General features: G+C 53.9%; 48 protein-coding genes. 16 read left to right on the top strand and 32 right to left on the bottom strand.

What is annotated here, in order from left to right:
* A partial coding sequence (locus GNT65_RS20595) for a hypothetical protein (RefSeq protein ID WP_219822479.1) occupies positions 1 to 267 on the top strand: 267 nt, incomplete at its 5' end.
* A gap of 79 nt (positions 268 to 346) precedes the next feature.
* Here the strand turns inward: GNT65_RS20595 and secA are convergent.
* Positions 347 to 3,070 (bottom strand): preprotein translocase subunit SecA, encoded by a 2,724-nt coding sequence (gene secA, locus GNT65_RS19485; protein ID WP_160798860.1) that lies wholly within the window; start codon positions 3,068 to 3,070, stop codon positions 347 to 349.
* Positions 3,071 to 3,128: 58 nt separating this feature from the next.
* Positions 3,129 to 4,028, bottom strand: coding sequence for a M23 family metallopeptidase (locus GNT65_RS19480; protein ID WP_160798859.1), 900 nt, complete (start codon positions 4,026 to 4,028; stop codon positions 3,129 to 3,131).
* Positions 4,029 to 4,055: 27 nt separating this feature from the next.
* Between GNT65_RS19480 and GNT65_RS19475 the strand changes: the two genes are divergently transcribed.
* Positions 4,056 to 4,511, top strand: a complete 456-nt coding sequence (locus GNT65_RS19475; protein WP_160798858.1) for a DUF721 domain-containing protein — start codon at positions 4,056 to 4,058, stop codon at positions 4,509 to 4,511.
* Positions 4,512 to 4,514: 3 nt separating this feature from the next.
* Here GNT65_RS19475 and lpxC read toward each other — a convergent pair whose 3' ends face one another.
* The 15 genes from lpxC to mraZ form a co-directional block, all read right to left on the bottom strand.
* Positions 4,515 to 5,435, bottom strand: a complete 921-nt coding sequence (gene lpxC, locus GNT65_RS19470) for a UDP-3-O-acyl-N-acetylglucosamine deacetylase (RefSeq protein WP_160798857.1) — start codon at positions 5,433 to 5,435, stop codon at positions 4,515 to 4,517.
* Positions 5,436 to 5,613: 178 nt separating this feature from the next.
* Positions 5,614 to 6,789 (bottom strand): cell division protein FtsZ, encoded by a 1,176-nt coding sequence (gene ftsZ, locus GNT65_RS19465; protein ID WP_041509011.1) that lies wholly within the window; start codon positions 6,787 to 6,789, stop codon positions 5,614 to 5,616.
* Positions 6,790 to 6,823: 34 nt separating this feature from the next.
* Positions 6,824 to 8,059, bottom strand: a complete 1,236-nt coding sequence (gene ftsA / locus GNT65_RS19460; protein WP_160798856.1) for a cell division protein FtsA — start codon at positions 8,057 to 8,059, stop codon at positions 6,824 to 6,826.
* A gap of 3 nt (positions 8,060 to 8,062) precedes the next feature.
* On the bottom strand, positions 8,063 to 8,827 hold the full coding sequence (locus GNT65_RS19455; RefSeq protein ID WP_160798855.1) for a cell division protein FtsQ/DivIB: 765 nt from the start codon (positions 8,825 to 8,827) through the stop codon (positions 8,063 to 8,065).
* 143 nt (positions 8,828 to 8,970) lie between these two features.
* Positions 8,971 to 10,425: a UDP-N-acetylmuramate--L-alanine ligase gene (gene murC, locus GNT65_RS19450; RefSeq protein ID WP_160798854.1), complete on the bottom strand. Its 1,455-nt coding sequence runs from the start codon at positions 10,423 to 10,425 to the stop codon at positions 8,971 to 8,973.
* Positions 10,418 to 11,512, bottom strand: coding sequence for an undecaprenyldiphospho-muramoylpentapeptide beta-N-acetylglucosaminyltransferase (murG, locus tag GNT65_RS19445; RefSeq protein WP_160798853.1), 1,095 nt, complete (start codon positions 11,510 to 11,512; stop codon positions 10,418 to 10,420). The genes murC and murG overlap by 8 nt, the downstream gene beginning before the upstream one ends.
* Positions 11,513 to 12,727, bottom strand: a complete 1,215-nt coding sequence (gene ftsW / locus GNT65_RS19440) for a cell division protein FtsW (RefSeq protein WP_160798852.1) — start codon at positions 12,725 to 12,727, stop codon at positions 11,513 to 11,515.
* A complete protein-coding gene (murD, locus tag GNT65_RS19435) occupies positions 12,720 to 14,051 on the bottom strand; it encodes a UDP-N-acetylmuramoyl-L-alanine--D-glutamate ligase (protein WP_160798851.1) in 1,332 nt (443 codons plus the stop codon). Before murD ends, ftsW begins: the two co-directional genes overlap by 8 nt.
* Positions 14,052 to 14,057: 6 nt before the next feature.
* The gene (mraY, locus tag GNT65_RS19430) at positions 14,058 to 15,140 is read right to left on the bottom strand and encodes a phospho-N-acetylmuramoyl-pentapeptide-transferase (RefSeq protein ID WP_160798850.1); all 1,083 of its coding nucleotides are present in this window, start codon (positions 15,138 to 15,140) and stop codon (positions 14,058 to 14,060) included.
* Complete coding sequence (locus tag GNT65_RS19425; protein ID WP_160798849.1) at positions 15,140 to 16,510, bottom strand: UDP-N-acetylmuramoyl-tripeptide--D-alanyl-D-alanine ligase; 1,371 nt, start codon at positions 16,508 to 16,510, stop codon at positions 15,140 to 15,142. Before GNT65_RS19425 ends, mraY begins: the two co-directional genes overlap by 1 nt.
* Positions 16,507 to 17,976: a UDP-N-acetylmuramoyl-L-alanyl-D-glutamate--2,6-diaminopimelate ligase gene (gene murE / locus GNT65_RS19420; protein ID WP_160798861.1), complete on the bottom strand. Its 1,470-nt coding sequence runs from the start codon at positions 17,974 to 17,976 to the stop codon at positions 16,507 to 16,509. Before murE ends, GNT65_RS19425 begins: the two co-directional genes overlap by 4 nt.
* A complete protein-coding gene (locus GNT65_RS19415; protein WP_160798848.1) occupies positions 17,973 to 19,709 on the bottom strand; it encodes a peptidoglycan D,D-transpeptidase FtsI family protein in 1,737 nt (578 codons plus the stop codon). The genes murE and GNT65_RS19415 overlap by 4 nt, the downstream gene beginning before the upstream one ends.
* Positions 19,706 to 20,020, bottom strand: coding sequence for a cell division protein FtsL (gene ftsL, locus GNT65_RS19410; protein WP_160798847.1), 315 nt, complete (start codon positions 20,018 to 20,020; stop codon positions 19,706 to 19,708). Before ftsL ends, GNT65_RS19415 begins: the two co-directional genes overlap by 4 nt.
* Before the next feature lie 36 nt (positions 20,021 to 20,056).
* Positions 20,057 to 20,998, bottom strand: coding sequence for a 16S rRNA (cytosine(1402)-N(4))-methyltransferase RsmH (rsmH, locus tag GNT65_RS19405; RefSeq protein ID WP_160798846.1), 942 nt, complete (start codon positions 20,996 to 20,998; stop codon positions 20,057 to 20,059).
* A 33-nt stretch (positions 20,999 to 21,031) separates the two neighbouring features.
* Entirely contained in the window at positions 21,032 to 21,490 is a 459-nt protein-coding gene (mraZ, locus tag GNT65_RS19400; RefSeq protein ID WP_160798845.1) for a division/cell wall cluster transcriptional repressor MraZ, read from the bottom strand.
* 414 nt (positions 21,491 to 21,904) lie between these two features.
* Here mraZ and GNT65_RS19395 point away from each other — a divergent pair, with 414 nt between their 5' ends.
* The 3 genes from GNT65_RS19395 to GNT65_RS19385 all read left to right on the top strand — a co-directional run bounded on the left by GNT65_RS19395 (position 21,905) and on the right by GNT65_RS19385 (position 24,138).
* Positions 21,905 to 22,615: a peptidase gene (locus GNT65_RS19395; RefSeq protein WP_160798844.1), complete on the top strand. Its 711-nt coding sequence runs from the start codon at positions 21,905 to 21,907 to the stop codon at positions 22,613 to 22,615.
* Positions 22,612 to 23,673 carry a 2Fe-2S iron-sulfur cluster-binding protein gene (locus GNT65_RS19390; RefSeq protein WP_160798843.1) on the top strand — a complete coding sequence of 354 codons (1,062 nt, stop codon included), beginning with the start codon at positions 22,612 to 22,614 and terminating at the stop codon, positions 23,671 to 23,673. Before GNT65_RS19395 ends, GNT65_RS19390 begins: the two co-directional genes overlap by 4 nt.
* A 168-nt stretch (positions 23,674 to 23,841) precedes the next feature.
* Complete coding sequence (locus tag GNT65_RS19385) at positions 23,842 to 24,138, top strand: hypothetical protein (RefSeq protein ID WP_160798842.1); 297 nt, start codon at positions 23,842 to 23,844, stop codon at positions 24,136 to 24,138.
* A 22-nt stretch (positions 24,139 to 24,160) separates the two neighbouring features.
* Here the strand turns inward: GNT65_RS19385 and glpK are convergent, their stop codons facing one another.
* The 7 genes from glpK to leuA all read right to left on the bottom strand — a co-directional run bounded on the left by glpK (position 24,161) and on the right by leuA (position 33,006).
* Entirely contained in the window at positions 24,161 to 25,657 is a 1,497-nt protein-coding gene (gene glpK, locus GNT65_RS19380; RefSeq protein WP_160798841.1) for a glycerol kinase GlpK, read from the bottom strand.
* 11 nt (positions 25,658 to 25,668) lie between these two features.
* Positions 25,669 to 26,172 (bottom strand): nuclear transport factor 2 family protein, encoded by a 504-nt coding sequence (locus GNT65_RS19375; RefSeq protein WP_160798840.1) that lies wholly within the window; start codon positions 26,170 to 26,172, stop codon positions 25,669 to 25,671.
* Between the two features lie 209 nt (positions 26,173 to 26,381).
* Positions 26,382 to 27,734, bottom strand: a complete 1,353-nt coding sequence (locus tag GNT65_RS19370; protein ID WP_160798839.1) for an outer membrane protein transport protein — start codon at positions 27,732 to 27,734, stop codon at positions 26,382 to 26,384.
* Between the two features lie 534 nt (positions 27,735 to 28,268).
* Positions 28,269 to 28,874, bottom strand: coding sequence for a 3-isopropylmalate dehydratase small subunit (leuD, locus tag GNT65_RS19365; RefSeq protein WP_160798838.1), 606 nt, complete (start codon positions 28,872 to 28,874; stop codon positions 28,269 to 28,271).
* 10 nt (positions 28,875 to 28,884) lie between these two features.
* Complete coding sequence (leuC, locus tag GNT65_RS19360) at positions 28,885 to 30,285, bottom strand: 3-isopropylmalate dehydratase large subunit (protein WP_160798837.1); 1,401 nt, start codon at positions 30,283 to 30,285, stop codon at positions 28,885 to 28,887.
* A complete protein-coding gene (leuB, locus tag GNT65_RS19355) occupies positions 30,285 to 31,379 on the bottom strand; it encodes a 3-isopropylmalate dehydrogenase (protein WP_160798836.1) in 1,095 nt (364 codons plus the stop codon). Before leuB ends, leuC begins: the two co-directional genes overlap by 1 nt.
* A 55-nt stretch (positions 31,380 to 31,434) precedes the next feature.
* Positions 31,435 to 33,006, bottom strand: a complete 1,572-nt coding sequence (gene leuA, locus GNT65_RS19350) for a 2-isopropylmalate synthase (protein WP_160798835.1) — start codon at positions 33,004 to 33,006, stop codon at positions 31,435 to 31,437.
* Between the two features lie 580 nt (positions 33,007 to 33,586).
* On the opposite strand from leuA, the gene GNT65_RS19345 reads away from it, so the two are divergent.
* The gene (locus GNT65_RS19345; protein ID WP_160798834.1) at positions 33,587 to 35,272 is read left to right on the top strand and encodes a tetratricopeptide repeat protein; all 1,686 of its coding nucleotides are present in this window, start codon (positions 33,587 to 33,589) and stop codon (positions 35,270 to 35,272) included.
* Positions 35,273 to 35,311: 39 nt separating this feature from the next.
* Here the strand turns inward: GNT65_RS19345 and recQ are convergent, their stop codons facing one another.
* Positions 35,312 to 37,144 carry a DNA helicase RecQ gene (recQ, locus tag GNT65_RS19340; RefSeq protein ID WP_160798833.1) on the bottom strand — a complete coding sequence of 611 codons (1,833 nt, stop codon included), beginning with the start codon at positions 37,142 to 37,144 and terminating at the stop codon, positions 35,312 to 35,314.
* A 226-nt stretch (positions 37,145 to 37,370) separates the two neighbouring features.
* On the opposite strand from recQ, the gene GNT65_RS19335 reads away from it, so the two are divergent.
* Both GNT65_RS19335 and rarD read left to right on the top strand, forming a co-directional pair.
* The gene (locus tag GNT65_RS19335) at positions 37,371 to 37,835 is read left to right on the top strand and encodes a thioesterase family protein (protein ID WP_160798832.1); all 465 of its coding nucleotides are present in this window, start codon (positions 37,371 to 37,373) and stop codon (positions 37,833 to 37,835) included.
* Positions 37,836 to 37,986: 151 nt separating this feature from the next.
* On the top strand, positions 37,987 to 38,874 hold the full coding sequence (rarD, locus tag GNT65_RS19330) for an EamA family transporter RarD (protein WP_160798831.1): 888 nt from the start codon (positions 37,987 to 37,989) through the stop codon (positions 38,872 to 38,874).
* Here the strand turns inward: rarD and GNT65_RS19325 are convergent.
* The 5 genes from GNT65_RS19325 to radC form a co-directional block, all read right to left on the bottom strand.
* Positions 38,845 to 39,384 (bottom strand): hypothetical protein, encoded by a 540-nt coding sequence (locus GNT65_RS19325; protein ID WP_160798830.1) that lies wholly within the window; start codon positions 39,382 to 39,384, stop codon positions 38,845 to 38,847. The two genes, rarD and GNT65_RS19325, sit on opposite strands and share 30 nt — an antisense overlap.
* 188 nt (positions 39,385 to 39,572) lie before the next feature.
* Positions 39,573 to 40,892: an amino-acid N-acetyltransferase gene (gene argA, locus GNT65_RS19320; protein WP_160798829.1), complete on the bottom strand. Its 1,320-nt coding sequence runs from the start codon at positions 40,890 to 40,892 to the stop codon at positions 39,573 to 39,575.
* A gap of 316 nt (positions 40,893 to 41,208) precedes the next feature.
* On the bottom strand, positions 41,209 to 41,382 hold the full coding sequence (gene rpmG, locus GNT65_RS19315) for a 50S ribosomal protein L33 (RefSeq protein ID WP_041508955.1): 174 nt from the start codon (positions 41,380 to 41,382) through the stop codon (positions 41,209 to 41,211).
* Between the two features lie 6 nt (positions 41,383 to 41,388).
* Positions 41,389 to 41,625 (bottom strand): 50S ribosomal protein L28, encoded by a 237-nt coding sequence (gene rpmB / locus GNT65_RS19310; protein WP_011867275.1) that lies wholly within the window; start codon positions 41,623 to 41,625, stop codon positions 41,389 to 41,391.
* Positions 41,626 to 41,748: 123 nt separating this feature from the next.
* A complete protein-coding gene (radC, locus tag GNT65_RS19305; protein ID WP_160798828.1) occupies positions 41,749 to 42,426 on the bottom strand; it encodes a RadC family protein in 678 nt (225 codons plus the stop codon).
* 135 nt (positions 42,427 to 42,561) lie between these two features.
* On the opposite strand from radC, the gene coaBC reads away from it, so the two are divergent.
* The 5 genes from coaBC (at position 42,562) to folE (ending at position 47,907) form a co-directional block, all read left to right on the top strand.
* On the top strand, positions 42,562 to 43,758 hold the full coding sequence (gene coaBC, locus GNT65_RS19300) for a bifunctional phosphopantothenoylcysteine decarboxylase/phosphopantothenate--cysteine ligase CoaBC (RefSeq protein ID WP_160798827.1): 1,197 nt from the start codon (positions 42,562 to 42,564) through the stop codon (positions 43,756 to 43,758).
* Complete coding sequence (gene dut / locus GNT65_RS19295; RefSeq protein WP_160798826.1) at positions 43,755 to 44,213, top strand: dUTP diphosphatase; 459 nt, start codon at positions 43,755 to 43,757, stop codon at positions 44,211 to 44,213. Before coaBC ends, dut begins: the two co-directional genes overlap by 4 nt.
* 115 nt (positions 44,214 to 44,328) lie before the next feature.
* On the top strand, positions 44,329 to 44,922 hold the full coding sequence (slmA, locus tag GNT65_RS19290) for a nucleoid occlusion factor SlmA (protein WP_160798825.1): 594 nt from the start codon (positions 44,329 to 44,331) through the stop codon (positions 44,920 to 44,922).
* Between the two features lie 150 nt (positions 44,923 to 45,072).
* Positions 45,073 to 47,037, top strand: a complete 1,965-nt coding sequence (locus tag GNT65_RS19285; RefSeq protein WP_160798824.1) for an alpha/beta hydrolase family protein — start codon at positions 45,073 to 45,075, stop codon at positions 47,035 to 47,037.
* Positions 47,038 to 47,262: 225 nt separating this feature from the next.
* On the top strand, positions 47,263 to 47,907 hold the full coding sequence (gene folE / locus GNT65_RS19280; protein WP_041508989.1) for a GTP cyclohydrolase I FolE: 645 nt from the start codon (positions 47,263 to 47,265) through the stop codon (positions 47,905 to 47,907).
* An 81-nt stretch (positions 47,908 to 47,988) separates the two neighbouring features.
* Here the strand turns inward: folE and pyrE are convergent, their stop codons facing one another.
* Together pyrE and rph are read right to left on the bottom strand one after the other, a co-directional pair.
* A complete protein-coding gene (gene pyrE, locus GNT65_RS19275; protein ID WP_160798823.1) occupies positions 47,989 to 48,630 on the bottom strand; it encodes an orotate phosphoribosyltransferase in 642 nt (213 codons plus the stop codon).
* An 83-nt stretch (positions 48,631 to 48,713) separates the two neighbouring features.
* The gene (rph, locus tag GNT65_RS19270) at positions 48,714 to 49,427 is read right to left on the bottom strand and encodes a ribonuclease PH (protein WP_160798822.1); all 714 of its coding nucleotides are present in this window, start codon (positions 49,425 to 49,427) and stop codon (positions 48,714 to 48,716) included.
* Between the two features lie 181 nt (positions 49,428 to 49,608).
* Between rph and GNT65_RS19265 the strand changes: the two genes are divergently transcribed.
* The 3 genes from GNT65_RS19265 to GNT65_RS19255 all read left to right on the top strand — a co-directional run bounded on the left by GNT65_RS19265 (position 49,609) and on the right by GNT65_RS19255 (position 52,358).
* Positions 49,609 to 50,472, top strand: a complete 864-nt coding sequence (locus GNT65_RS19265) for a YicC/YloC family endoribonuclease (RefSeq protein ID WP_160798821.1) — start codon at positions 49,609 to 49,611, stop codon at positions 50,470 to 50,472.
* Positions 50,473 to 50,653: 181 nt separating this feature from the next.
* Positions 50,654 to 51,871 carry a tyrosine-type recombinase/integrase gene (locus GNT65_RS19260; RefSeq protein ID WP_160798820.1) on the top strand — a complete coding sequence of 406 codons (1,218 nt, stop codon included), beginning with the start codon at positions 50,654 to 50,656 and terminating at the stop codon, positions 51,869 to 51,871.
* 169 nt (positions 51,872 to 52,040) lie between these two features.
* Positions 52,041 to 52,358 carry a hypothetical protein gene (locus GNT65_RS19255; RefSeq protein ID WP_160798819.1) on the top strand — a complete coding sequence of 106 codons (318 nt, stop codon included), beginning with the start codon at positions 52,041 to 52,043 and terminating at the stop codon, positions 52,356 to 52,358.
* Positions 52,359 to 52,468: the final 110 nt, after the last annotated feature.

The raw sequence follows: 52,468 nt of genomic DNA, 5'->3' as shown, positions 1-52,468 counted from the left end.
GCAGTTTTTGCAAACTTTTTGAGGCTTCACTTTTCAGTGACTGACCACCCTATCGCCTTAGCTACCAAGTGTTTCGACGCTGCGTTGTCTGCTTTGCCGTGTCAGTGGATGCGCATTATAGGCAGTTCTGATTTGGGTGCAAGTGGTTTTTTAAGAAAAATCAGACTTTTTTCGATCTTTTTAGATAGCCACACCATACACACCATTTACCCCCAAAGTTATCCACAAACGTCAACTTTTATCACCATTTTGGCACTAGATGGCTGAGTCCTGGAGATCAAAAAAGCCATCCTAAGGATGGCTTTTTATTATGTATGGCTAAACTAGGCCATAGCTTAACTATCAATTAGCTCAGCTTGCCGTGGCACTGCTTATACTTACGTCCCGAACCACAAGGACAAGGATCGTTACGGCCAACCTTCTCACCTTCACGAACCACAGGCTGAGTAGCGGCCAAGGCTTGCGCCTCTTCAGCACCAACGAGAGCTTCGGCTTCTGCGTGCTGATAATCGCGACGCATCTTAGCCTCTTCCTGGCGACGACGCTCTTCCATCTCTTCGACATCAGACTGAGCCTGAACCTGTACCTTGGAGAGAATACTGATCACGTCATGCTTTAAAGATTCCAGCATCTGCTGGAACAGCTCGAAGGACTCACGCTTATACTCTTGCTTAGGATTCTTCTGCGCATAGCCACGAAGGTGAATACCCTGACGCAGATGATCCATCGCCGCCAGGTGCTCCTTCCACAGGCCATCTAGAGTCTGCAGCATCACAGCTTTCTCGAATTGACGTAGCACCTGGGCGCCAACCATCTCTTCTTTTGCCTGATAAGCCTTCACCCACATCTCGACGATACGCTCACGCAGTGTCTCTTCGTGCAGGTCATCTTCTTTATCCAGCCACTCTTGGACAGGCATTCTTAGGGCGTATTCTTGCTCTAGGCGCGTCTCTAGGCCGGCAACATCCCACAACTCTTCAACCGATTGAGGTGGAATGTACTGATCGATGAGGCCATTAACCACATCGGCCTGGATATTAACGATAGTGTCTTGAATGCTCTCGGCATCCATCAACTCGTTACGCTGGGCATAGACTACCTGACGTTGGTCATTGGCCACGTCATCAAATTCCAGCAGTTGCTTACGAATATCGAAGTTACGTGCCTCAACCTTACGCTGGGCATTTTCAATGGCACGAGAGACCCATGGATGCTCGATGGCTTCACCTTTCTCCATGCCAAGCTTCTTCATCATAGATGAAACACGCTCAGAGGCGAAGATACGCATCAGGCTGTCTTCCATCGATAGGTAGAAGCGTGATGAACCTGCGTCACCCTGACGACCCGAACGACCACGTAGCTGGTTATCGATACGACGCGACTCATGGCGCTCGGTACCTAGGATATGCAGACCGCCAGCGGCAACCACTTCATCGTGGCGCACCTGCCAATCGGCTTTGATCTTAGCCTTCTGTTCGGCGGTAGGATTGTCGAGAGCATCGATCTCCATGTTCCAGTTACCGCCTAACACGATATCGGTACCACGACCGGCCATGTTGGTTGCGATGGTTACCGCACCACTGCGACCCGCCTGAGCAACGATCTCTGCTTCGCGCTCGTGGAACTTAGCATTAAGTACTTCGTGAGGGATCTTAGCCTTCTTGAGCAGGCTATGAAGCAGCTCAGATTGTTCGATAGACACAGTACCTACCAATACAGGTTGGCCACGATCACGACAATCTACGATATCCTTGATGATGGCTTCATATTTCTCTTCCGCCGTCAGGTAGACAAGATCGGCATGGTCCTTACGTACCATAGGACGGTTGGTCGGTATCACCACGGTATCCAGACCATAGATGTGTTGGAATTCGAACGCTTCGGTATCGGCAGTACCCGTCATACCGGCCAGCTTTTCATACTGACGGAAGAAGTTCTGGAAGGTGATAGATGCCAGCGTCTGGTTTTCATTTTGAATATGAACCCCTTCTTTGGCTTCTACCGCCTGGTGCAGACCTTCTGACCAACGACGACCCGGCATAGTACGACCCGTGTGTTCATCGACGATGATCACTTCGTTGTCTTGAACTATGTAGTCGACATCTTTTTCAAATAGGGTATGAGCTCGTAGCGCCGCGTTAACATGGTGCAGCAGCGAGATGTTAGTTGCCGAATAGAGTGAGTCTCCCTCGGCCAGCATGCCGCGCTCGGTCAGCAGGACTTCAACCTTCTCTTGGCCGCGCTCGGTCATATGAACTTGCTTGGCCTTCTCGTCGATAGAGTAATCGCCATCGCCGATCTCTTCCTCGGTATCTTCCTTCTCCTGACGGATAAGGTGAGGGATCAGGGTGTTGATCTTGATATATAGCTCAGAGCTGTCTTCGGCGGCGCCCGAGATGATCAGTGGCGTACGTGCCTCATCGATCAGAATCGAGTCGACCTCATCGATCAACGCATAATGCAGTGGACGCTGCACGCGCTCGTTAGGCGAGAATGCCATGTTGTCGCGCAGGTAATCGAAACCAAATTCGTTGTTGGTACCATAGGTAATATCAGAGCCGTAGGCCATCTTCTTCTCGGCCTGGCCCATACCGGCGATGTTCACGCCGACTGTCATACCTAGGAACTCAAATAGGGGGCGGTTGTTTTCCGCATCACGACGGGCAAGGTAGTCGTTCACTGTGATAACGTGAACCCCTTTACCGGTCAGGGCGTTCAAATAGGCAGGAAGTGTCGCAGTCAGTGTCTTACCTTCACCGGTACGCATCTCGGCGATGCGGTTACTGTCAAGCACCATGCCACCCAGCAGCTGCACGTCGAAGTGACGCATCTCAAACACACGCTTAGAGGCTTCACGTACTACGGCAAAGGCTTCCGGCATGACGTCGTCCAGCGTCTGGCCCGATTCCAATCGCTCCTGAAACTCGGCTGTCTTAGCCTTGAGCTCCTCATCGGAAAGCTTCTCAAAATCCGCTTCGAGGGCATTAATCTTTGTGACAATCTTACCGAGAGTTTTTAGGGTGCGATCGTTACGACTACCAAATATTTTTGTCAGTAATTTACCAAACATCTGAACCACTTTTATGTTGTTGGCTAAGTCCCTGTCGAGTCCAAAAGCCTATTTTATTTTAACCTGCCTTGCGGTAGACATACTTCTTAGGATCTATCTGCTGTCCACCACGCAACACTTCATAATGCACATGAGGACCGGTCGAGCGACCCGTGCTCCCCATTTTGGCAATACTTTCGCCTTTTGCGACCACATCACCTACAGCTACTGACAAAGACTTATTGTGTCCATAGCGAGTTCGCAGACCATTACCATGATCTATCTCGACCAACTCACCATAACCAAACATATTGCCTGCCCATGTTACGACGCCGCCAGCAGTGGCGACAACATCGGCTCCCTCTTTGCCCGCAAAGTCTATGCCTTTGTGCATGGTTCTGCGGCCGTTGAAGGGATCATTGCGTAAACCGTAGGGCGAAGACAACCAACCTTTCTGGATGGGGCGCCCTGAGATATAACGTTCTTCATCTATATGGAGATTAGATGTCACCGTTTCAAGTAGTGATAATTGAACATTATTGTTATCTATTCGTGACACTAGCCTATCCATGTCCTGGATAAGCTGATCGAGTTCGATGTTGCTGCCCAGTTCGCTCAGGCCGCCAACACCGACTTCAGAAGAGAAATCGAATTGATCTTCGAGTTTGTAATCTTTTGCAACTTGCTGACCCAGAGCCTCTAGGCGGGCAAGCTTAGCCTGCATCTTGGCCACATGGGTAACCAAGATCGCCAATTGCGATTCGGTCGCGCCCTTAAGTTCGATGAGCTCGTTTTTCTGCGCTTCGCGAGCGACGCGTTCGTTATCGACGCTAGCCTGCTGTTGCTGAATTTGTTTGGCGTTATGCTGATATAAGCCAGTGCCTGCGGCAATAAGCAAAACCGGTAATAATAACCAACGCTTCCCCGGCTGCCAGCGCGTCGCACCATTCCGACCCTGAATAAAAACTGTTACACTCATAGCCTCATTAAGCCATTTTATTATGTTATGAAAAAGCCCCCGCAGGACCTCAGTCAATTACTGCTTCAGCAGGGTCAATTGCCCTCTATTGCCGAAAAAGCAGAACTACTGCTTCACCTGGATCACTATGTAAAACAGGTGATCACCGGTCCTATCACGGAACAACTAAAAGTCGCCAACTTCCGTCAAGGTGTGCTCGTTATCGAAACCAGTACCGCTGCATGGGCCGCGAGAATAAACTTCCAAAAACCCAAACTTTTACAACAGTTACAAGCCGAAACGCTCCCCATGCTGTCCGCTATCGAGGTTAAAGTCAACCCAAGCCTGAAAATGTATGAGACAAAATCAAAGCAGGCTCACAACCAGATAAGCGAAACCGCTGCGGCGCATATCGACGCCTTGGCCGAGCATATAGAAGGTTCCCTAGGCCAAAAACTAAAACGGCTGGCTGCTTTAGCCAGCCGTTCAAGGCAATCCAAATAGGCGTTACGCCAATACCGCACCGGCTGGCACGGCGAAACTGACTGGTACCTCTTCTTCTTTCTCGAAGCTTACCAATTCCCAAGCATCTTGCTCTGCTAACAGGGCACGAACCAGCTGATTGTTCAGTGCGTGTCCCGTCTTAAACGCACGGAATTCACCGACGATAGCGTGACCGGCAACATAGAGATCACCGAACGCATCGAGAATTTTGTGCTTAACAAACTCGTCCTCATAACGCAGACCATCGGGGTTGAGGACGCGATATTCATCAAGCACAACAGCATTTTCCATGCTGCCACCTAATGCCAGGTTGTTGGCGCGCAGATATTCGATGTCACGCATAAACCCAAAGGTTCTGGCACGGCTGATATCGCGAACGAAGGCGGAAGAAGAAAAATCCATCACCATATGCTGCTGACTTCTGGCGATCTCAGGATGATTAAAATCGATCGCGAAATCGACTCTGAACCCCTTGAATGGACGCAGTTCGGCCCACTTGTCACCGTCTTCAACACGCACGGGGCGCTTGATTCTTAGATATTTCTTTGCTGCGGTTTGCTCCTGAATGCCGACAGATTGTAGCAGGAAGACCCAAGGGCTGGCACTGCCATCCATAATTGGGATCTCAGGGGCATCGACCTCGATAGTCGCGTTGTCTATGCCTAAACCTGCCAGTGCGGCAAACAGATGCTCAATCGTCGAGATACGAACACCTTCGTCATTCACAAGCGCCGTACACATAGTCGTTTCACGCACTTGATCCGCCTTGGCGGCAATGGCCACGCTTGGCGTCAAGTCGGTACGAACCAACACGATCCCTGTATTAACTGGCGCGGGTTTGATCGTCAAAGTCACCTTGTTACCGGAATGCAATCCGACACCGGTGGTCTTAACCATTTCTTTAACAGTTCTTTGAAAAATCATTTAGTTACCCGTTATATCACAACAAAAAGCATTTATTTTTGCACAGCAAAGCGGCGCACAAAGGCGCAGCAGGTCGGACATGCTAGCATATCTTTGCCAATTCACCAAAAATTTACCGACGAAAATCGTCGTACCACATCATGGTAATAGGCGCCATCTAGCAGGCTCCGCCCTGAAACTAGTCAGCTTGCTTACGCAAAAATGCCGGTATATCTAAGTAATCAAGATCACTCTTAGGCGCAGCGGCCGCAGCTGGTTGTGCTACCTGCACAACATTACCCGCTCCCATTGCCTGTGGAACAGCTTCTTCCACTGGAAGTTCAATCTTGACCTCAGGTGCTGGCGCTGGCTCAGGACGCGGCGCTGGCTTAGAAACCAGTTGGATATCAGGCTTCTTCTCCGCACCGATACCGGTTGCCACGACAGTTACACGCAGCTCATCGCTCATCTCTGGGTCGATGACCGCACCCACAACCACAGTCGCATTGTCTGACGCATAAGCCTTAACATGGTTACCCACTGTCTCGAACTCTTCGATGCTCATGTCCATACCTGCGGTGATGTTCACCAAGACGCCACGGGCGCCAGCCAGGTCGATATCTTCCAGTAGTGGACTGGCCACGGCAGCTTCGGCCGCTTCTTCGGCGCGATCTTCGCCGCTGGCGACACCTGTGCCCATCATGGCGTTCCCCATCTCTGACATCACAGTCTTAACGTCGGCGAAGTCGACGTTAATCAGACCCGGACGGGTGATTAGCTCGGCGATACCTTGTACCGCGCCAAGTAGCACGTTGTTAGCCGCTGCGAAGGCATCCAGTAATGAGGTGCCACGGCCCAGGACCTTGAGCAGCTTCTCGTTAGGGATAGTGATCAGCGAGTCCACATGCTTAGCCAGCATCTCGATACCCTGGTCGGCGTAAGACATACGCTTCTTGCCTTCGAATGGGAACGGCTTAGTCACCACGGCAACGGTCAGGATCCCCTCTTCACGGGCGATCTCGGCCACGACAGGTGCGGCGCCTGTACCCGTACCACCACCCATACCGGCGGCGATAAAGATCATGTCCGAGCCCTTAATCGCGCTGCGGATGTTCTCTCTGTCTTCTTCGGCCGCCAGACGACCTATCTCTGGGTTGGCGCCTGCGCCAAGCCCCTTGGTGACATCACGACCCAACTGAATGGTGGTGCCCGCCGCCGACTTACGTAGCGCCTGGGCATCGGTATTGGTTGCAACGAACTCAACACCCTCGATATTGTGTTTCACCATATGCTCGACGGCGTTACCACCACCGCCACCGACGCCGATGACCTTGATCACCGCCTCATCGGAATGACTATCCATGATCTCAAACATGGTCTTTTCTCCGTATTAGTCTGCGTTATTAACCTTAAAACTCACCCTTAAACCAGCTCTGGACCCGATTCCAAAGACTGGTCACCCCTTGGCGCTCGGGGCGCTCGAACTGTCGTTCGAGCACTCGTCTTGCACCATAATGTAACAACCCAACACCCGTGGAGTAGATGGGTTGGTTCACATATTCAAATAATCCTTTCACCGGCAACGGCTCGGCCACCCTGACCGGCATGCCGAAGGTCGCCTCGGCGACATCTACCGCGCCTTCAATCGAGGCGGTACCGCCTGTGAGTACGATACCGGCGGCGACCTGATCTTCCAGGCCACAGTCTTGCAACTCTTTACGCACCAGTTCGAACAGCTCCTGATATCTAGGCTCAACCACCTCGGCCAAGGTATGGCGCGACATGGTGCGCGACGGGCGTCCACCCACAGAAGGCACCTCTATGCTGTCTTCGCGGCTCACCATGGCGCTTCTGGCGCTGGCGTACTGCACCTTAATCTGCTCTGCATGTGACAGCGGCGTGCGGAAGATCTTGGCGATATCACTGGTCACCTGGTTACCGGCCACCGGCACCACGGCGCAGTGACGCAGGGCGCCGTTAGTGTAGATGGTGATATCTGTAGTCCCACCGCCCATATCCACCAGGCAGACACCGAGATCTTTCTCATCGTCGGTGAGCACGGCATCAGCCGAGGCGATCGCCGAAAACACCAGGTCGTCCACCTTCAGGCCACAACGCTCGACGCTCTTGGTGATATTCTTGGCCATGTCGTTGGCGCAGGTGACGATATGCACCTTGGCTTCCATTCGCATACCCGACATGCCGATTGGGCTGCGGATACCATCCTGTACGTCGATGGCATACTCTTGAGGCAGAACGTGCAGAATACGACGTTCGGTCGGGATCTTCACCGAACGCGCGGTATGGATGACGTTGTCTACGTCTTCCTGGGTCACCTCTTCGTCGTTAATCGACACCATGCCGTTTTCGTTTTGACACTGGATATGCTTACCCGAGATCCCCAGGTATACCGAGGCCACCTGACAGTCGGCCATCAGCTCGGCCTGATCCAGTGCGCGCTGTACGCTACGCACGATAGAGTCGAGGTCGTTTACCCCGCCCTTATCCATGCCGCGGGAAGGGTGACTGCCGAGGCCGACCACACTGATCTCACCATCGGGTAATACCTCACCGATGATCACAGCAACTTTGGACGTTCCTATGTCTAATCCAACGATCAGATTTCTATCTTGATTCTTGGTCATTAATTAACGGCTCTCATCTTGTGCTTCATCCCAACCTACGGCCAATCCGGTATCGTAGCGCAAATCGACTCGGGCAACGGGCTTAGCCTGTTTCACCAATGTGGGATACACATGGATAAAGCGCTGCACCCTTGCCATCTTATCTTCCCTTCCCAGCTTCAACTCTATACCGTTAGCCAGCACGGCTAACCAGGCATGTCTGGGGCTTAACTCTAAACGGGCTAAATCGAACCCGTTGATCTTCAATAATTCACTCACCTGGCGATAGTTAGTCAACACTGACTTCGCCTGGTCTTCCGGGCCAACCAGATTAGGCAGCTGGCCTATGCCCTCACGCAGGGGCGCCTTAAACACCTGCCCCTGCTCGTTGAGCCAATCTGTCTCGTTCCAGTGGGCGACCGGCGTCTGCTCCACCAGATATACCTTTAACTTTGCCGGCCACTCGCGCCTCACCGAGGCGTGGTAGACCCAGGGCAAATCTTCTAACGCCTGCTGCACCTGGTTTACGTCCGCCGAGAAGAAGCTTCTCTGCATTAAGTCCTGCAGCGCAGTGCGTATCTCGGCGTCGCTGGTAAACTGCCTGTCACCCTTTATCGCCACCGCCTCGATGGGCAGGGCATCGGCGTCGTTCAGTACCAGATGAAGCTTCCAGCCCCCCATGGATAAACCACAGATCACCAGGAAAAGAAAAATCAAGCCGAAACACAGGTACCAATCGACCTGTTCCAACCTGGTTTTCCAACCGCTACCTAGCTCTCTTAAGGACACTGCTTATCGCCCTAACGCATCATTAAATGTATAAAAATCAAACAATTTACTACCAGAGGGCAGTCGTAAGGAACCGGCCATTATAACTACCTCACCTCTAGCGTCAAAAGCTTCATCGAGGCCAGGGCAAGATGCCCTCAACCTCATTGGTTTTCCGGCTCAAACTGCAGACCGGCATCGGCCAGCTGACGACTCAGGGCGCCGATATTGCCGGCCCCTTGGGTTAACAGCAGATCGCCCTCTTGCAATACCCCCGGCAGTATCGTCTGTAACTGCTCTGGTTCGGCCACAAAAATAGGATCTAGCTGGCCACGCTGACGAATCGAACGACATAGGGCACGGCTGTCTGCACCGGGTACCGGTGCCTCGCCGGCGCTATAAACATCGAGCAGCAACAGGCAGTCCACCTGTGCCAGCACCTCGACGAAATCGTCATAGAGATCCCGGGTACGGCTGTATCTGTGTGGCTGATAGATCATCACCAAACGCTTATCCGGCCAGCCGGAACGCGCCGCCTTGATGGTTGCCGCTACCTCACTGGGATGATGACCATAGTCATCGACCAGCATCACCTCGCCCGCAGTGGTGGTGAACTCACCCAGTTGCTGGAAGCGACGACCTATGCCCTGGAACTCATCCAGGGCACGGATGATCGCCGCATCTTCAATCTCATCTTCTGTCGCCACGGCAATCGCGGCCAGGGCGTTCAGCACATTGTGACGACCCGGCAGGTTAACCCGCAGCTCCAGATCCGTCATTCCTTCACGGCGCACCGTAAAGCGTGAGCTGTAGCCCTGCTGCTCGAAGTTAAGCGCCTGCACATCGGCATCATCGCTGAAACCATAGGTCACTACCTTACGGCCGATGCGCGGCAGTATCTCTCTCACCACAGGGTCATCGATACAAGCCACGGCCACACCATAAAACGGCAGGTTATGCAGGAAGTCGACGAAGGTAGATTTCAGCTTCTCGAAATCCCCCTCATAGGTGTCCATGTGGTCGGCTTCGATGTTGGTGACTACGCTCACCATGGGCTGCAGATGCAGGAAGCTGGCATCGCTCTCGTCGGCCTCGGCGATCAGGTAACGGCTCTTTCCCAGGCGGGCATTGGTGCCGGCGCTGTTAAGCAGGCCACCTATCACGAAGGTCGGGTCTCGCTCGGCCTGACCATAGACGCTGGCGATCAGACTCGTGGTCGTCGTCTTGCCATGGGTACCGGCCACCGCCACACCATGGCGATAACGCATCAGTTCGGCCAGCATCTCCGCCCGGCGCACGATGGGAATGCGTCGCTCCTGGGCCGCTAAAATCTCTGGGTTACTGGCATCGATGGCCGTAGAGACCACCACCACATCGGCACCCTCGACCTGATCCGCGCTATGACCTATGAAGATCGCCGCGCCGAGTCGCTTCAGGCGCGCCGTCACGGCGTTCTCGGCGATGTCGGAACCGCTAAGACGATAACCTTCGTTTACCAATACCTCGGCAATACCGCCCATACCCGCGCCGCCGATCCCCACAAAGTGGATCCGCTTGACGCGGCGCATCTCTGGAATGATGGTTCTTAATTGGGCGTACTTCTCTTCGGTTTTAATCATCTTTTTCCTTACTTGCCAGCGCGATACACACGGCGGCGACCCGCTCTGTGGCATCTAATACGGCAACGCTCTTGGCCAGCTGCCCCATCTCGATGAGGGCCTTACGGTCTGACGCCAAGATCTGCAGCTTGCCGATCAATTTTTCACTATCTAATACTGTCTGTGGCAGCAAAAATGCGCCGCCCGCTTCCACCAAGACCTGGGCATTCTTGGTCTGGTGATCGTCTACCGCATGGGGGTAAGGCACCAAGAGACTCGGTAGCCCCACCGCCGCCACCTCTGATACCGTCAAGGCGCCCGCACGGCACAAAATCACATCGGCCCAGCGATAGGCCGCTTCCATATCATCGATAAACTCGGCCACCTTCACGCTGCCGGACTGTCCCAGCTGAAGATATTCCGCCTCGACCTGCGCCTGATTGCCCTTGCCCACCTGGTGCCATACCGTCATCGAATGATGCTGGGCCACCGCTGCCGTGACGCTTGGCATCAGGTCATTAAATACCTTGGCCCCCAAGCTGCCGCCGACCACCAAGACCCGCAAAGCATCGTCCTGGACGATTGGCTGCTCGCTGCGCCCAAGGGCGATCAGCTCGCTGCGGATCGGGTTCCCCACCACCTCGGCATTGCCCTCGAAGGTATTTTCGAAGGCGCAGAGCACACGAGTAGCGATGCGCGACAACAACTTGTTGGTCATGCCTGGTATGGCATTTTGCTCATGGAGCACCAAGGGGATGCCGCTCAGCTTGGCCGCTACCCCACCCGGGCCGCTGGCGAAACCGCCCATGCCGAGCACCACATCGGGTTTAAACTCTTTGATCACCTCACGCGCCTGCATGATGGAGCGCAAGATCTTAAAGGGCGCCGCAAGCTTACGGATCAGGCCGTTGCCACGCACTCCCTTGATATCGATGAAATCGATATCGAAACCATGCTGAGGCACCAGACGCGCCTCCATACGATCGGCAGTGCCTAGCCAGCGAACCTGCCAGCCCTGCTTGGCTAACGCTTTGGCCACGGCAAGCGCCGGGAACACGTGTCCACCCGTGCCGCCCGCCATGATCAAAATACGTTTCTCTGACGCCATCTACTTCACCTTACCTTGTACTGCCTGGATCAGGCTTAATCTTCTTTCATGATCGATACGGATCAATATCATTGCCGCCGCCGTCATCACCCACAGGCTACTGCCGCCATAGCTGATAAAGGGCAGGGTCAGCCCCTTGGTGGGCAACATGCCTATGCTGGCGCCCACGTTGACCACTGTCTGGAAACAGATCCAGATGCCGATGCCGTAGGCCAGATAGCCCTCGAAGGCACGATCACCGAGCAGACACAGGTTGCCCAGCTTTATCGCTCTCAAGGCGACAAACAGCAGTACCGACAACACGGCGATAATGCCGAGAAACCCTAACTCTTCGCCGATCACGGCAAAGATAAAATCCGTGTGGGCCTCGGGCAGGTATTCCAGTTTCTGAATGCTGTTGCCTAATCCCTGTCCCAGCCAATCGCCGCGGCCATAGGCCATCAAGGATTGGGTCAGCTGATAACCGCTACCGAAGGGATCCTGCCAAGGATCCAGAAACGAGGTCACCCGTCGCATACGATAAGGTTCCAGCAATACCAGGCCGACAAAGGCCATGGCTCCGGTCAAGATCAGCGCGAAGAAATCGAGCAGTCTTGCACCGGCTAAAAACAATAAACCTACGGTGCCGACGAACAGCACCACCACGGTACCGAGATCCGGCTGCAGCAGGATCAGGAAGGCATACACGGCAAACACGGCAATCGGCTTATAGAAGCCCTTGGCGTTTTCCCGCACCTCCTGATGACGCCGTACCAGATAGCCCGCCATATAGATGGCAAAGGCAAACTTGGCGATCTCGGCCACCTGGATACGGATCGGGCCCACCGACAACCAGCGGGTCGCCCCGTTTACCGTGGTGCCCACTATCGGCACCGCCACCAACATGATGCCGACGACCAGCAGCAAAATAGGACTCAGCTGCTGCCAGCTGTACATCTCGATCTGCAACACCACGGCGGCTATCAATGCACATCCCATCAGATAGGCCACATGGCGCCACATGAAGTGGTAGGGATTACCCGTCAGACTCGTGGCCTCAGGCATAGAGGCCGACATCACCATGATGAAGCCGAAACTTATCAGGGAGATGATTGCAAACAGCAAGGCTCTGTCATAGAGCTGCATGCCCGGCGCTTCGCGTTGACTAAACAGGTTCGGCAGCGACCAACTAAGGGAGCTACCAAACAGGCTTAGTTGACGCTCGTCGCTACGCATGCATCACCTCTTGTGCCAAGGCTTCCACCTGGGTGCGAAAATCATCGCCCCTGGCCATAAAGTTGGCGTACATGTCCAAACTGGCGCTGGCAGGCGACAGCAAGACCAGGTCGCCGGGCTTGGCAAGCTGGGCCGCCTGAACGACTGCCTCTTGCATCGACTCGACACGAATAGCGCCCTCGAACTGCTCGGCAATTTTGCCGCCATCCTTACCCAGGGTGATCACCTGAGCCACGTCCAGCAATGCGCCGCGCAGCACCGAGAAATCGGCACCCTTGCCGTCACCGCCGGCGATTAAAATAATCTGACCTTCATGGTCGCTCAGCCCCTGCAGGGCCGCTATGGTGGCGCCCACATTGGTCGCCTTGGAATCGTTCACATAGCTCACGCCCTGGTGCTTAGCCACGAGTTCGCATCTATGAGCCAGTCCCTTGAACTGTTTCGCCACCTCGAGCATGGCCGCCTTCTCCACGCCGGCGCTATCGGCCAGGGCCATGGCGACCAGCAAGTTGGCCTGGTTGTGACTGCCCACCAGTGAAACCTGATCGCCGGCGACATATTCGGTCGTGCCATGCACCAGGACGCCATGGTTAACGCCCCACTCATCCCCCTCAGGCAGAGAGAGACCGAAACTGTTCTGATTCATCGGCTCGTTCGGGCGGGTCAGCAGATCGTCGCGGTTGAAGATCGCCAGCCTGGTCTGGTCATACAGACGCAGCTTGGCCTGACGATAGCCCTCGAGATCCGAATACCTGTCCATGTGATCTTCGCTGATGTTCAGGCAGGTGGCGCTGATGCAGTTGAGGCTAGCCGTGGTCTCCAACTGGAAGCTAGATAGCTCCAGCACAAACAGCTCATAATCACCGTCTAGCAGGTTCAGCACGGGCACGCCGATATTGCCGCCCACTGCCACCTTGATGCCCGCCTTAGCGGCCATCTCGCCCACCAGGGTGGTCACGGTCGACTTACCGTTAGAGCCCGTGATGCCTATGACGCAGGCGGGGCGGTCTGCCAGCGCCCTGGCGAACAGCTCGACGTCGCCGACGATATCTATGCCCATATCTACCGCGGCGCGCACCTCGGCGGTATCCAGCGGGATGCCAGGACTAACGACGATCTGACTGGCCTGCACCAGGTAGCGACAATCGAAGCCGCCGGTGAGCAGTAGCACCTCCGGAAACTCCTGACTCAGGGTCTCGCGACCCGGCGGATTTTCGCGACTGTCCATCACCAGAGGCGTGATGCCCTGTTTAATGAGATAACGCACCACCGAGAGCCCAGTGGCCCCCAATCCTAATACTATGTGCGTGTACTGACTCGCCATGGCATCTTACCTTAACTTTAAGGTTGCTAAGCCTAGCAACACCAGGAAGAGTGAGATGATCCAGAAACGCACGATCACCCTTGGCTCGGGCCAACCTTTCAGCTCGTAGTGGTGATGGATAGGTGCCATCCTGAAGATACGTTGACCGCGAAGCTTATAGGAGCCAACCTGCAGAATCACAGAAACCGTCTCCATCACGAATACGCCCCCCATGATCACCAATAGGATCTCCTGACGCACCAACACGGCGATGGTGCCCAGTGCCGCGCCCAGAGAAAGGGATCCCACGTCACCCATGAAGACCTGGGCCGGATAGGTGTTGAACCACAAGAAGCCTAAGCCTGCGCCGACGATGGCGGTGCAGACGATCACCAGCTCACCCGAGCCGGGCAGATAGGGAATATGCAGGTAGTTAGCGAACTGCACGTGACCAGACAGATAGGCGATCAACGCAAATGCCGCTGCCACCATCACGGTCGGCATGATAGCCAGACCATCCAGGCCGTCGGTCAGGTTCACTGCGTTGCTCGAGCCCACTATGGTGAAGTAGGCCAGCAGGATGAAGAAGGCGCCCAGCTGTGGCATCACATCCTTAAAGAAGGGAAGCACCAGCTGAGTCTCGCCTTCACTGCCCGCCGAGGCGTACAGGTAGAAGGCGATGGCCAAGGCCGCCAGGGACTGCAAGATATACTTCCAGCGCGCGATAAGCCCCTTAGTGTCCTTGCGCACCACCTTACGATAGTCGTCGATAAAGCCGATAAGGCCGAAGGCACCTAGCACGAAGAGCATGACCCACACATAACGGCTCCCCAGGTCGCCCCACAGCAGCACGCTGATGAAGACGCCGGCCAAGATCAGCAGGCCACCCATGGTGGGCGTACCGCGCTTGGCAAAATGGGACTCGGGTCCTTCGTTACGGACCACTTGACCTATCTGCAGCAGTTGCAGACGCTCGATCATCTTAGGTCCCCACCACAGGCTAAACACCATGGCGGTCAACAGCCCCAGGATCGCCCTGAAGGTCACATAAGAGAAAACGTTAAACCCGGTATAAAACTGGGTTAGATAATCAGCCAGATAAACCAGCATTAAAACAACTCCTTGCGCTCAAAGGCGGCAATGAGGGCCTCGACAACCCGCTCCATTCTGGCGCTTCGAGACCCCTTAACTAACACAGTCACCTTGCCGGTTAACTGGTTAAAATAACTAATTAAATCAACAACCAATGCATCTAAGTCGGTGAAGTGCTTGCCGGCGAAAGCCTCGCTACTCGCCCGACTCAACTCTCCCAGTGAATACAAGGCATCGATCCCCTGCAGCTTGGCCTTCTCGCCCAGCTGCCGATGTAAAAGGGACGCATTGTCACCTAATTCGCCTAAATCGCCCAGCACTAAACAGCGATTTCCTTCAATTTCTTGAAGCCAGTCGATTGCCGCCCCCACAGAGGCAGGATTGGCGTTGTAGGTGTCGTCTATCAGCAAGAAGCGTCCCAGACGCGTCGGCTGCATACGCCCCTTCACGGGTTGTAACCGCATAAGTCCTTGAACTATCTCATCCAGTGACAATCCCAGCGCCAAGCAGATGCTGGTCGCCGCGAGGGCGTTACTCACCTGATGACGTCCCGACAACGGCAGGCTCACTGTACGCTGCTCATCCTCATAGGCGATTCGAAAGCGGTAACAGCCCAAGGCATCGGCGCTGAGCTCATCGGCGCTGACATCTGCTGGATTCCCCTGGGATGAAAAACTCAACTGGGCATGGTTACCGGCCGCGCGGCGCATCACATCGGCAAATGCGTCGTCGGCATTGATCACGGCGACGCCATCCTTAGCCAGGTGGAGGAAGATCTCAGACTTAGCCTTAGCCACGCCTTCAAGCGAGCCAAATCCCTCTAAATGCGCCGAGGCGACATTATTAACCATCGCCACATCGGGTTGCACTAAAGATGAAGTGTAATTAATCTCACCGAGATGATTGGCACCCAGTTCAAACACGCCATATTCGTGTTGTGGCTCGAGACGCAACAGGGTCAAAGGCACGCCGACTTCGTTGTTGAAGTTGCCCGCGGTATAGAGCACCTGATGCTGGGTCGACAATATGGTCGCCACCATCTCCTTGACGCTAGTCTTGCCATTCGAGCCGGTCAGAGCCACGCTCTTGGGCGCAACGCACTGCTTCACATGGGCGCCAATCTGGCCCATGGCTTTCTGGCTGTTAGGCACTATGAGTTGGGGCACGGCGATCGGCAGCTCTCGCTCGACCAGCAGGGCACAGGCACCATCCATCACCGCCTTGGCGGCAAAATCGTGGGCATCGAAACGTTCACCTTTTAGGGCAACAAACAAGGTCTGGGCATCCACCACCCGGCTATCGCTCGACACCTTGCTGACGCTTATATCGTCACCGATATGCTTGGCATTCAGTACCTTGGCGAGTTCGGACAAATTAAGTGGGATCATTTGCCGCCCCTCGCAATTGCCGCCGCCAGGGCGCGTTCATCGTAATCCAGGCGTTTACCGGCGATCTCCTGATAGGTCTCATGGCCCTTACCGGCTAACAAAATGAGGTCGCCGCTGGAAGCCAGGGTCACCACCTCGCGGATCGCCTGTTGTCTATCGACCTGGGTCAGGGCAATCTGTGGCTTGTCGAGTCCGGCCAGCACATCTTGAATGATCGCCATGGGATCTTCGCTTCGAGCGTTGTCGCTGGTGATCATGACACAGTCGGCATTCTCCTCGGCGGCGCGGGCCATCAAGGGACGCTTGCCCTTATCACGGTCGCCGCCACAGCCAAAGACGCACCACAGCTTGCCGCGGCAGTGACCACGCAGGGCTCGTAGCGCCTGCTCTATGGCGTCCGGTGTATGGGCATAATCCACCACCAGGGTAATCCCTTCAGGTGTGGTGAAACGCTCCATGCGTCCCGCCACAGGTTTAAGGCTGGAGACTTGAGTCAACAGCTGCGTCATGGGGTAGCCACTCAGATAGAGGGCGCCCAAGGCCGCCACCAGGTTAGACAGGTTAAAGATGCCCAGTAGCGGCGAGTCGATCTTCGCCTCACCTTCTGGCCAGACGAGGGTCGCGCCGACCCCTTGAGCATGCTGCTTCACCTCTTTGGTGTAGATAGCGGCTCCTTCCTGGCCCTGAATACTAAAGCCCACCAGCCCCTTACAGCGTTTATCTTGTATCCACTGACGCCCCACGGGATCGTCAAGATTAATCAAGCCGTGGCTCAGTGAGCTAAACCTAAACAGGCGCTGCTTAGCCGCACCATAGGCATCCATAGAGCCGTGATAGTCGAGATGATCCCGGCTCAGGTTGGTAAATACGGCAACGTCGAAGGGCACTGCGTCTATCCGTCCCTGCACCAGGCCATGACTGGAAACCTCCATGGCACACACGGTCGTGCCCTGGGAGTCGAAATCTTCTAGCTGGCGCATCACGGTAATGGGATCCGCCGTTGTATTGCCGCTGTCGACCAGCTGGCCCCACAGGCCATTACCCAGGGTGCCCATGACGGCAGCCTGCTGACCCAGTCCATCGCTTAACTGAGCGATCAGCTGAGTTACGGATGTCTTACCATTGGTGCCTGTCACGCCGATCAGCTTGATCCTATCTCTTCCCAGGCTGTAGAGCTGAGAGGCGAGTGCCGACAGCTGGCGCTGCAGCTGAAAGAAATAGATACGCAGGCCTTTATCTTGGCTCACATGACCATGCTGGGCCGGATCGTCGGTATGGATCAGCGCCGCCACGGCGCCTTGAGCTAGTGCGGTATCGACAAAGTCTCTGCCATCTACCCTATGACCAGGCACGGCAACAAATACACTGCCTTGGCCTATCTCGCGACTATCCAGCGTCAGATGGTTGAGGGACTCGCCACCAGCATAATGAAACCAGGGGGCTAGGAGATCGCATAGCTGCATTATTCGCCCCTCCTGACATTACCGGCCAATTGAACTTTTTCTCGAGCGCTAATTGGCTCAACATTTAACATCTGCAGTGCCCCTGACATCACTTTGGCAAACACGGGAGCGGCCACATCGCCGCCATAATAACGATCGCCCTTAGGCTCATTGACTACCACCACCATGGCGAGTCTTGGATTGTGCACGGGCGCGACCCCGGCAAACAGGGCAACATAATCTTCGCCATAGCCACCGGCTACAGCCTTACGGGCGGTCCCCGTCTTACCTGCGACCGGATAGCCATCGATATGAGCCTTCTTGGCGGTACCACCAGGCTCGGTCACGCCGATCAACATCTGCATGACGCTGCGGGCCACCTCGGGTGAGATCACCTGCTCGCCCTCGGGAACCTTCTTCAGCTTTAGGATTGACGAGGGATACAGTACGCCGCCGCTACCCAACATGGCGTACATTCGGGCGATCTGCAGTGGCGTCACTGTCAGGGCATAACCGAAAGAGAGGGTTGCCCGCTCGAAATCGGACCAGCGACGACGATCATGAATAATACCGGCGCTCTCGCCCGGCAGGTTGATTCCCGAGTAACCACCCAGCCCCATGGCTTGGTAGTAGCCCAACAGCTCCTGTACCGGCATCGACAGGGCGATCTGCGTCATCCCCACGTTACTGGAATGCACCAAGACATCACCAAGAGACATGTCGCCATAGTTTCGACCGTCTCGCACTATCTTGCCACCGATACGTATACGCCCAGGATGTGTCTTGAAGATCTGCTCTTCGTCTATGGTGCCGGCCTCGAGCGCCGCTGCGACTACGAAGGGCTTGATGGTGGAACCCGGCTCATAGGCGTCGGTCAGGGCACGGTTACGCATGCGATAGCTTTGCAGGTTATCGCGAGAATTAGGGTTGTAGCTGGGGGTGTTCGCCATGGCCAGCACCTCGCCCGTGTGCACGTCGAGTACCACGATAGAGGCCGAGGTGGCCTGGTTGATCTCGGTTGCCCGCTTGATCTCGCGGTAGGCCAGCTGCTGGATGCGCTGATCGATACTCAGCACCAGATCGTTTGAGCTCTCACCGGTTTGCACCGTATCCAGACGCTCCACCACGTGACCGTCGCGGGACTTACGTACCTTGTGCTTGGTGGGCGTGCCCGTGAGCCAGTCGTTATAGGTGTTCTCTATCCCCTCGATACCCTTGTCGTCGATATTGGTCAGGCCCACCAGCTGCGCGCTGATCTCACTGGTCGGATAGTAGCGACGCGACTCGGCCTTGAGGTAAACCCCGGGTAGCTTGAGCTGCTTGATATACTCGGCCACCGCAGGGGTGACTTGACGCTTGAGATAGGTAAAACGTTTCTTGGGATTAGACTGCACCCGCGCCAGGATCTCCTCCTTGGGCTCATGCAGCACATCGGCCAGCGCCTGCCAGCGGCGCATGTCGGCGAAGCCATTACGATCGTGAACCACCTTAGGATCGGCGTAAACGGCCTTGACCGGTACGCTCACCGCCAGCATCTCGCCGTTGCGGTCGGTGATCATGCCACGGTGCACCTCGTTGCTCGTGGTACGCAGGGTGCGCATGTCACTCTCGTGACGCAGTTTTTCCGGCTCTATGATCTGAATATAGGCGGCGCGGCCCACCAAGCTGGTAAACAACAGACACACGAAACCGACCACGACGTGGAGACGCCAGTGGATCAGCTGTGGTTTCTGTTTACGTTTCGCCTGCTTGCTCATGGTACTCTCACCACCACTTCTTCATTAGGTAACGGCCGCTTCATATCCAGCTGTTTTGTGGCAATCCGTGTTACCCTGCTATGTTCCGACTGCGACTGCTCTTCCAGCAGCAGGTTGCGCCATTCAATATCCAAGCGGTCACGCTCTTGCAGCAACTGATCCCACTGGCTGGTGTAGTTGCGACTTGAATGACTGGTGTAAACCACCAACACGGCATTCGCCATCACAATAAAAGCCATCAAGAGCACCCACTTATGGTGCCAAAGATCGAGTAATACGATACGAGTCAGGTTAAGTTGTGACTTACTCACTAGCGTTCCCCTAGTCTCTTACGTCCGCTCGACGGATTAGTAGTCTAATCGCTCGGCAACCCGCAACACTGAGCTACGCGCCCTGGCATTACGGTCAATTTCCTCGGCCGATGGCTTAATTGCCTTACCCACGGCCTTTAGTAACCGTGTCTTGTTAATTTCCGCCTCGGTGAGCGGTAACCCGTGGGGTACCGACTCGCCCTGGCTATGGCGGCGAATAAACCGCTTCACCATACGGTCTTCCAGCGAATGGAAGCTGATCACCGACAGACGTCCCTGAGGCGCCAATACGGTAACCGCCCCTTCCAGCGCCTGATCTATCTGCTCCAGTTCGCTGTTGATATAGATACGGATCGCCTGGAATACGCGGGTCGCCGGATGCTTGTTGCGCTCCTTGCTCTTGCTCACCCGGGCGATCAGATCTGCCAGCTCCTTGGTACGCAGGAAAGGCGTCTTGTCTCTGTCGGCGGCGATGCAGCGGGCGATATGACGGGCGTTCTTCTCCTCACCATAGGTCTTAAATACCCAGGCCATATCCTCTATCTCGGCGCGGGCCAGCCACTCGGCGGCCGTCTCCCCCTGGGAGTTATCCATGCGCATATCCAGCGGACCATCACGCAGGAAACTAAAACCGCGCTCGGCATCGTCAAGTTGTGGCGAAGAAACGCCGAAATCGAACAGTATGCCGTCGATCTTGCCTCTCAGGCCGAGATCGTCGACATATTGGGCCAGCTGGCCAAAACCACCGTGAACGATAGAGAAACGCGCATCATCGGCAAATTGCTCTGCGGCAGCGATCGCCTGAGGATCGCGATCTATGGCGATCAGGCGGCCATTGGGGCCCAATTGCTTGAGCACCTCGCGTGAGTGCCCGCCGCGGCCGAAGGTGCCATCGATATAGATGCCGTCAGGCTTGATGTTGAGTCCGGCTACCGTTTCCGTCAGCAGCACGGATAAATGCGCAAATTCTTGAGTCATCGCTCTCTTCTTTAACTTATGGTTATTCTCTTATCACAAAGAGAAGTCCGCCAAACGCTCGCTGTTGGCAAAGGCATCGCTTTGAATCGTTTCACGGCTAAGTTCAATCTGTTGCTGCCAGGCCGCCTCATCCCACAGCTCAAACTTATTCAACTGGCCCACCAGCATCGCGTGCTTTTCCAGGTTGGCGTATTTACGTAGCGGTGGGGGAAGTAAAATGCGACCATTGCTATCTAACTCGCACTCATGGGCATAACCGAGTAGCAACCGCTTCATGGCGCGCTCAGGTCCCTGGGTATCTGACAGCAGTAACAGCTTGGCTTCTATCTGCTTCCAAGCCTCGAGTGGATAGATGAGCAAACAGGCGGCATCGAAATCGACCGTGATCACCAGCTGGCTGTTAAAATCGACGTGCAGGCGCTCGCGGTATCGCTTAGGGATCGCGATCCGGCCTTTGGCGTCAAGATTAATAGCACTCGCTCCACGAAACACGTTAGCTCGTCCTTGTTTTTTTTGTTAATAGATCCACAAATATCCACAATTTCCCACGAATGCTAAGTTTAGAGATAGTGTGCAAGTATTGTCAAGGGATGCAACCATTTATAAATCCAGTATTCAAGCGGGTTAGCAGCCAGTTTGTAAATTTGTAACTACAGCCAAACCAGGGACAATTTGTGGGAATTCCAGGGTCAAATATGTTGAAAAAACAAACAGAAGTGGAGGGCCTACAGGCTTTGGTGGATCGATAAGTGGATCGCCGTCCCAAATTGAGGCCATGATCTATGGGATCGACCCGAGCAGAGGAAACTCGATTGCCTGTTCGCCCCTAAGCGATTGGACGCAGGCCCATTATGCCTTGCTCAAAGGCGGCTTGATCCCTATGATGACCAATAAAAACACAAAATCATGCTGACACCCAAACAGAGCCGCTGGCTTCGAAAATCACACAAATGGTTGACCCTGTTTCTGGGGGCACAACTGCTCATCTGGTTAATTTCCGGCCTATACATGGTGCTCATGGATATCGACTATATCCATGGCGATCATCTCGTCGATGAATCCAGACTCACGTTAGATGCCAGTCAGCTAACAATATCGCCCGAGACAATCCTCTCACGTTACCCCGAGGCCACCAGGCTAGAGCTGCTTCCTACCGCGCTCGGCCCTGTCTATAAACTCAATCTAACAGGTAAGCCCCTGTACCTCTCGGGACGAGATGGTGAGCCGCTTGAACCATTAGGCCAGCAGGCGGCCATGAAGATCGCCGCCCGCCTCCACCCCGGCGACCTATCAAACGCCAGCAGTGAACTATTAACCGAATCGGTACCGGCCGAAATCGGTGGACGTCATCTGCCCCTGTGGCAGATAAACCTTAACGATGCCTTCGACTCACGCCTCTATATCTCGGCCAGTAGCGGCGAGTTGGTGACCAAGCGCCATGACTTCTGGCGCCTGTTCGATATCATGTGGATGCTGCATATCATGGACTATGACACTCGAGAAGATGTGCATAATCCGTTACTGACAGGCTTTAGTCTGCTTGCCCTACTGACGGCGCTTTCCGGCGCCCTGCTACTGCTCATTGCCTTTAAACGGGGCGAGGAGGAGCCGGCATGAGAATTGGTATGATTAACGCGCGAAGCTTACATCGCATCCTGGGACTCATCGTCGGCGCCCAGCTGATCATCTGGACCCTGACCGGCCTGGCATTTAACCTCATCGACGATCGGCAGTTGGATGCCAATACCATGCGCACAAAGCCTGACAGCACTACCTTGATTAAGCCGGCGGTGGCATTGACGCAGATAGTGTCTGAAATAACAGACCAGCAGAAAAACAACGCCATAGAGCAAATGAATCTAAAACGTGTCGAGCTCGCCACACTGCTCGAACGCCCCATCTATCGCCTGAAGACGAGCAACGGTACCTTCGCCTTTTGGGGCGATACCGGCGAGGCGGTAAACTTGGATAACGAGCAGTTAATAAGGCTCGCCCGGCAGAGTTACCAGGGGGAGACTTCACTCTCTGAGCCCATTCTCGATAAAGCAGCGGCGCAGCGCTATGGGGGCAGCCCGGCATTCTATCGCATAGATGCTCTGGATGAGCAGGGCACACAGATCTTCATCGATGGACTGAGCGGTCAGGTCAAGGCCCACGAAAACCAGGGCTCGCGATTCAAGCAACTACTCTTCATGCTGCATTTTATCGACTATTTCCCGGATAATGGCCTGAGCTTCAATCACCTGGCAACCCAGCTGATTGCCTTCGCTGCCCTGCTGCTCGGCCTAAGCGGCGCCTGGGTACTCATGCGCAAACTGGTCGCTGGCGATTATGTTAGCTGGGGAACAAGCAATAGTGAGGGCCAATTAACCTTGCTCTCCCCTGACGGAGAGCCGCTCGAAAGCCTCATTCTGGCGCCGGGCAATCTGCTGGATGGCCTTAACCAAGACAGAAGTCGCATCCCCAGCCAGTGTGGCGGTGGCGGCCAATGCGGCATGTGCCGCGTTCGCTTCGTGGAGCAGGCTCCACAGGCAACCCCAGAAGAGCAAGCCCGTCTCAAGCAGGAACATCTTGCCCAAGGTATTCGTCTCAGCTGTCAGCATAACTGCCACCAAGGCAAGGTAGCGCTCACCAGCCGCGCGCAACTCAGGTTCTGGCAGAAGGCAACAAGGTGATGCCGAACAGGTAGAGAGTCTGGCTCAGACTCCGTGTGAGAGAAAACAGGCCTCTTGAACGAAATCGGTCATTTTGAACGAATATAGGAAACAGGGTGTCTAAATTTTAAGCAAAAGCAGCCGATAAATAGGTTAGAGGAGATATACCCAACCTAAAAAGGAGGAGAGATGGTTGCCCTAGATAGCCTGTACGCCATGTTAGCAAGGCCGGTACAACGTGTGGTGAAACGTAAACGCGTGGTGGATCAGACCGAACACATAGATCCTATCCATGCCGACAGCCATGAGGCGCCCCAGTCGCAGCTGCCGCCCCATCTGGAACGTCGTCGCCAGGGTGACAGGCGCATCAATCCCAGACCCGGAAGAGAAGATCGCCGCGGCCAGGCGAGACGTCAACAGGCACTGAAGCAGGCCGAAGAGGAAGCCTTGGACTCACCACTGCCCCATATCGATATCGACGTTTAATCTTGACATAGACGTCTAGTGATTAATTCTCCGACTCGCTGGTCACCTGAGCAACAGCCCGTTTCCACCCCAGGTACAAGGCCTCACGTTCATCATCGGCGATGGCTGGCTTAAAGCATCGCTCCACGCCAGCCTTGTGTTTCAACTCGGCCGTCGATTGCCAGAAGCCTACGGCTAGACCCGCCAGGAATGCCGCTCCCATGGCCGTGGTTTCCGTCACCTTAGGTCGCTGCACCTCGACATCGGTAATATCCGCCTGGAACTGCATCAGAAAATCATTGGCTACCGCGCCACCATCCACCTTAAGCTGCTTCAGCTCGACACCACTGTCTTTGGTCATGGCGTCTAACAGATCCCGGCTCTGGTAGGCGATCGCCTCGAGGGCAGCACGGATAATATGGTTGCGATTGGCGCCTCTGGAGAGGCCCACCAAGGCGCCGCGAGCGCTGGCGTCCCAATAGGGCGCCCCGAGTCCCACGAAGGCCGGCACCAGATATACGCCGTTATTGTCATTGACCTTGAGGGCAAAATATTCCGTGTCCTGGGCATCGCGAATAAGCCCCAGCTCATCACGCAGCCACTGTATGGTAGCGCCGCCCATGAAGACAGAGCCCTCCAGGGCATAGTTAACCTCGCCTTTCGGCCCCACGGCTATGGTGGTCAAGAGGCCATGATTAGACTGCACCGCCTGCAGGCCCGTGTTCATCAACAGGAAGCAGCCTGTGCCATAGGTGTTCTTGGCCATCCCCTCGTCGATACACAGCTGGCCAAAGAGGGCCGATTGCTGATCCCCCGCCATGCCAGCCACGGGGATCTCACCTCCCTCCCCGGCGATACGGGTCTTGCCATACACGGCGCAGGAGGGCTTTACCTCGGGCAGGATACTCGCGGGAATATCCAATGCTTCGAGCAGCACAGGATCCCAGGCCTGCTGGTGAATGTTGTACAACATGGTACGCGAGGCATTGGTGGGGTCGGTCACATACACCTTACCTTCTGTGAGTTTCCACACCAGCCAGGTATCTATTGTACCGAACAGCAGGTCACCGGCCTCGGCCTTCTCTCTCGCGCCGTCGACATTATCCAGAATCCAACGGATCTTGGTGGCCGAAAAATAGGGGTCTAGCACCAGGCCGGTATTCTGCCTGATGTAATCCTCATAGCCCGCCTCCCTCAGGGATTCACACAGGGGTTGGCTGCGGCGACACTGCCAGACGATGGCGTTGTAGATAGGTTTGCCTGTGGTCTTGTCCCACAAGATGGTGGTTTCACGCTGGTTAGTGATGCCGATACCGGCGACCTCGTCGCTGTGGATCCCCGCCCTGGCGAGGGCCTCGATCAGGGTCGAACTCTGGGAGGCCCAGATCTCCATGGGATCGTGTTCCACCCAACCCGCCTTAGGGTAGATCTGGGAAAACTCTCGCTGGGAGATGGCGACGACATTGGCGTCATGATCGAAGATGATGGTACGGGAACTGGTCGTGCCCTGGTCGAGCGCGATTACATACTTCTGCTGCACGAACGCCTCCGCTACTGCTGGCTAGGCTGATTCGGCTCAAGCACAGGCTCTGCCTCAGACTCAGGCTCGACTTGCTCGGTGACCTCGAATTGCTCGTCACAGGCATGGGCAGGCAGATACCAAAACTCGGCGATCTTACCGTCCTGCACGCGGAAATTACCTATGCTGCACTGGCTGAGCTGCTCACCATCGTTCTCCCAGGTCACGCGCTCTACCGTGCTAACATAGTGAGAGGAGACGATCTGCTCGAGTATGGTGGCCTGAGCGCCGGTGAGAGTCTCGAAATAGTCTGTCATGGCGGCGCCAAACTGCGCCTTATCCGAGGTTTCCACCTCTATCTTGCTGCCAGAGATATGCATCCAACGCACATCGTCCGACACATGGGTGAGCATCTGCTCGACACTGTGCTGGTTGTAGGCGTCGATAAACCCTTTCACCACTTGCGTCGCACTCGGGTCGGCGAAGGCCGATATTGGCAGTAACGCTATGCTTGCAGCCAGAAGATAGGGTTTCATGGGACACCTCTTATTGTTGCTTCATCATACCTATTGCTTCCCGTTTGGATAAACGAGTGGGCAATCGATAAATGGAATTGAGCTAAAAATATGTTAATAATTAGACGAATATAATCCGATGAAGTTCAGATAGCCAATAAATATTCAGATAAAAAAATGCCTCACATAGGTGAGGCATTTCGGTTTTTGTTGAATAACCCGTAGGCGAGTTACATCTTATAACTTAACTGAGCGCCTACCAGCCAGACATCGCCGCCCGCTTCACCGTTAAAGCTCACTTGAGCCAGGTTCATCAGGTTCATGGTCTCGTTGATCGGTGCATCACCATGGGCCTTAATATAGGTCACGGCAAAGTCTAGGGTCAGGTTCTTAGAGGCTTGATAGCCTGCACCCGCGCTGAACCACAGACGGTCTGAATCGGGGATGGTGATGGTGCGATACTCATCTTCTACCGCCGTCTTATCCAGCGCAACACCACCACGAACCAACCACTTATCGCTTAGCTGATAGCTGGTGCCCAAGGCGAAACGCCAGTTGTCTTTAAAGTTCTCGACTTTTACCAGGTCAGACTCCAGGCCGCCAACAGGCTTCTGCTCACCAGGGAAGTAAGCCACCAATTCATCGAACACGCTCCACTGAGTCCAGTTGACGCTAGCATGCATCGCCCAGTTGTCGGTGAGCTGATGATAAGAGGCCAACTCGGCAAAGGCAGGTAGTTCGAGCGGCATGTAACCCTCGATCGCCACATCCTGTCCGCCGTTGTAGATCAGGCCAGAGGCGTGACCATCGAGTTCGAGCTCGACACCACTGTGATAGGCCAGACCGATACGGTGTGCAGGGTTGATCTGCCAGCTGGCACCCAGCTGCCAACCGTAGCCAATATCATCCCCTTCCATCGATTTCAGGCTGGTGCCGCCCGGTGGCAGTGCTGCTGCGACTTCGGCAGGCAGGGTAGGAATCGCCTTGATACCGTCTACCCAAGCCGGCGTAGAGGCGCCAATCTTACCTTCGCCATAGACGATACGCAGGCCCGCACCGACAGAAACGGCCTCAGATACCTTGTAGGCTAGGTTTGGATTGAACTCGACAGTGGTCACAGAGGTCTCTTTACCAAAGATAGCGGTAGGATGCGTGCTCGGCACCTCGGTCGCCAGACCATAGTTAGAGTTAACCGCTAAACCCCAGGTCCACTGCTCGTTGAGCTGGCTAGAGTAATAGAAGTTAGGTACTAAAGCGTCACCTGCCACATCCAGAGCATCGGCGTTCATGGAGACAGGCTGAGGCCCTAGCACAGGTGAGGCCAGAGTCACATCGCCCTCTACGTCGACGTTTGGCATCACATAGATCCCACCCAGCGACAGCTGACGTCCCTCGAGATAGGTCAACATCGCAGGGTTACGCGCCTGGGCGGCGGCGTTATCCGCCATGGCGGCCTCACCGGCGAAGGCACGGCCTAGACCCGTGGCAGAATATTCGGCAAGTTGAAATCCAGCGGCCTGAACTTGAGATAGCGGCGTGGCGATGGCAGCAACTACAGCTAAAGATAAAATATGCTTCTTCATCATGGCTCTCTTGTTATTATGACAACCTAGAGCAAAGGCTCCAGTCATTGAGTGAGCCGCAGTCTACTGATGCAGAATATCTTTACAAGCGAATAATGAATTTAAGCGAATAATGCTGGTTGAAATGTCTAAATAGCGTACAAACACCAGAAAAATCCGACTTTTAAACGGCAACCAAAGTGTAAAAATGTGATCCGCGTTCACTTAACTGGATTGCGAAAAAATCATAAAAACAACACAAAGCATTAAAAATCAATCATATATAGCAAAACATTAGATTGACAGCTGTACGCCTGAAAAGCCTAAAACCACCAGCATAAATCACTAGTCAATTGCGCCTCTAGCTAACTCACGGCAAAACAATAGACTAACCAACTGAAATATATAAGCTTAACTAGATTCACCGCCACTAATATAAACAAAAAGCCGACCGCAGAAAATTGCGATCGGCTCTATTCGATAACCCTAAGGTACAGATGTACGCCTAACTATCTAGCGCACATATCGGATGCCGCGATCTATGCTTACCTCTCCTTAGGCACGCCAGCTAGGGATCTCGGCCTCATAAGCCGAAATCGACTCGCCGTAACCCAGGCTGATGCCTATGGCATCCAGACCCTTGAGCAAGTTATGACGTGCCGATGGGGCGATCTGGAAGCTAAAGCTTGCTCCAGAAGGTGAGGTCACCGTCTGTGCCTGTAGATCCACGCTCACCTGAGCGCCCTCCTCGGCTTCAACCTCCCGCATCAATTGCACCACCTCCGCCTCGGTCAGGCGAACCGGCAACAGGCCGTTGTTGATGGCGTTGCCATAGAAGATATCGGCAAAGCTAGGCGCGATGATCACCTTAAGGCCAAAATCGGCCAAAGCCCAGGGTGCATGTTCACGGCTCGAGCCACAGCCAAAGTTCTCCTTAGCCAGCAAGATGGAGGCTCCCTGGTAACGGGGCTGATTCAGGCTGAAGTCAGGATTTGGCCGATCGCCGGCATCGTCCAGATAACGCCAGTCATGAAATAGATGAATCCCAAAGCCGTCACGGGTGACCTTAGAGAGAAACTGCTTGGGGATGATCTGATCCGTATCGATATTGGCACTGTCGATGATCACCGCAAGCCCTGTGTGTGTGGTAAATGGTTGCATCTCTCTCCTCCTAGTATGGCTTGCGAATATCGACGAAATGACCGGCAATCGCCGCGGCGGCTGCCATCGCAGGGCTCACCAGGTGAGTGCGGCTACCGCGACCCTGACGCCCCTCGAAGTTACGGTTACTGGTCGAGGCGCAGCGATCCCCCGCCTCCAGCCTGTCATCATTCATCGCCAGACACATGGAGCAACCCGGCAGACGCCATTCAAACCCGGCGTCGATAAAGATCTTATCCAGGCCTTCGGCCTCCGCCTGCTCCTTCACCAAGCCTGAGCCCGGTACCACGATAGCCGTGACACCGGCGGCCACCTGACGCCCCTTGGCCTGCTGGGCCGCCGAGCGCAGATCTTCGATGCGCGAGTTGGTACAGGAGCCGATAAACACCTTGTTGATGCTCACGTCTGTCATCTGAGTACCAGGGGTTAGCGCTACATAGTCTAGCGCCTTCTCGATACTCGCCTTCACCGTCGGGTTTTCCTCATCCTCTGGGTTAGGCACACACTGATCGATCGCCACTACCTGGCCCGGGTTAGTACCCCAGGTCAGCTGAGGTGCGATATCGCTCGCCTCTAACACCACATGGGCATCGAATACGGCATCGTCGTCCGACTTCAGCGCCTGCCAGGCGGCGACCGCCTGCAGCCATGCTTCGCCCTTAGGCGCAAACTCGCGGCCCTCGAGGTAATCGATAGTGGTCTGATCCGGCGCTATCATGCCCGCCTTGGCGCCCATCTCGATCGCCATGTTACAGACAGTCATGCGCCCTTCCATCGACAGGGCGGCAATCGCCTCGCCGCAGAACTCCACCACATAACCTGTGCCACCATCCATTCCTATCTTACCTATGATGGCCAGCACGATATCTTTGGCGGTGATCCCATCGGCAACCTGGCCGCGGACCTCGATCTTCATCGTCTTGGCCTTTAGCTGACGCAGAGTTTGGGTGGCCATCACATGCTCCACCTCAGAGGTGCCGATTCCGAAGGCCAGGGCGCCGAACGCACCGTGGGTCGCCGTGTGCGAGTCGCCGCAGACAATCACAGTACCCGGCAATGTGATGCCAAGCTCAGGGCCCATCACATGGACGATCCCCTGATTCTTATGATGAATATCGTATAAGCGCACACCAAACTCTTTACAGTTTTGTGCCAGCGTCTCCACCTGAGTGCGCGCCATGGGGCTGAGGGCATCCAAGCTGGCGCTCTTGGTCGAGGTGTTGTGATCCATGGTGGCAAAGGTTTTCTCTGGCGCCCTTAGTTTACGGCCGACAACTTTCAGACCGCTGAAGGCCTGGGGGGATGTCACTTCATGCACCAGATGGCGATCCACATAGATAAGCGGCGCCTCCCCTTCGGGAGCGGCTACGATATGGCTGTCCCATACCTTTTCATACAGTGTCTTCGCCATTAGTTTGCCTCTCTGACTGCTTGGGCAATATAGTCGCCCATCTCGCGGGTTGATTTTGCCTTGTCACGCTGATCCGCGCTCAAGAGTTCTCCAGTTAAATATCCATCGCTCAACGCCTTGGCGACCGCATCTTCAATCGCCTTGGCCGCCGCTTCCTCCTTGAGGCTGTGACGCAGTAATAGCGCCGCAGACAGGATCTGCGCGATCGGGTTGGCAATACCCTGGCCGGCGATATCCGGTGCGCTGCCGCCGGCGGGTTCATAAAGCCCGAACCCCTCGCTGTTTAGGCTGACCGACGAAAGCAAACCCATGGAACCTGTCAGCATGGCGATCTCATCGGAGATGATGTCGCCAAACAAATTAGAACAGAGCATCACATCGAAATCGAAGGGACGGCGCAGCAGCTGCATGGTGGCGTTATCGATATAGATATGTTCCAGTTCCACATCGGGGAACTCCTTGGCCACCTCTTCGACCACTTCGCGCCACAGTACGGAGCAGGCCAGCACGTTGGCCTTATCCACCGAGGTCACCTTCTTGCGACGACCCTGGGCAGCCTCGAAGGCGATCTTGGCGATGCGACGCACCTCGCGGCGACTATAACGCATGGTGTCGAAGGCCTCTTCCTGTTCGCCCTCGCCCTGACGCCCCTTGGGCTTACCGAAGTAGATGCCACCGGTTAGCTCGCGTACACACAGCACGTCGAAGCCCTGGGCCGAGATGTCGCTGCGCAATGGCGACATATGCTCCAAGCCGCCATGCAGCTTAGCCGGACGCATGTTACAGAACAGCTCGAAATGCCCCCGCAGCGGCAGTAGTGCGCCGCGCTCTGGCTGATCGTTAGGCGGCAGATGTTCCCACTTGGGGCCGCCAACCGAGCCAAACAAGATGGCATCGGCCGCCTCACAGCCCTTCAGGGTCGACTCGGGTAACGGACAACCATGCTTGTCGATGGCCGCACCGCCCACATCATATTCGCTATACTCTATATCCAACGAGAAACGCTCTTCCACCGCCTTAAGCACCTTACGTGCCTCGACCATGACCTCGGGACCGATCCCATCACCGGCCAATACCGCGACTTGATAACTCATACCTCAAGTGACTCCCTGCAATTAATTGTCTTTATGCTGTTAAATAGAAAATTTGTTATACGCCGCCCAACTCGGTACGCGCCTGTTTTAACTTATGCTTGTTCTCGGCCACCTTGTCGGCGCGCCAGGTCAGATTCATCACGTGGATCAGCGCCGCCGCCGAGGCCTCCACCACATCGGTCGCCAGCCCCACACCGTGGAAACTCTGCTCATGGTAGCTGGCGGTAATATCCACCTGCCCCAGGGCGTCTTGCCCTTGGCCCTTGGCGCTAAGCTGATAGCTGCTGATGTTGATCTCACAACCGCTGGCGCGGGCAATCGCCTTGTAGGCCGCATCGACCGGACCGTTACCTGTGGCCGCCTCGGTCACCGACTGACCGTCTACCGTCAAGGTCACTGTGGCGGTGGCCTGTCCTTGGGTAGAATCTGAGTGCACCACCAGCTGCTGCAGCTCGTAGTGGTTTTCATCTTCCGCCTGGGCCTCTACATACACCAAGGCCTCCAGATCATAGTCGAACACCTGTCCCTTCTTATCCGCCAGCTTCAGGAAGGCCTCATACAGGGTATCCATGTCATAGTCTTGCTCGCCGTAGCCCATCTCTTCCATGCGATGTTTGATCACGTGACGGCCGGAGCGGGAGGTCATGTTCAGGTTGTTGCGGTTCAGGCCGATGCTCTCCGGCGTCATGATCTCGTAGGTGTTTTGCGACTTCAGCACGCCGTCCTGATGGATACCCGAGGAGTGGGTGAAGGCGTTGGCGCCGACGATCGCCTTGTTGGCCTGCACCGGCATGTTGCACAGCTGGCTCACCAGGTTAGAGGTGCGGTGGATCTCTTTGGCGTTAATCCCCGTCTCCAGCCCCAGGCTGGCTTTGCGGGTGGCGATGATCATGGCGATCTCTTCCAGGGAGCAGTTGCCTGCACGCTCACCGATGCCGTTGACCGTACACTCGATCTGACGCGCCCCGTGCTGCACCGCGGTGATAGAGTTAGCCACCGACAGGCCCAGATCGTCGTGGCAGTGTACTGAGATCACCGCCTGATCGATATTCGGCACCCTGTCGAACAGGTTTTGGATGATGCCGCCAAACTCGCTCGGCACCGTATAACCTACGGTGTCGGGAATGTTGATGGTCTTGGCGCCCGCCTTGATGGCGGCCTCGACCATGCGGCACAGGTTGTCTATTGGGGTGCGGCCGGCATCTTCACAGGAGAACTCCACATCGTCGGTGAAGCGGCGGGCATATTTCACCGCGCCCACCGCCATGTCCAGCACCTGATCGAAGGAGCGCTTAAGCTTGCTCTCCACGTGTATGGTAGAGGTCGAGATAAAGGTGTGAATACGGAACTGATCCGCCACCGACAAGGACTGAGCCGCGGCGTCGATATCTTTCTCCAACGCCCTGGCGAGGGCACACACCCGGCTATTCTTGATGGTACGGGCAATGGTCTGTACCGACTCGAAATCCCCCGGGGAGGAGACGGGAAACCCCACCTCCATCACGTCCACTCCCAGACGCTCGAGTGACTGTGCTATCTGTAGCTTTTCCTTAACCGTTAAACTCGCCGCTAATGCTTGCTCACCATCTCTTAAGGTCGTATCAAATATTATCACTCGGTTAGACATCTGGTTTCTCCATGGTACGTCTAGGCTCTAATTTTGGGTGTTCTTCGAATCCATAAACAAAAAACCCCGCGTTGTTGGGCGCGGGGTTTATGAATGCTGGGTGTGTTATTAAGCGTGCAACACTACATTCTCCGCGCAGGGCCTGCGAGAATGAGAATAAGGAGGTTGAGGAGTGCACGGTTAATAGTCGTCATTGTATTCAGTAAAAGTAATTAATTATTCGTTTCGCTTCGAAAGATTGATTAATATTTAACGTGTGTCTGTTCAATAGTCAACCCCATATTTTTCATGTTTGCCACATTAGACCAGATAAAAATCTTGATTAACTGCGCAAATCTAACCATTTATTTGCCTACAAGAGTGACTAAGTGATTAAATTCAGCATACTAGGTCATTTGTCGAGCATTACCTCTGATTCCAAGCGCGGGCACTATTTTTTATGCAATTGCTGATGAAAAATCAGTATAATGCCGCCAATGGAAACAGATACAGCACACTCGTTCCGGAGTTTTAAAAAATGGATTTTCGTCTCATAGTGTTAAGCCTCAGCCTCTGGCTGATCCCAGCTTATGGGGACACTATGACAGAGTTAGATGAGTTGGCCCAAACCGTCTACCAATATCCCAACAAGACACTGACACAGATCTCGGCGCTGGAACAACGCCTGGATCAGCAAGACACGTCAGAAGAAAATCGTCTGCGTCTCTCGCTGCTCAAGTGCGAGGCCTTCGTGCAGCTCGGCGAAAACGAGGCCGCCATCAACCTGGGCCGTATGAGTGAGGCCAAGGCCAAGTCCCTCAAGCTCAACCAGCTCAGCCCCTACTTTCTCAACTGTATGGCTGCGGCCTATATAGATTATGGCGATCTCAGACAGGCGCTGACCCTACTGGATTCGGCCATCTACCTCTCTCGCGAGCAGCAGCAACCCCAGTCCTTGGTCAACGGCCTGATGCTGAGGGGCAAGATAGATACCCATATCGAGAGCCAGAGCAGCGCACTGGAAGATCTGCGCCTGGCCCAAGATATCTACCCGGATACCGAGAAACAGAGACCCCAATGGCTCACGCCGCCGAGGCCCTATGTGCAACTGGCCATGGCCGAGCTGCTGCGAACCAAGGGCCTATACAACCAGGCGTTCAACAATGCCAAGGGCGCCCTGGATAGCGAGCAAACCACGGGAAAGGTGAGGCTGACCGTGCTACTTACCCTGGCCAAGATCGCCCACTACAATCAAGAGGTGAAGTTCAGGGACGATATGGTGCTCGAGGCCAAGATTCTGCTGCCAGAACTCGCCACGGCGACCGAACTGGCGGAGAGTTATACCCAGCTGGCGGAAATCGAGTTTCTACGGGGGAACGATAAGAGCGCCATCCAGCTGCTTAATATCGCCCTCAACACCTTCGACAAGCAGAAAAAGATCAACGACAGCCTGAGGGCCAATCGTCTACTGGCCAATATTCAACTGGCGAACGGCGAGCAGGCCATGGGGACAGAGCTGATGCAGAAGGCCATCGCCATCGGCGAGCGCACCAATCAGTTTGACGAACTCGTCTATTGCTACGGCATCTTGAGCCGCTACTTTGCCGACATAGGCCAATATAAGGACGCCTATCAGTACCAACTGAAACGCTTCGAGATGGCCCAGCGCAGCTATGAGTTTCTAAAAGATACCCGACTGCTGCAGATCAAGGCCCAGCTGGGACGTTACCAGCAGCTGGCCCAGGACAATCAGCCTAAACCCATCAAGCTAGATGCCCACATCAGCGACAGCTATGGCCTGATAGGCATCCTGGTGCTCTTTCTGCTGCTGACCCTGTTCATTCTGCTCAACCGAATCAGGATGCCTAAGGCGCCGCTTCAAGTAAGCCAGAGAGATGAGCCGATGAGCACCCAGGAGAAGATGGAAGCCCTGCTGACCAGCGCCAAACAGATTGGCTTTCCTATCACCATCTTGCTGATCAACCCCAGCCATCTGACCAAGGCCGATCTGGACAAGCTGCTGACGCGCCTGTCACAGAAGATCCGCCAACAGGATATCCTTCTCAGCACCAGCGCCGATCAGATATTGATCATGCTGCCCTTCACCTCGCTGGCGGGGGCCCAACTTATCGCCCGTCAGCTGAGCGCCATCATAGAGCCACTGCAAAATGGTACCCGGGTCAACATGGGAATGGCAGTGATGCAGCATCACGACACCCTTTCCTCCCTGGTCAAGCGGGCAAGTGTCGATCAGCTCAGTAGATACAGCGGTCAGCAGGCCCACTGAGCCTCGCAGCAATCAGCGCCTGTGTATGCATAGCCTTGGCTAGCTGCGGGTGAGGTAATCGTTGATCTCGTCGAGAAACTCGCCGCCGAAACGGTTCAGCTTGGTCTCGCCCACGCCGTTCACCGCCAGCATCTCGCCTGGACTTGTCGGCAGCATGGCCGCCATCTCGGCTAATGTCGCATCGTTAAACACCAGATATGGCGGCACGTCCAACTCTTCGGCCAGGCTGCGACGCAGCTGCTTCAGACGGGCAAACAGCTTCCTGTCGTAGTTAATCGGTGCCCGGCTACTGCTGCGACGCTTCACATGCGTGGTGATGCTGATACGAGGCTCGGCGAGCTGCAGAGGCACCTCTCCCTTGAGTACCGCCCGCGCCTGAGGGTTGAGCTTGATGGCCGACCCCCTGGTGATATCCTGGCTGGCGAACCCCAGGTGAATGATCTGCCTTATGATACTGAGCCAGAACTCATGGCTCTTCTCCTTGCCTATGCCCCAGGTCGACAGTTTGTCATGACCACGGTCGACCACAGTGGCCGCCTTGGAGCCACGAAGCACCTCGATAAGATGGTTTACACCAAACTTCTGCTGCAGGCGGAAGATGCAGGAGAGTACCTTCTGGGCATCCTCGACACCATCGTAGCGTTTCGGCGGATCCAGGCAGATATCACAGTTACCGCAGGGTTCGGACGCACTCTCGTCGAAATAATGCAGCAGCACCTGACGACGGCAGGTTTGCGCCTCGGCAAAGGCCGCCATGGTGTTGAGCTTGTGGTATTCCACCTGTTGCTGCGGGCCCGGCTCCTGCTGCTCGATAAGATGCCGCACCCGGCCAATATCGGCAGGGTCGAACAACATGAAGGCCTCGGCATCCAGGCCATCACGACCGGCGCGGCCCGTCTCCTGGTAATAGGCTTCGACGCTCTTGGGAATATCATAATGCACCACGAAACGCACGTTGGACTTGTTGATCCCCATGCCAAAGGCCACGGTAGCCACCACTATATCCAATTGATCTTTAAGGAAACGCTCCTGAATGTCGGCGCGCTCTTCCTGAGTCTTGCCTGCATGGTAGGCATCGGCTCGATAACCCTGCTGCCGCAGACGCTCGGCCACCTCATCCACCCGACGACGACTGCTACAGTAGATGATGCCGCTGTTGCCATTCTGCGCCTGAATAAACTGCCTGAGCTGATTGGCGGCGTTGAGCTTCTCCGCCACGGTATAGCGAATGTTGGGACGATCGAAGCTGGTAAGCAGCTCAAAGGGCGCTATGCCCAGTCGCTGGCAGATATCTTCCCGCGTCGCCTTGTCGGCGGTGGCCGTCAGCGCCATCATGGGCACCCGAGGAAACAGCTGCTTCAGCTGACCCAGGGCCGCATATTCGGGACGGAAGTCATGACCCCATTGGGAAATACAGTGGGCCTCGTCGATGGCAAACAGGGAGAGCGGCAGATTGTGTAGGCGCTCGATAAAGCTGTCGGTCAGCAGACGCTCGGGTGACACATACAGCAGCTTGAGCTCGCCATTGTGCAGCTGGCGATAGATGGTCAGAGCCTCTTCCCGTGACTGCGACGAATTAAGATAGGCCGCCGCGACGCCCATCTGTTTCAGGCTGTCGACCTGATCTTTCATCAGGGAGATCAGCGGCGACACCACCAGCGTCAACCCGGGTAAGACGAGCGCGGGCAACTGATAACACAGGCTCTTACCGCCGCCGGTAGGCATGATCACCAGGGCATCCTGACCGCCACAGACCTGCTCTATCACCTCTCGCTGACCCGTCCTGAAGGTGCGATAACCAAACACCGTCTGCAGGCAGGCGGCGAGCGGGTCGCTATCGGTCACATCGGGAGAAGCTAAGGCTAAGTCCATGGTACTCAGTAATCATTAATTTGGCCGCTTATTCTAATCAAGCTGGCTCGACTTGTCTCATCTATCCGGGGATTAATTACCCCTCGGCCCCCATCGATTGATGAAATTTTATTCGCAGGCTTGCCTCGTCCTGTGCATTAGCGATAGATTAAATGCTCTAACTAGTGTTCATATTTAAGTCTCTTGCGCCCAGCAAGCAGCGTAGGACAAGACAAGGAGTGCCCCTATGACGACGCCCATACAAGCACAGACCCTGGCCAGCGTGGCCGACATCTTCGATACCAAGGTGCCCTTCCATAATCTGTTAGGCATGGACATCAAGCGTTATGACCTGCAAGGCGTCGAGGTCGAGGTGAAGATGAAAACTGATCTTATCGGCAACATACACCAACAGATACTCCATGGCGGCGTGACCGCTACCGTGCTGGATGTGGTGGGCGGCCTGACGGCCTTCTCGGGTCTGGTGGCCAGTCGCGAAGACTGGTGCCTCGAAGATCTGCAAAAACGCCTACAGACACTGGGGACCATAGATCTTCGTATCGATTATCTCAGGCCGGGGCGCGGTGAGATCTTTACCGGCACGGGCACAGTGATAAGAGCGGGTAACCGGGTCTCCGTGTGCCGCATGGAGCTGCACAACGAGCAGGGCTCGCATATCGCCTTCGGCACTGGCACCTATATGGTGGGCTAGCCAGCTCCCCTAGTAAACCCCGTCAAGTTAACGAGACGCGCTGGCAAGTGGCGGCTCCAAGTCGGCATATCAAAAGATTACCCATAGTCGCTTGAGTCGCACAGCTTAGGCGCCTACAATGCCTCTCCCGCTCTTTCCTAAATCCTAAGCTATGGCCGATATTGAGTATCGTAAAGGGGTAGCGCTCGCCATCTGCGCCTACTGCCTCTGGGGCTTCGCTCCCCTCTATTTTAAGCTGCTAGACCATGTGTCGGCGACTGAGATCCTGCTACACCGAGTGATCTGGTCCTTCGTCTTCATGCTGATCTTGATGCAATTTATCGGTGGTTTCGCCAAGCTTCGCGCCCTGTTGCGGCAACCAAAACAGCTGGGCGTGTTAACGATCACCTCGGTACTGATCGCCGGCAACTGGCTTTTATTCATCTGGGCGATCAACAATGATCATATGCTCGATGCCAGCCTGGGTTATTTCATCAATCCTTTGGTTAACGTGCTGCTGGGCATGGTGTTCCTGCAGGAACGTCTGCGTAAACTGCAGTGGGCGGCCGTCGCTTTGGCCTGCGCCGGCGTGCTGATCCAATTGATCTCCTTCGGCTCGATTCCCGTCGTGTCCCTAGGACTCGCTTGCTCATTCGGCGCCTACGGTTTGCTGCGTAAGAAGGTCAATGTCGACGCCAAGACGGGATTACTGGTCGAGACGGCTATCTTAGTCCCAGTTGCCCTGCTCTATCTGGCGATGAGTCTCGATGGCACCAGCATCCTGGAAAACAGCTGGCAGATGAACCTGCTACTGATGGCCGCAGGAATAGTAACCTCGATCCCCCTGCTCTGCTTTGCTGGCGCAGCTATGCGTATCCCGCTGACTATGCTGGGCTTCTTTCAATATATCGGTCCCAGTATCATGTTTATCATGGCCGTTAGCCTGTTTAACGAGCCCTTCGATCTGGAAAAGGGAATCACCTTCGCCTTCATCTGGAGCGCACTCGTGATCTTTACACTGGACCTGGCCCTAAAGAGTCGGCGCAAGCAGGCTAGCTAACAGGGCCTCTGGCTTCTCGAGACTCAAGATCAGCAGGTAGCCCTCGGTCGTCGGCAGCAGCAATACCTGGCCGTCGCCGGTGACAGACAGTAGGGCTTTATCTGTCTTGTCGCTGACCTCGGCTAGCTTGTACCACCCCAGCGAATAGCCGGGAAGTCCCACGCCGTTACTTCGATAGCTCAACTTGGGCGCATCATCTTCATCCAGGTTAACGATTCTAGCCTGGGAAGCCACTAGTCTCTCCCGAGGTAATTCGACTCGGTAGAGGGGAATATCCACATACATGGTGCTCGATGTAAGGCGAACATTGGCGTCATGGGCTTTGTAGAACATCCAGGAGAGCAAACCCAATACGGCGATCACCATCCCCGAGGCCGCATATTTCGCCCCCTTAGGCAAAGGTTTCACCTTAAGCAGCACTAGCAACAAGGCGACACCCAGCAACATAGACAGGAAGACCGCACTGGTTGCCGAATCTAAGGTCGTGAGTTGAAAGATTTGAGTATCCATCTCTAAATATCCTCTTGAACATGTGGGCATCTCACCACATCATCCCTGTGCCGGGCCCTAACTTAAACCGATAGCTTGAGTGTGGCCTTGATGACATATTATGTCAAGAGGCTTCGAGGTGAGCTAACTTTAACGCACAAAAAAGACCACCGCGGGGGTGGCCTTTCCATCGAACACTAACAGAGCGATTAAAGATCTAAGGCGAGGATCTTCGACTTACGCTGATAGTTGTACAGCTGCTTCTTCTTATCGGGCAGGGCATCGACCTCGACAATCTGGAAGCCATGTTCGAGGAACCAATGAATGCTGCGGGTCGTCAGGGCAAACAGGCGGGCATAACCACGCACCTTAGCCTGGCCTATGATGTTATTCAGCAAGATGCTGCCACGGTCGGCATCACGATAATCGGGATGCACCACCAGACAGGCAAACTCTCCGGCGTTGTCTTCCTCGAAGGGATAGAGGGCCGCGCAACCTATCACCAAGCCATCACGCTCGATCAGCATAAACTGCTCTATCTCCATTTCGAGTTGTTCGCGCGAGCGGCGCACCAAGATCCCCGATTGCTCCATAGGGCGAATGAGATCCAAGACGCCACCGATATCGGCAATGGTGGCTCTGCGCAGGCGCTCGGCGCTCTCAGTCACTATCTGAGTGCCGATACCGTCGCGAGAGAACAACTCCTGCAGCAGGGCGCCATCGTCGAGATAACTGACGAAGTGACAGCGCGCCACGCCGTTCCGGCAGGCGTCTATGCTAGCCTGTAAGAAGGCTCGCGTGCCCACACACCAGTTGTCTTCATCGGTTAGTTCAGACAAGATTCGCTGGGCATCGGTCGGCATCAGCTCGGCGATCACCTCGCCGGTGCTGTCGATTATCCCCTCCTTGGCACTGAAACCTATCATCTTGTCGGCCTTGAGCTTCACAGCAATCTGGGTCGCGACCTCTTCGGCGGTCAGGTTAAAACACTCCCCGGTCACCGAGGCCGCCACCGGCCCCAGGAGCACTATGCCATGATTGTCCAGCTGGCGCCTGAGGCCTGCCACATCTATGCGTCTCACCTTGCCGCTCAGGCAGTAGTCGACGCCGTTATCCACACCTAAGGGTTGGGCTATCACGAAGTTACCGCTCACCACGTTAATCTGCGCCCCTTGCATAGGAGTATTGCTCAGACTCATCGACAGACGCGCGGTAATATCCAGTTGCAGACCGCCCACGACCTGCTTGATCACCTTGAAAGACTCTTCATCGCTGATACGCACCCCGTTGTAATACTCGGGTGTAAGATCATGCGCGGCCAAGGCCTCATCGATTTGCGGTCTGGCACCATGCACCAGGACTATCTTGATCCCCAGGCTGTGAAGCAGGGCGATATCGTTGATGATGGATCGAAACTGACGCTGCGCCAGCGCCTCACCACCCAACATGACCACAAATGTCTTGCCCCTGTGTGCATTCACATAGGAAGCAGAATGACGAAAACCCTCGACTAGCTCAGTAGTGCGCACGCGCGTAACCTCAACAATAAATATGTGAAAATATCATCAAATGACGAATAACAAGCCGATTTTATTGCATTTAAATTCACATTAAAAGCATTTATTATCATTGAATGCGATATTCTTCTCACGCCAAGACGATCGGAATAAGCATAGCAGGTTAAGATCAGTAGCTAAGGTAGAGGTAGAGATTAGGATTGAACCCTAAGCCGAGCGCATCACCGGCATAGGCTCAAGAAGAAACCTGATAGGCATATTGGTGATATTTAGGATAAAAAAAAGCCCCTGCAATGAGGGGCTTTTTCAAAAAATCGTCAATCAAGAATTACTTGATTTTTGATTCTTTGTAGATAACGTGCTGACGGATAACGGGATCAAACTTCTTGATCTCCATCTTTTCAGGCATGTTACGCTTGTTTTTCTCAGTCGTGTAGAAGTGACCTGTTTTAGCGCTAGAAACTAGCTTGATCTTCTCACGGTTACCTTTAGCTTTAGCCATGGTCTATTACACCTTCTCGCCGCGGGCACGAAGTTCAGCAACAACAACTTCGATACCTTTCTTATCGATAATACGCATACCTTTAGTAGATACACGTAGCTGTACGAAACGCTTTTCGTCTTCTAACCAGAAACGGTGGTTCTGTAGGTTAGGTAAAAAACGACGACGAGTCGCGTTCTTAGCGTGCGAACGGTTGTTACCAACCATCGGCTTCTTGCCAGTAACTTGGCATACTCTTGACATGTCAATCTTCTCCAAAAACAATTTAACGCTCGAGCATTAATGTACCTCGAATATGGCCGTCGCCCGAGGCACACAAAGAGGGCGCATTTTATACAGGATCTAAAATCAAAGATCAAGGGATATTCAATCTATCCATCCCCTCTCTGCAAACGAAACTATCTCACGATCGCCTACAACCATATGGTCTAGCAGCGAAACATCTATAGTCGCCAACGCGTATTTCAATCGCTCAGTAATTCGCCTATCAGCATGACTGGGCTCAGCCACCCCGGAAGGATGGTTATGGCACACAATGACAGCTGCGGCTTTTTTCTCAAGCACTAGGCTTACCACTTCTCGAGGGTAAACCGAGGCCGAATCTATGGTGCCACGGAATAATTCGACGAACTGAATGACCCTATGCTGACTATCGAGCAAAAGGAGGGCAAACACTTCGTAGGCACGATCCGCTAATTGTCTCATTAAATAGTCCCGAGTTAAATCAGGATCTGTCAAAATCTTTCCTCTTTGTAGATTTTCTTGCGCGATCCGCTTACTTAACTCTATGGCCGCCTGCAACTGGGCATACTTTACCGGGCCAATCCCCTGGATATCGCACAACTCACTCAATGAGGCGCTAAAGAGCGGTCTCAAGCCGCCAAAATGACTCAGCATGACTCTGGCAAGGGACACTGCGCTCTGTCCCTTGAGGCCGTTTCTGAGTAGCACGGCTAGCAGTTCAGCATCGGAGAGCTGGGCGACGCCGCTGCGCAGCAGTTTTTCTCTGGGTCCCTCTCCCTGAGGCCAATCTTTGATTGCCATAAACACTCCTTGTCTCGGCGCCATCTGCACACCTAGGCTTTAGAGTATGGTCTAGTTTTTAAAAACTTGTATCCTCAACCTCAGCAGGATTGTGGTATGGTTAGCGGGCAAAATTAAACGCGATTAGTGATCAAAATGAGTCTAACCAATAAAAAGATATTGCTGGGAATTGGCGGTGGCATTGCCGCCTATAAGTCTGCCGATCTGGTACGCCGCCTGAAAGAGCGCGGCGCCGATGTGCGTGTCGTCATGAGCCAAAGTGCGCAGGAATTTATCACGCCGCTGACACTGCAGGCGCTATCCGGCCATCCCATAGCATCTGACCTGTTAGACCCAGCGGCCGAAGCCGCCATGGGTCATATCGAACTCGCCCGCTGGGCCGACCTGGTGTTGATCGCCCCGGCGACCGCCAATCTGATCGCCCGCATCAATGCCGGCATGGCCGATGAGTTGATCACCACCACCTGCCTGGCCACAGAGGCGCCCGTAGTGCTCTGCCCGGCGATGAATCAGCAGATGTATCGCAACGTCGCCACTCAGGATAATCTGGATAACCTGAGAAAACGCGGCCTAACCATCTGGGGCCCCGCATCCGGCAGCCAGGCCTGCGGCGAAGTTGGCCCGGGCCGCATGGAAGAACCTCTGGTGATCGCCGAGCGTGTCGAACACTTCTTTGCACCAAAGCTGCTTCAAGGTGTATCTATACTGCTGACGGCGGGTCCTACCCGTGAGGCGATCGACCCCGTGCGTTATATCTCTAACCACAGCTCGGGCAAGATGGGCTTTGCGCTGGCACGCGCGGCAGCCGAGATGGGCGCCAAGGTGACGCTGGTCTCAGGCCCGGTTAATCTAGAGACGCCGATGAATGTCAATCGTCTCAATGTCGCCTCGACCCAAGAGATGCTCGATGCCGTAATGCAGCAGGTGCACCACAGCGATATCTTCATCGGCTGCGCGGCGGTTAGCGATTATCGCACCGCAGACGTTGCCGACGAGAAGATTAAGAAATCCGCCACAGAGATGTCACTTGCGCTTGTACGCAATCCTGATATCTTAGCCACGGTCGCGGCCCATGAGGCTCGTCCCTTTACGGTAGGATTTGCCGCCGAGACTCAGGATGTAGACCATTACGCCAAAGACAAGTTGACCCGCAAGAAACTGGATATGATCGCCGCCAATGACGTATCCAACCCAGCCATCGGCTTCAACAGCGATAGCAATGCCTTAAAGGTCTTCTGGCAAGGAGGCGAGCAAGCCCTCCCCGCCACAGATAAATATACCTTGGCGAAGCAACTACTCACCCTAATCGCACAGCAGATGAAGACAGCATGAAGACGCCCATAGAACTCAAGATCCTCGATTCTCGCATTGGCTCACAGTTTCCCCTCCCCGCCTATGCGACGCCGGGCAGTGCCGGCATGGATCTGCGTGCCATGATAGAAACCACCATGGTGATTCAGCCGGGCGAAACCCAGCTAATCCCAACCGGGATCGCCGTGCACGTCGCCGACCCAAGCCTAGCGGCCGTCATCCTGCCGCGCTCAGGCCTGGGCCACAAACATGGCATAGTGCTCGGCAACCTGGTTGGCCTCATCGATTCTGACTATCAGGGCCCTCTGATGGTCTCTTGCTGGAATCGCAGCAGTGAACCCTTCACCTTGGAGATAGGGGATCGCCTGGCGCAACTGGTGTTTGTGCCTGTGGTACAAGCCGAATTTAAACTGGTCGACGAGTTCGACACCTCAGATCGAGGCGAAGGCGGTTTCGGCCACTCGGGTACTCGATAGCCAGGTTCTCAATAACACGGCACTCATAACCTCGACACGCCGCATAGAATAATTAGAGAGTCATGGGCAGCGATTGCCCATCGGCTCCTGTAGTAATTAAGTAAAGGATACTTAGATGGCTGCAAGCCCTAAAATCAACCGACGCGAACATATTCTTCAATGTCTGGCCACCATGCTGGAAACCAGTCCTGGACAACGAATTACCACGGCCAAACTTGCCGCCGAGGTAGGCGTGTCTGAGGCGGCGCTTTATCGCCACTTTCCCAGCAAGGCGAGAATGTTCGAGGGGCTGATCGACTTTATCGAAGAGTCACTGCTGTCGCGCATCAATCTCATCATGGATGAAGAAAAAGACACCATGAGACGCTGCCAATTGCTGCTGCAACTCTTGTTGGTGTTCGCCGAACGCAACCCAGGGATCTCCCGTGTGCTCAACGGCGATGCCCTGCTTGGGGAAAATGAGCGGCTACGTAGCCGTACCGGCCAGATCTTCTCCAAAATAGAGACCCACCTGAAACAGATCCTCAGAGAGAAGACCCTAAGAGAAGGCAAAGGCTTCAATCTAGACGAGGCTATTCTGGCTAACCTGCTACTGGCCGTGGCCGAAGGCCGCATCGCTCAATTCGTGCGTAGCGACTTCAAAAACAAACCAACCGAACACTTCGCCGAGCAGTGGCAGTTTATTCAGCAGCAGCTACTTCAGAGTTAACTAATACCAATAAAAACAGCGACCTGTTATGTACGGGTCGCCATGCCTTTCTAGATAAAAAGTATTGCACTCCACAGTCCCTTGTTTTACCCTCCCTGGCGCAACAGACCTACAAAAACTCTATAACAATTGTATGTACAAGGATGTTATATGAAACTAATTCAGTCGTTTAGTTTAGCTTGTATCTGCCTGTTCAGTAGCCAAGTCATGGCTTCGGACAAAGATACTACCGAGCTTTTTAGCCGCTCAGCCGAATTTTCTAACGTACAGATATCTCCCGATGGAGACTACCTCAGCGCCATCACTTCCCATGATGGTAAGCATATGCTGATGATTCTGGACGCCAAAACCAAGAAGCCGACCAATGTCGTTCGCTTTCCCGACAACGCCCAGGTGGGGCAATATGTATGGGTTAACAATGAGCGTGTCGTCCTTGCCAAGGAATACCTAAAGGGCTGGAGCGATCACCCCCTCTACTATGGTGAGCTCATGGCGGTAAACGCCGACGGTTCCAGACCAACCTATCTGTTTGGCTATAAAGGTGGCGAACAACAGACAGGTTCTCGCATCAAGAAAAATACTCCAATACAAGCAACAGCCTATATCCTAGATCCTATGCCTGAAGATGATCGCTACATGCTCATCCAAGCGCTCCCTTGGGGCTCAGGTAGCAGCAACACGGCAGAAAACCTCCAACAGGTATACCGAGTCGATGTCTATAAGGGAACGCGCAGAAAAATCGCGACCTCACCAATCTCCTACGCTCGATTTCTACCGGATCATGATGGCGAAGTTCGCTTTGTCAGTGGTACCCGCGACTATGTCAGTTCCCAGCTCTATTACCGCAAGGATGATGAATGGGTCGATACAGATAAGCTGAATTTAAATCTCGATGATATTACTCCTATCGCCTTCGGCGATGATGAGAACAGCGTTTATGTGCTCGGCAGTGAAAACGGCCAGCCTAAAGGGGTCTATTTAGTCGATATCAAGAAAGGCACTAAACAGCTTATCAGCCAAGACAAGGTCGTCGACCCAAGCAATGTGTGGATCAATCGCATCAACAAGCAGCTCTACGCGGTCGAATATGAAAACGGCTACCCCACTTATGAGTTTGTCGACAAAGACGAAAAGCTCGCCACCACCCTCAAGCAGTTGATTGCCGCACTACCCGGCCATCAGGTTCATCTCGTCAGCCAGACTAACGACATGAGCAAATTGGTCATCAAGGCCTTCAACGATAGAAATCCGGGTGATTACTACATTTTCGATGCCTCCGCTAAGAAACTCGAATATCTTGTCTCACAAAAGAAATGGTTAGATCCCGATAAGATGGCCGAGATGAAGCCAATCAGCTTTACTGCACGAGACGGAAAAGTGATCAATGGTTACCTCACACTGCCCTATGGTAAAGAGGCTAAGAATCTGCCGCTCGTGGTCAACCCTCACGGCGGTCCACACGGTCCAAGAGACTGGTGGGGCTTTGACGACCAAAACCAGCTGATCGCCAATCAAGGCGCCGCTGTACTACAGGTAAACTTCCGCGGTTCGGGTGGCTATGGTAAGGCATTTGAACATGCTGGCCATCAAAAGTGGGGCACAGAGATCCAGTACGATATTATCGATGCCACCAAATACGTCATAGAACAAGGCATAGTCGACAAAGAGAGAATTTGTATTGTCGGCGGCAGCTTTGGTGGCTACTCGGCGCTGCAAAGTCCTATTCTGGCACCGGATCTATTCAAGTGCGCCATAGGTTTTGCCGGCGTATATGATCTCGAGTTGATGTTCAGCGAAGGTGACGTACAGGGCCGCCGCGCGGGTGAGCGTTATCTGAAGCAGGTACTGGGCGAGAACGAAGCCATTCTGGCGCAGATGTCACCTAGCAAGAACATAGATAAACTCAAGGTTAACTTGCTCCTGGTTCACGGTGGTGAAGATGAGCGAGCGCCAATCGAACAACTCGAAGCGCTGGAAGAGGGACTCAAGAAGCACAACTACCCTTATGAGAAACTGGTTATGGACGATGAGGGCCACGGCTTCTATAACGATGAACATAGGGCGAAATACTACCGCCAGATGATGAGCTTCCTCAGAGATAACCTTAAGCTCTAAACCCTTTAAAAACCCCAAAAGCCGATTGCCACAATCGGCTTTTTTGTTAATCCCCTAGTAATTCTGGGTATAAATTACCCGCAATTCAGGGTATCCTCCCTGACCCGCCGCCCTATGTTTACCGGCGCCGGACAGGCTATAATGAATACCTTAAAGGCTAATTTGTTAAAAAAATTAGTAAATTATCCTTACTGAATAGACCACTATCTAATGGTGGAGGACACGATGGCATTAAGTGAAGCAGCACAGCAGGTGCAAACTGCATTATTAGAGCGCGGTCTCGAGACGCCCATGGTCCCTTGCGGACTGAGCAGCGAGGCGCGCAAAGAGAAGATTGAGCACCATATGCGCGAGATCTTAACCTTAATGTCACTGGATCTGCGCGACGACAGCCTGGTCGAGACCCCTAAGCGTATCGCCAAGATGTATGTGGATGAGATCTTCTCGGGCCTGGACTACGAGAACTTCCCCAAGATCACGGTTATCGAAAACAAGATGGGCTTCGATGAGATGGTCAAGGTCAACGACATCAGCCTCACCAGCACCTGTGAGCACCACCTGGTGACCATAGACGGCGTTGCTACCGTGGCCTACCTGCCGCGCAAGAACATCATAGGCCTGTCTAAGATCAACCGTATCGTGCGTTTCTTTGCCCAGCGCCCACAGGTGCAGGAGCGCCTGACACAACAGGTATTGGTGGCGCTGCAGACTCTACTTGAGACCAAGGATGTGGCGGTCAAGATGGATGCGGTGCATTACTGCGTTAAATCTCGCGGCGTGATGGACTCTACCAGCACCACGACCACCACGGCTCTGGGCGGCATCTTCAAGTCAAACCCAGCCACCCGCGCCGAGTTCCTGAGTAATTAAACCATGTTGGTTTAAGCATATTCCGCTCAATAAAAAACGCTGCCTAGGCAGCGTTTTTTGTTTCTCGATAATTGATATCGATTAGATACCGTATTGGTCGCGATAGGCACTCACTGACGCCAACTGCGCTTCCATGCCAGGTTTTTCCGACAGGTAGTTGATCAGATCTTCCAGCTTTATGATAGAAACTATGTTGCAGCCAAAGTCGCGCTCGACTTCTTGAATCGCCGACAGCTCGCCCTTGCCTTTCTCTTGACGATCCAGCGCAATCAACACACCCGCCAGCTCGGCATTGTGGGCCTCGATGATCTCCATCGATTCGCGAATCGCGGTACCAGCGGTGATCACATCGTCCACCAGCATCACACGGCCCTTAAGCTCGCTGCCCACCAGGCTGCCACCCTCGCCGTGATCTTTCTTCTCCTTCCGGTTAAAGCAGTAAGGCATGTCGATATCATGGTGATCGCAAAGCGCTACCGCCGTGGTGGTCGCGATAGGAATCCCTTTGTAGGCTGGGCCAAACAGCAGGTCATACTCGATACCCGAATCCACCAGCGCTGCCGCATAGAAGCGACCCAGACGCGCCAGATCACGCCCGGTATTAAACAGGCCGGCATTAAAGAAGTAAGGGCTAGTGCGGCCTGACTTTAACGTAAATTCGCCAAAACGTAACACCTGACGCTCAAGGGCAAACTCAATAAACTCACGTTGATAGGCTTTCACAATCTCTCCTTTTTAAAATGTAGGGGTACGCTCAATTCGATTTAAAAAAGGACCCCGTAGGGTCCTAATCAACAAAATAATGATTAACTCAATGCCGCCTTCTGCACATCGACGATCTCGCGAATACCGTGCTTGGCCAGATCCAGCAGGCTGAGCAGCTCTTCATGGCTAAAGGGTTCGCCTTCGGCGGTACCCTGGATCTCGATGATCTTACCGGTTTCTGTCATCACCACGTTCATATCTGTCTCGGCGGCACTGTCTTCCACATACTCGAGGTCGCAGATAGGCTCCCCCTTGTAGATGCCTACGCTGACGGCGGCAATCAAAAACTTAAGCGGGTTGGTCTTGAGCAGTCCCTTACCACGAGCCCAGTTAAGTGCGTCAACCAGCGCCACACAGGCACCGGTAATGGCTGCGGTGCGGGTGCCACCATCGGCCTGAATCACATCACAATCGATCACGATAGTGTTTTCACCCAGCGCCTTCATGTCTACCGCGGCGCGCAGGGCACGGCCAATAAGACGCTGGATCTCCTGGGTACGGCCAGACTGCTTACCACGGGCAGCCTCACGATCCATACGGCTGTGGGTCGAGCGCGGCAACATACCATACTCGGCGGTCACCCAACCTTGACCCTGACCTTTAAGAAAACGTGGCACCCCTTCGGTAAAGCTGGCTGTACAAAGTACTTTCGTATCGCCAAATTCAACTAATACAGAACCTTCTGCATGGGCTGTGAACTGTCGCGTAATGGTTACCGGACGAGATTGAGCTGGGGTTCTGTCACTTGGGCGCATTGGCATTTCCTGTTTGGATTAGAGATAAGCAGATTTGGCTGCACATTATAGGGGCTTGCGCGCTTCGATGCCATGTTAATCATGACCCAAAGCGTAAAGGAAGGAGAGTTTGCTTTAACCCTGCACCTCATCAGACTATAATCCAAGGTCACTAAATCGATTTAAACTATTGGAATTACCCATGATCCAAAGCATGACAGCCTATGCTCGCATCGAGCACAAAGCACAATGGGGCACCGCCTCCTGGGAGATCCGTTCGGTCAATCAACGTTACCTGGAAACCTACCTACGACTGCCAGAACAGCTCCGCAGCCTGGAGCCCGTCCTCAGAGACCGTCTACGCAAACGTTTAAATCGCGGCAAGATTGAGGTCAACCTGCGCTACGATCTTGGCGAAGACAAGAATAACGAACTGCAACTCAACCAGGCACTCGCCGGCCAGATCATCCAGGCGGCCAACTGGGTCAAACAGGAAGCGGGTCAAGGCGAAATCAACATAGTCGATGTGCTGCGCTGGCCAGGCGTGATGTCCGGCAGCGAGCAAGACATGGATGCCATAGGCAAAGAGCTACTCTCCGCCTTCGACAGCGCTGTAGATCAGTTTATCGAAGCCCGTGGCCGAGAGGGTGAGGCGATCAAGGCGATGCTAGAGACGCGTCTCGAAGCTATCGAGGCGCAAGTCGCCATCGTTCGCGAGCATATGCCTACCGTGATGCAGTGGCAGCGCGACAAGCTCACCAACCGCCTCAGCGAGATCCAGGGCGAACTGGATCCCGCTCGCCTGGAACAGGAGATGGTACTGCTGGCGCAGAAGATGGATGTCGCCGAAGAGATGGACAGACTCGACGCCCACGTCGCCGAGACCCGCCGCATCCTCAAGAAAGGCGGCGCCCAGGGCCGACGCCTCGACTTCATGATGCAAGAATTCAACCGCGAGTCCAACACCCTGGCCTCCAAGTCCATCAGCTCAGAGGTCACCGCCGCCGCAGTCGAACTCAAAGTGCTTATCGAGCAGATGCGTGAGCAGATCCAGAACGTGGAATGATGTTCCAGGCTGATTACAGTTGTTAAAAATCACCAATTAAACCCGGCACTTGCTGGGTTTAATGTTTTTACAGGTTCGAGTTTGTTTGCTATTGTAAGTGATAAAGTGGTTACTAAAATGGTTACTAAATCATTCAAGTAACCACTTTATATAGGTTTAGTAACCACTTGAGTCCAACAGCATGAATGATAAGCAGATCAAAGCATTTATCCGCAGCAAGACAGCTACTCGTAAATTAGTAGACGATGGGCTTTATATTCGAGTGCAGACAGAAGGCAAAGCGAGCTGGGAGTTAAGGTATACCTCAAACGGCAAGCGTCGATTCATGACCCTAGAAGGTGGCCAGTATCCACACATGTCTCTAGCAGATGCTAGAGCAGCTGCTGCCATATTAAAGCAATCAATTAGTAAGGGAGGCGATCCTCTAGCTGAAAGAGCGAAAATTGGTCAAGAGAAAATTCAAACCGTAGACGACCTCTTTAATGATTGGTTTGTCGATGCAAAAAAACGACTTAAACACAGTGAAATCCCATTAAGAATCTATACAAAAGAAGTCCAACCATATATTGGCCGCTTGCAAATTAAGGATGTAACGCCCCTTGATATCAGAAACATAATTCAAAAGGTCGCTCATAGTAATCGTCCCACTATCGCTAACGACACGCTACTTCATTGCAAAAAGCTTTTTACTCATGCTTGCAAGCTTGGCTTAAAGGATGGCAATCCCGCGAGCCACTTTAAACCTGCTGATGCTGGTGGCGTAGAGAAAAGCAGAGAAAGAGCATTGTCGGTTGAAGAACTGAAACAGTTTTTTAGTGTCGCAAAAGACAACATAAGCAGTTTTGGTCGGGACAACTACCTAGCCTCAGCTCTGTTAGTTTGCTTAGGAGTGAGAAAAGGCGAACTCTTAAAACTAACTTGGCAAGAGATCGACCTGAATTTGAAGATATGGAAACTACCACAACCAAGGACCAAAAGCTCCGCAGCAATATCAATCCCACTTCCTGATTCTGTCGTTGAATGGTTTGAAGAATTACAGATCAGAGCTTGTGGTTCGGACTATGTATTCCCTAATCGCAAAGCAAGCAAAAAGCCACATGTCTCAGGTGATACCCTCAATCGAGCTGTAGCCTCACTCTTTGGACATGACTCAAGCAAAACCAAACAACCCATTAATCGCATGGGAGAAATACCTTACTTTACTATTCATGATTTCCGACGTACTTGCAGAAGTCTACTCGCTAAGCAAGGAGTTCCATCTCATATTGCAGAGCGTTGCCTTAACCACAAAATCAAGGGGGTTGAAGGCATTTATGACCGATACGATTATTTTGATGAGCGTCTACATGCTCTCAACTCAGTGGCAAATCTCATAGCCCCAATAGTTAACAATTATTAAGCAGTTAACAAAAAACATCTTAAATAAGGTTCACTAAAAATATAGTGTTCAACCTCACTATCGATTATTAACAAACTTTAAAAATATGAATGAGAACACCTACATACCGATTAAATTAATGTTCAAAATTGAAACAAGCTACAAAAATACATACTTAGAAAAAGTCGACATGAATTTTATCTATGGAGAGCTTTATGCCATTGATGAACAAGTTACAAAATTAAAACAATTTGAACCATCACCATTTGAGTTCTTTACGGCATCGCCCTATGAAGAAGAACAGATGGATGTTACCCTTCTTCATAAATTATACAAACAAAACCTTGTAACTCAGACGCTTGCAAAACTGCACAAAGGTATGAGTGAAACTCATAAATTATCGTATATGATTGAAGATATTATGAGGGAAGATCTCCATGATACTAATGTAGTTTTTATGTATAATTTAATGCTGCTATATAAATTAATTGGTGTAGTGGTCAACTAAAATTGGCCACGGTTTTGTATTCAAGCCAGTATCTTCGCTCTGACTCATTGGGTGTCAGCCCACCGTTATATTGATGTGGTCTCAGCTGACTGTAATACCCCGTCACATAT

It is taken from the genome of Shewanella insulae (genome assembly GCF_009831655.1).
Lineage (GTDB): Bacteria > Pseudomonadota > Gammaproteobacteria > Enterobacterales > Shewanellaceae > Shewanella > Shewanella insulae.
The sequence above is the reverse complement of the archived record's forward strand: the minus strand, read 5'-3'. Positions and strand labels throughout refer to the sequence as shown.

Bases quoted from the DNA above. Each gene is read 5' to 3' on its own strand.
- secA (WP_160798860.1), bottom strand. From the start codon at position 3,070: ATGTTTGGTAAATTACTGACAAAAATATTTGGTAGTCGTAACGATCGC.
- GNT65_RS19480 (WP_160798859.1), bottom strand. From the start codon at position 4,028: ATGAGTGTAACAGTTTTTATTCAGGGTCGGAATGGTGCGACGCGCTGG.
- GNT65_RS19475 (WP_160798858.1), top strand. From the start codon at position 4,056: ATGAAAAAGCCCCCGCAGGACCTCAGTCAATTACTGCTTCAGCAGGGT.
- lpxC (WP_160798857.1), bottom strand. From the start codon at position 5,435: ATGATTTTTCAAAGAACTGTTAAAGAAATGGTTAAGACCACCGGTGTC.
- ftsZ (WP_041509011.1), bottom strand. From the start codon at position 6,789: ATGTTTGAGATCATGGATAGTCATTCCGATGAGGCGGTGATCAAGGTC.
- ftsA (WP_160798856.1), bottom strand. From the start codon at position 8,059: ATGACCAAGAATCAAGATAGAAATCTGATCGTTGGATTAGACATAGGA.
- murC (WP_160798854.1), bottom strand. From the start codon at position 10,425: ATGATTAAAACCGAAGAGAAGTACGCCCAATTAAGAACCATCATTCCA.
- murG (WP_160798853.1), bottom strand. From the start codon at position 11,512: ATGGCGTCAGAGAAACGTATTTTGATCATGGCGGGCGGCACGGGTGGA.
- ftsW (WP_160798852.1), bottom strand. From the start codon at position 12,727: ATGCGTAGCGACGAGCGTCAACTAAGCCTGTTTGGTAGCTCCCTTAGT.
- murD (WP_160798851.1), bottom strand. From the start codon at position 14,051: ATGGCGAGTCAGTACACGCACATAGTATTAGGATTGGGGGCCACTGGG.
- mraY (WP_160798850.1), bottom strand. From the start codon at position 15,140: ATGCTGGTTTATCTGGCTGATTATCTAACCCAGTTTTATACCGGGTTT.
- GNT65_RS19425 (WP_160798849.1), bottom strand. From the start codon at position 16,510: ATGATCCCACTTAATTTGTCCGAACTCGCCAAGGTACTGAATGCCAAG.
- GNT65_RS19415 (WP_160798848.1), bottom strand. From the start codon at position 19,709: ATGAGCAAGCAGGCGAAACGTAAACAGAAACCACAGCTGATCCACTGG.
- rsmH (WP_160798846.1), bottom strand. From the start codon at position 20,998: ATGACTCAAGAATTTGCGCATTTATCCGTGCTGCTGACGGAAACGGTA.
- GNT65_RS19395 (WP_160798844.1), top strand. From the start codon at position 21,905: ATGCTGACACCCAAACAGAGCCGCTGGCTTCGAAAATCACACAAATGG.
- GNT65_RS19390 (WP_160798843.1), top strand. From the start codon at position 22,612: ATGAGAATTGGTATGATTAACGCGCGAAGCTTACATCGCATCCTGGGA.
- GNT65_RS19385 (WP_160798842.1), top strand. From the start codon at position 23,842: ATGGTTGCCCTAGATAGCCTGTACGCCATGTTAGCAAGGCCGGTACAA.
- GNT65_RS19375 (WP_160798840.1), bottom strand. From the start codon at position 26,172: ATGAAACCCTATCTTCTGGCTGCAAGCATAGCGTTACTGCCAATATCG.
- GNT65_RS19370 (WP_160798839.1), bottom strand. From the start codon at position 27,734: ATGAAGAAGCATATTTTATCTTTAGCTGTAGTTGCTGCCATCGCCACG.
- leuD (WP_160798838.1), bottom strand. From the start codon at position 28,874: ATGCAACCATTTACCACACACACAGGGCTTGCGGTGATCATCGACAGT.
- leuC (WP_160798837.1), bottom strand. From the start codon at position 30,285: ATGGCGAAGACACTGTATGAAAAGGTATGGGACAGCCATATCGTAGCC.
- leuB (WP_160798836.1), bottom strand. From the start codon at position 31,379: ATGAGTTATCAAGTCGCGGTATTGGCCGGTGATGGGATCGGTCCCGAG.
- leuA (WP_160798835.1), bottom strand. From the start codon at position 33,006: ATGTCTAACCGAGTGATAATATTTGATACGACCTTAAGAGATGGTGAG.
- GNT65_RS19345 (WP_160798834.1), top strand. From the start codon at position 33,587: ATGACAGAGTTAGATGAGTTGGCCCAAACCGTCTACCAATATCCCAAC.
- recQ (WP_160798833.1), bottom strand. From the start codon at position 37,144: ATGGACTTAGCCTTAGCTTCTCCCGATGTGACCGATAGCGACCCGCTC.
- GNT65_RS19335 (WP_160798832.1), top strand. From the start codon at position 37,371: ATGACGACGCCCATACAAGCACAGACCCTGGCCAGCGTGGCCGACATC.
- rarD (WP_160798831.1), top strand. From the start codon at position 37,987: ATGGCCGATATTGAGTATCGTAAAGGGGTAGCGCTCGCCATCTGCGCC.
- GNT65_RS19325 (WP_160798830.1), bottom strand. From the start codon at position 39,384: ATGGATACTCAAATCTTTCAACTCACGACCTTAGATTCGGCAACCAGT.
- rpmG (WP_041508955.1), bottom strand. From the start codon at position 41,382: ATGGCTAAAGCTAAAGGTAACCGTGAGAAGATCAAGCTAGTTTCTAGC.
- rpmB (WP_011867275.1), bottom strand. From the start codon at position 41,625: ATGTCAAGAGTATGCCAAGTTACTGGCAAGAAGCCGATGGTTGGTAAC.
- radC (WP_160798828.1), bottom strand. From the start codon at position 42,426: ATGGCAATCAAAGATTGGCCTCAGGGAGAGGGACCCAGAGAAAAACTG.
- coaBC (WP_160798827.1), top strand. From the start codon at position 42,562: ATGAGTCTAACCAATAAAAAGATATTGCTGGGAATTGGCGGTGGCATT.
- dut (WP_160798826.1), top strand. From the start codon at position 43,755: ATGAAGACGCCCATAGAACTCAAGATCCTCGATTCTCGCATTGGCTCA.
- slmA (WP_160798825.1), top strand. From the start codon at position 44,329: ATGGCTGCAAGCCCTAAAATCAACCGACGCGAACATATTCTTCAATGT.
- GNT65_RS19285 (WP_160798824.1), top strand. From the start codon at position 45,073: ATGAAACTAATTCAGTCGTTTAGTTTAGCTTGTATCTGCCTGTTCAGT.
- folE (WP_041508989.1), top strand. From the start codon at position 47,263: ATGGCATTAAGTGAAGCAGCACAGCAGGTGCAAACTGCATTATTAGAG.
- rph (WP_160798822.1), bottom strand. From the start codon at position 49,427: ATGCGCCCAAGTGACAGAACCCCAGCTCAATCTCGTCCGGTAACCATT.
- GNT65_RS19265 (WP_160798821.1), top strand. From the start codon at position 49,609: ATGATCCAAAGCATGACAGCCTATGCTCGCATCGAGCACAAAGCACAA.
- GNT65_RS19260 (WP_160798820.1), top strand. From the start codon at position 50,654: ATGAATGATAAGCAGATCAAAGCATTTATCCGCAGCAAGACAGCTACT.
- GNT65_RS19255 (WP_160798819.1), top strand. From the start codon at position 52,041: ATGAATTTTATCTATGGAGAGCTTTATGCCATTGATGAACAAGTTACA.